This window comes from Pseudoalteromonas sp. S2893 (assembly GCF_005887105.1).
GTDB classification, from domain to species: domain Bacteria; phylum Pseudomonadota; class Gammaproteobacteria; order Enterobacterales; family Alteromonadaceae; genus Pseudoalteromonas; species Pseudoalteromonas atlantica.
In genome coordinates this window covers 115,344-173,014 of the sequence record NZ_PNCY01000009.1, presented here as the reverse complement: position 1 = coordinate 173,014, position 57,671 = coordinate 115,344, and the positions used below count along the sequence as shown (strand labels likewise).

Annotated in this window: 49 protein-coding genes (2 of these 49 cut by a window edge); 14 read left to right on the top strand and 35 right to left on the bottom strand. The window is 39.3% G+C overall.

From position 1 onward, the window contains the following. Nucleotides 1-1,135, top strand: partial view of a hypothetical protein gene (locus CWC04_RS05595; protein WP_004586302.1) — the 3' portion only. Its footprint begins 80 nt before the window's first position; 1,135 of the gene's 1,215 nt are visible here — the last part of the coding sequence; its start codon lies off the left edge, out of view; its stop codon occupies nucleotides 1,133-1,135. A gap of 62 nt (nucleotides 1,136-1,197) precedes the next feature. Here the strand turns inward: CWC04_RS05595 and CWC04_RS05590 are convergent, their stop codons facing one another. After that, nucleotides 1,198-2,073 (bottom strand): DNA replication terminus site-binding protein, encoded by an 876-nt coding sequence (locus tag CWC04_RS05590; protein WP_138684847.1) that lies wholly within the window; start codon nucleotides 2,071-2,073, stop codon nucleotides 1,198-1,200. A gap of 990 nt (nucleotides 2,074-3,063) precedes the next feature. Between CWC04_RS05590 and CWC04_RS05585 the strand changes: the two genes are divergently transcribed. Continuing rightward, complete coding sequence (locus tag CWC04_RS05585) at nucleotides 3,064-4,413, top strand: class II 3-deoxy-7-phosphoheptulonate synthase (protein ID WP_024032363.1); 1,350 nt, start codon at nucleotides 3,064-3,066, stop codon at nucleotides 4,411-4,413. A gap of 60 nt (nucleotides 4,414-4,473) precedes the next feature. Here the strand turns inward: CWC04_RS05585 and ppsR are convergent, their stop codons facing one another. After that, the gene (ppsR, locus tag CWC04_RS05580) at nucleotides 4,474-5,283 is read right to left on the bottom strand and encodes a posphoenolpyruvate synthetase regulatory kinase/phosphorylase PpsR (RefSeq protein WP_004586305.1); all 810 of its coding nucleotides are present in this window, start codon (nucleotides 5,281-5,283) and stop codon (nucleotides 4,474-4,476) included. Nucleotides 5,284-5,437: 154 nt separating this feature from the next. Between ppsR and ppsA the strand changes: the two genes are divergently transcribed. Then, the gene (ppsA, locus tag CWC04_RS05575; RefSeq protein ID WP_054981983.1) at nucleotides 5,438-7,813 is read left to right on the top strand and encodes a phosphoenolpyruvate synthase; all 2,376 of its coding nucleotides are present in this window, start codon (nucleotides 5,438-5,440) and stop codon (nucleotides 7,811-7,813) included. Nucleotides 7,814-7,878: 65 nt separating this feature from the next. On the opposite strand, the gene CWC04_RS05570 is transcribed toward ppsA, so the two are convergent. After that, on the bottom strand, nucleotides 7,879-8,088 hold the full coding sequence (locus CWC04_RS05570; protein WP_104644158.1) for a PGPGW domain-containing protein: 210 nt from the start codon (nucleotides 8,086-8,088) through the stop codon (nucleotides 7,879-7,881). Between the two features lie 145 nt (nucleotides 8,089-8,233). Between CWC04_RS05570 and ydiJ the strand changes: the two genes are divergently transcribed. Beyond that, nucleotides 8,234-11,281 (top strand): D-2-hydroxyglutarate dehydrogenase YdiJ, encoded by a 3,048-nt coding sequence (gene ydiJ / locus CWC04_RS05565; protein ID WP_138684846.1) that lies wholly within the window; start codon nucleotides 8,234-8,236, stop codon nucleotides 11,279-11,281. 144 nt (nucleotides 11,282-11,425) lie between these two features. Here ydiJ and CWC04_RS05560 read toward each other — a convergent pair whose 3' ends face one another. Both CWC04_RS05560 and CWC04_RS05555 read right to left on the bottom strand, forming a co-directional pair. Further along, nucleotides 11,426-12,625 carry a cation:proton antiporter gene (locus tag CWC04_RS05560; RefSeq protein ID WP_004586308.1) on the bottom strand — a complete coding sequence of 400 codons (1,200 nt, stop codon included), beginning with the start codon at nucleotides 12,623-12,625 and terminating at the stop codon, nucleotides 11,426-11,428. After that, nucleotides 12,625-13,836, bottom strand: a complete 1,212-nt coding sequence (locus CWC04_RS05555; protein ID WP_054981980.1) for a tyrosine-type recombinase/integrase — start codon at nucleotides 13,834-13,836, stop codon at nucleotides 12,625-12,627. The genes CWC04_RS05560 and CWC04_RS05555 overlap by 1 nt, the downstream gene beginning before the upstream one ends. Nucleotides 13,837-13,973: 137 nt before the next feature. Here CWC04_RS05555 and CWC04_RS05550 point away from each other — a divergent pair, with 137 nt between their 5' ends. Continuing rightward, nucleotides 13,974-14,537 (top strand): lipid-binding SYLF domain-containing protein, encoded by a 564-nt coding sequence (locus CWC04_RS05550; protein ID WP_004586310.1) that lies wholly within the window; start codon nucleotides 13,974-13,976, stop codon nucleotides 14,535-14,537. Nucleotides 14,538-14,704: 167 nt separating this feature from the next. Then, on the top strand, nucleotides 14,705-15,103 hold the full coding sequence (locus tag CWC04_RS05545) for a hypothetical protein (protein WP_138684845.1): 399 nt from the start codon (nucleotides 14,705-14,707) through the stop codon (nucleotides 15,101-15,103). 328 nt (nucleotides 15,104-15,431) lie between these two features. Here the strand turns inward: CWC04_RS05545 and CWC04_RS05540 are convergent, their stop codons facing one another. From CWC04_RS05540 to ocd, 4 genes are all read right to left on the bottom strand, one after another. Then, nucleotides 15,432-16,454: a patatin-like phospholipase family protein gene (locus CWC04_RS05540; RefSeq protein ID WP_138684844.1), complete on the bottom strand. Its 1,023-nt coding sequence runs from the start codon at nucleotides 16,452-16,454 to the stop codon at nucleotides 15,432-15,434. A 139-nt stretch (nucleotides 16,455-16,593) separates the two neighbouring features. Further along, the gene (locus tag CWC04_RS05535; RefSeq protein ID WP_004586317.1) at nucleotides 16,594-18,000 is read right to left on the bottom strand and encodes an alanine/glycine:cation symporter family protein; all 1,407 of its coding nucleotides are present in this window, start codon (nucleotides 17,998-18,000) and stop codon (nucleotides 16,594-16,596) included. Between the two features lie 126 nt (nucleotides 18,001-18,126). After that, nucleotides 18,127-19,038: a citrulline utilization hydrolase CtlX gene (ctlX, locus tag CWC04_RS05530; protein WP_138684843.1), complete on the bottom strand. Its 912-nt coding sequence runs from the start codon at nucleotides 19,036-19,038 to the stop codon at nucleotides 18,127-18,129. Further along, nucleotides 19,035-20,117, bottom strand: a complete 1,083-nt coding sequence (gene ocd, locus CWC04_RS05525) for an ornithine cyclodeaminase (protein WP_138684842.1) — start codon at nucleotides 20,115-20,117, stop codon at nucleotides 19,035-19,037. Before ocd ends, ctlX begins: the two co-directional genes overlap by 4 nt. Nucleotides 20,118-20,284: 167 nt before the next feature. Here ocd and CWC04_RS05520 point away from each other — a divergent pair, with 167 nt between their 5' ends. The 3 genes from CWC04_RS05520 to CWC04_RS05510 all read left to right on the top strand — a co-directional run bounded on the left by CWC04_RS05520 (nucleotide 20,285) and on the right by CWC04_RS05510 (nucleotide 22,516). Beyond that, nucleotides 20,285-20,716 (top strand): Lrp/AsnC family transcriptional regulator, encoded by a 432-nt coding sequence (locus tag CWC04_RS05520; protein WP_004586320.1) that lies wholly within the window; start codon nucleotides 20,285-20,287, stop codon nucleotides 20,714-20,716. Between the two features lie 75 nt (nucleotides 20,717-20,791). Continuing rightward, a complete protein-coding gene (locus CWC04_RS05515) occupies nucleotides 20,792-21,502 on the top strand; it encodes an AraC family transcriptional regulator (RefSeq protein ID WP_138684841.1) in 711 nt (236 codons plus the stop codon). 150 nt (nucleotides 21,503-21,652) lie between these two features. After that, complete coding sequence (locus tag CWC04_RS05510; protein ID WP_138684840.1) at nucleotides 21,653-22,516, top strand: DMT family transporter; 864 nt, start codon at nucleotides 21,653-21,655, stop codon at nucleotides 22,514-22,516. 68 nt (nucleotides 22,517-22,584) lie between these two features. Here the strand turns inward: CWC04_RS05510 and CWC04_RS05505 are convergent, their stop codons facing one another. The 3 genes from CWC04_RS05505 to CWC04_RS05495 form a co-directional block, all read right to left on the bottom strand. Further along, nucleotides 22,585-23,580 (bottom strand): patatin-like phospholipase family protein, encoded by a 996-nt coding sequence (locus CWC04_RS05505; RefSeq protein ID WP_029772994.1) that lies wholly within the window; start codon nucleotides 23,578-23,580, stop codon nucleotides 22,585-22,587. A gap of 282 nt (nucleotides 23,581-23,862) precedes the next feature. Further along, nucleotides 23,863-24,852, bottom strand: a complete 990-nt coding sequence (locus CWC04_RS05500) for an LLM class flavin-dependent oxidoreductase (RefSeq protein WP_138684839.1) — start codon at nucleotides 24,850-24,852, stop codon at nucleotides 23,863-23,865. Between the two features lie 140 nt (nucleotides 24,853-24,992). Beyond that, nucleotides 24,993-25,736 carry a siderophore-interacting protein gene (locus CWC04_RS05495; RefSeq protein ID WP_138684838.1) on the bottom strand — a complete coding sequence of 248 codons (744 nt, stop codon included), beginning with the start codon at nucleotides 25,734-25,736 and terminating at the stop codon, nucleotides 24,993-24,995. A 123-nt stretch (nucleotides 25,737-25,859) separates the two neighbouring features. Between CWC04_RS05495 and CWC04_RS05490 the strand changes: the two genes are divergently transcribed. From CWC04_RS05490 to CWC04_RS05480, 3 genes are all read left to right on the top strand, one after another. Further along, nucleotides 25,860-26,279, top strand: coding sequence for a MarR family winged helix-turn-helix transcriptional regulator (locus CWC04_RS05490; RefSeq protein ID WP_004586326.1), 420 nt, complete (start codon nucleotides 25,860-25,862; stop codon nucleotides 26,277-26,279). A gap of 81 nt (nucleotides 26,280-26,360) precedes the next feature. Next, the gene (locus CWC04_RS05485) at nucleotides 26,361-26,774 is read left to right on the top strand and encodes a S24 family peptidase (protein WP_004586327.1); all 414 of its coding nucleotides are present in this window, start codon (nucleotides 26,361-26,363) and stop codon (nucleotides 26,772-26,774) included. Further along, complete coding sequence (locus CWC04_RS05480; protein ID WP_138684837.1) at nucleotides 26,762-28,021, top strand: Y-family DNA polymerase; 1,260 nt, start codon at nucleotides 26,762-26,764, stop codon at nucleotides 28,019-28,021. Before CWC04_RS05485 ends, CWC04_RS05480 begins: the two co-directional genes overlap by 13 nt. A 1-nt stretch (nucleotide 28,022) precedes the next feature. Here CWC04_RS05480 and CWC04_RS05475 read toward each other — a convergent pair whose 3' ends face one another. The 6 genes from CWC04_RS05475 to CWC04_RS05450 form a co-directional block, all read right to left on the bottom strand. Beyond that, nucleotides 28,023-28,484, bottom strand: coding sequence for a hypothetical protein (locus CWC04_RS05475; RefSeq protein WP_138684836.1), 462 nt, complete (start codon nucleotides 28,482-28,484; stop codon nucleotides 28,023-28,025). A gap of 145 nt (nucleotides 28,485-28,629) precedes the next feature. Then, the gene (locus CWC04_RS05470; RefSeq protein ID WP_138684835.1) at nucleotides 28,630-34,929 is read right to left on the bottom strand and encodes a M4 family metallopeptidase; all 6,300 of its coding nucleotides are present in this window, start codon (nucleotides 34,927-34,929) and stop codon (nucleotides 28,630-28,632) included. 189 nt (nucleotides 34,930-35,118) lie between these two features. Continuing rightward, nucleotides 35,119-35,634 carry a DUF4240 domain-containing protein gene (locus CWC04_RS05465; protein WP_138684834.1) on the bottom strand — a complete coding sequence of 172 codons (516 nt, stop codon included), beginning with the start codon at nucleotides 35,632-35,634 and terminating at the stop codon, nucleotides 35,119-35,121. Beyond that, on the bottom strand, nucleotides 35,634-35,825 hold the full coding sequence (locus CWC04_RS05460; protein WP_004586332.1) for a YwbE family protein: 192 nt from the start codon (nucleotides 35,823-35,825) through the stop codon (nucleotides 35,634-35,636). The genes CWC04_RS05465 and CWC04_RS05460 overlap by 1 nt, the downstream gene beginning before the upstream one ends. Before the next feature lie 59 nt (nucleotides 35,826-35,884). Further along, entirely contained in the window at nucleotides 35,885-36,166 is a 282-nt protein-coding gene (locus tag CWC04_RS05455; protein WP_138684833.1) for a hypothetical protein, read from the bottom strand. Between the two features lie 3 nt (nucleotides 36,167-36,169). Further along, nucleotides 36,170-36,382: a hypothetical protein gene (locus CWC04_RS05450; protein WP_138684832.1), complete on the bottom strand. Its 213-nt coding sequence runs from the start codon at nucleotides 36,380-36,382 to the stop codon at nucleotides 36,170-36,172. A gap of 89 nt (nucleotides 36,383-36,471) precedes the next feature. Between CWC04_RS05450 and CWC04_RS05445 the strand changes: the two genes are divergently transcribed. Continuing rightward, nucleotides 36,472-37,299 carry an ion transporter gene (locus tag CWC04_RS05445; RefSeq protein WP_004586335.1) on the top strand — a complete coding sequence of 276 codons (828 nt, stop codon included), beginning with the start codon at nucleotides 36,472-36,474 and terminating at the stop codon, nucleotides 37,297-37,299. 67 nt (nucleotides 37,300-37,366) lie between these two features. On the opposite strand, the gene CWC04_RS05440 is transcribed toward CWC04_RS05445, so the two are convergent. Next, nucleotides 37,367-38,482, bottom strand: a complete 1,116-nt coding sequence (locus CWC04_RS05440) for a DUF748 domain-containing protein (RefSeq protein ID WP_138684831.1) — start codon at nucleotides 38,480-38,482, stop codon at nucleotides 37,367-37,369. A gap of 261 nt (nucleotides 38,483-38,743) precedes the next feature. On the opposite strand from CWC04_RS05440, the gene CWC04_RS19650 reads away from it, so the two are divergent. Continuing rightward, nucleotides 38,744-38,887 (top strand): hypothetical protein, encoded by a 144-nt coding sequence (locus CWC04_RS19650; RefSeq protein WP_171038561.1) that lies wholly within the window; start codon nucleotides 38,744-38,746, stop codon nucleotides 38,885-38,887. 56 nt (nucleotides 38,888-38,943) lie between these two features. Here the strand turns inward: CWC04_RS19650 and asd are convergent, their stop codons facing one another. The 16 genes from asd to CWC04_RS05360 all read right to left on the bottom strand — a co-directional run. Then, nucleotides 38,944-40,083, bottom strand: coding sequence for an aspartate-semialdehyde dehydrogenase (gene asd / locus CWC04_RS05435; RefSeq protein ID WP_039972138.1), 1,140 nt, complete (start codon nucleotides 40,081-40,083; stop codon nucleotides 38,944-38,946). Between the two features lie 366 nt (nucleotides 40,084-40,449). After that, the gene (locus tag CWC04_RS05430; RefSeq protein WP_024031699.1) at nucleotides 40,450-43,167 is read right to left on the bottom strand and encodes a TonB-dependent receptor plug domain-containing protein; all 2,718 of its coding nucleotides are present in this window, start codon (nucleotides 43,165-43,167) and stop codon (nucleotides 40,450-40,452) included. 95 nt (nucleotides 43,168-43,262) lie between these two features. Continuing rightward, on the bottom strand, nucleotides 43,263-44,864 hold the full coding sequence (locus CWC04_RS05425; RefSeq protein ID WP_138684830.1) for a beta-helix domain-containing protein: 1,602 nt from the start codon (nucleotides 44,862-44,864) through the stop codon (nucleotides 43,263-43,265). Nucleotides 44,865-45,164: 300 nt separating this feature from the next. Then, the gene (locus tag CWC04_RS05420; RefSeq protein WP_138684829.1) at nucleotides 45,165-46,493 is read right to left on the bottom strand and encodes a CDC27 family protein; all 1,329 of its coding nucleotides are present in this window, start codon (nucleotides 46,491-46,493) and stop codon (nucleotides 45,165-45,167) included. A gap of 33 nt (nucleotides 46,494-46,526) precedes the next feature. Continuing rightward, entirely contained in the window at nucleotides 46,527-47,132 is a 606-nt protein-coding gene (locus tag CWC04_RS05415) for an energy transducer TonB (protein ID WP_029772986.1), read from the bottom strand. Between the two features lie 12 nt (nucleotides 47,133-47,144). Beyond that, complete coding sequence (locus tag CWC04_RS05410) at nucleotides 47,145-47,558, bottom strand: ExbD/TolR family protein (protein ID WP_004586342.1); 414 nt, start codon at nucleotides 47,556-47,558, stop codon at nucleotides 47,145-47,147. A 51-nt stretch (nucleotides 47,559-47,609) separates the two neighbouring features. Next, nucleotides 47,610-48,137 (bottom strand): MotA/TolQ/ExbB proton channel family protein, encoded by a 528-nt coding sequence (locus CWC04_RS05405; RefSeq protein ID WP_029772985.1) that lies wholly within the window; start codon nucleotides 48,135-48,137, stop codon nucleotides 47,610-47,612. 3 nt (nucleotides 48,138-48,140) lie between these two features. Further along, a complete protein-coding gene (locus tag CWC04_RS05400; RefSeq protein ID WP_138684828.1) occupies nucleotides 48,141-49,508 on the bottom strand; it encodes a MotA/TolQ/ExbB proton channel family protein in 1,368 nt (455 codons plus the stop codon). Between the two features lie 10 nt (nucleotides 49,509-49,518). Continuing rightward, nucleotides 49,519-50,271: a DUF3450 domain-containing protein gene (locus CWC04_RS05395; protein WP_004586345.1), complete on the bottom strand. Its 753-nt coding sequence runs from the start codon at nucleotides 50,269-50,271 to the stop codon at nucleotides 49,519-49,521. Nucleotides 50,272-50,503: 232 nt separating this feature from the next. Further along, on the bottom strand, nucleotides 50,504-51,118 hold the full coding sequence (locus tag CWC04_RS05390; RefSeq protein ID WP_138684827.1) for a DsbA family protein: 615 nt from the start codon (nucleotides 51,116-51,118) through the stop codon (nucleotides 50,504-50,506). Then, on the bottom strand, nucleotides 51,115-52,212 hold the full coding sequence (locus CWC04_RS05385) for a GGDEF domain-containing protein (protein ID WP_138684826.1): 1,098 nt from the start codon (nucleotides 52,210-52,212) through the stop codon (nucleotides 51,115-51,117). The genes CWC04_RS05390 and CWC04_RS05385 overlap by 4 nt, the downstream gene beginning before the upstream one ends. Nucleotides 52,213-52,215: 3 nt before the next feature. Beyond that, a complete protein-coding gene (locus CWC04_RS05380) occupies nucleotides 52,216-54,105 on the bottom strand; it encodes a methyl-accepting chemotaxis protein (protein WP_138684825.1) in 1,890 nt (629 codons plus the stop codon). A gap of 246 nt (nucleotides 54,106-54,351) precedes the next feature. Further along, nucleotides 54,352-55,605 (bottom strand): sugar MFS transporter, encoded by a 1,254-nt coding sequence (locus tag CWC04_RS05375; protein WP_138684824.1) that lies wholly within the window; start codon nucleotides 55,603-55,605, stop codon nucleotides 54,352-54,354. Between the two features lie 84 nt (nucleotides 55,606-55,689). Then, nucleotides 55,690-56,577 carry a substrate-binding periplasmic protein gene (locus CWC04_RS05370; protein ID WP_126008847.1) on the bottom strand — a complete coding sequence of 296 codons (888 nt, stop codon included), beginning with the start codon at nucleotides 56,575-56,577 and terminating at the stop codon, nucleotides 55,690-55,692. Between the two features lie 90 nt (nucleotides 56,578-56,667). Continuing rightward, nucleotides 56,668-57,180, bottom strand: coding sequence for an RNA methyltransferase (locus CWC04_RS05365; RefSeq protein WP_126008849.1), 513 nt, complete (start codon nucleotides 57,178-57,180; stop codon nucleotides 56,668-56,670). Continuing rightward, nucleotides 57,180-57,671: the 3' portion of a YcgN family cysteine cluster protein gene (locus CWC04_RS05360; RefSeq protein WP_024031710.1), read on the bottom strand. It continues 21 nt past the right edge of the window; only the last 492 of its 513 coding nucleotides appear in the window; the start codon falls outside the window, past its right edge; it ends in the stop codon at nucleotides 57,180-57,182. The genes CWC04_RS05365 and CWC04_RS05360 overlap by 1 nt, the downstream gene beginning before the upstream one ends.

Sequence of the window (57,671 nt, the reverse complement as noted above, 5' to 3'; positions counted from 1 at the left end):
AGATAACGAAAGTTTAGCACTATTTACAGATAACAAAGATGTGCGAATTTCTATCGAAAATGCCGCTCATGGGTTACGTGCTTATTCAAACACGTTTAACCACTATGATTTATGGGGGCGTTTTGTACGTTCTGGGCATAAAAAATTGCCATTGGAAGAAGCACCTAAAAAAACAATTATTACGCGTAAAATATCCGAAAAAGTGGATGGTATTTTATATGACGGCGAAATAAAAATTACACCGGCCGTTGTAAGCACGCGTAAAGATGGCGAAGACGTAGAATATTTAGTGTGGCCATCGGATAGAGAAGAAAAAGTTGAGCGCGCATTAATTCGCCTTGCATCGAAAGGTAAAATCGTAAAAATCAATTTTAAGTCCGGTATTCAATATGCCGTGGTTTTTTCGATGAACGAATTAGCCCAAGAGCTTAAAGCGGTTGGCCAATCAATGCCATACCCACAAATTAAAGAATCATTGGAAGCACTTCAAGGTTCTAAACTTTCATTTAAATACTCGGCTACTGATACTAAAAATACAGATATTGATGATTCTTTTTATGAGTCAAATATGAACTTTTTATCATCTCTTCATTTTAGTGGTAAAAAAGGCCAAGGCGGCAACGTTAAATGTGTTGCATGTTTAAATGCATTTGTTCATAACATGATTGATAACCTTGAATACAAAGGGTATTACTTTAACAGTGCGCAAGAGTTAAAACGTGGTTTATCGCGTTGGATGATGCTGCGTTTATACCACCTTTGGCGTTATGCCGCGCCTGGTAAAACGTATCATTTTAGATTGCTATCTATTATGGAAAAATACGGCTCAATTTATTCAACCGACGATATCACAGAAAACAAATTAAAAGCATTACGCCGTGATATGACCACAACAATGAAAGACTTGATTGAAAAAGGGGCTATTTCGGAATACAGCATTACTAATGTAAAAGATGATAAAACCGGTAATATTATTGATTACACCTATGAAATGCATCCTTCTGATCAGTTTTGTGATGAGATACTCACGCTCAATAAGCACAATAAGCGTATTGAGATTCAAGGTGGTAAACGAATTGTCGAAAATGCAGTTTTAATTGATGAAGATAAAATAGAAGAAATAGTCGAAAAATAACAACGGTTAAAATACTAGACTACTTACCAAAAAGGCCACACTATGTGGCCTTTTTAACATAATTATTTATCTACTTGTTCTAAGTAAAGTCTATCCACTAAAAAGTCATACTCTTTTTTTCTCGGGTGAGACTCTGGTTTTTGATAATCTGGCAAAGTACCTAACTTAACATCGGGCTGTGGGTTAATTAAAATAAACGGCAATGCAGCACTTACGTGATACCTATTTTCTGCGGTATACCTAACATTAACTTGGGGACTTACTCGGGTAGGGCGGCGAATTCTTAACTTTTCTTTTTCACCTAAACTTGCCACTCGCATTTGCTCTTGTGCAACAAGGGACTGCCATTTTTGTTGGTCTATCATTCTTGGATTTCTATAACCTGCGGACTTATCGAGCATTTCAAGCGCCATTTTTTTAGTTAGAGTTTTAGTGGCATGCTTATGCATCCAAGTAAATCTCACTGAAAAAGGGGACTCACTTTGAAAATGAATTTTTCGATAGGCTGCAAGAGTGATTAAATTTGGAACCGCGTTATGAACAGCTTCAAATCGAGCATCGTTATTATCGATAGCCAAAACACACTCCTTAAAAGCAGCCTTAGCTTTATTAACTTGTTGTATTCGGCTAGTTAATGCTGCGACATCTGCATTTTTTAGAACCAAAAGCCCAGGATGACGCTTTAGTACTCTACTACTTAAACTTTCTTTTTTATAAATATCAGTAAATGAGTTTAAAATTGCCCTATGAGCAATTTCGCCGGTTAATTTTTTTACAGGAATTGACTCGGGAATAATATTTTCATCAACACTATTTATATCTGGTAGCTGATAATACTCAGCCTTTGAATATTCACAGACACGTAATTCATCAATCAATAACGATGTTAATTCATTCATTAAATCAAACTGACTTCTTATTTGTACTTTAGAAACCATAACCACCCTGAGAACACATCTTACTTATGTAATTATTAAGTTTAACCTTTTGCTCTGTTTTTTTAAAGTTTATTTATTTTACTAAAGCTAAGATTACGTTTAAATAAAATTAAGTATGATGTGTTCTTTAATGCTGTTTGCTTATGCTTGTGAGATTCGGTGCGTGAATATTTGCATATAACAGAAAGAATTAGTGAACCCAAGCGTGATCAATACACTTATGCGTATTTATCTAGATGGGGGAAATTGTTGTAACACAGGTAATTACCAGGGCGATGTATACTTTTATATATTATCACTCTGTGTAAAATAGTTATTGAGCCTTTAGTTTAAGGCCAGAAATCAATTTTTTGTTTCGCCACTTTAGATAATGTTGGGCACTCATTGTATAATTGCTTATAAGTGATACTTGTAATACAGCGCTAGGCTCCTGTGATGGGGAAGGCTGCTCTGTCAAGATGAACTCTACTACAACTTAGTATTTAAAGTAATCGTTCATACGACTGTTTTTAGTAGCCCTAATTAGAAGAGTACTGGCATCGTCTAACAACCTGATCACAGTTGTACAGAATAAAGTGGACTTATTATTATAGCTTTACACAACCCTGAATCACATATCACACACTCAAAATAAATTCTAGTCTCTTGGATTATTTAATTAAATTACCACTGTAAAGCTAAGATTACATTTAACCGACTTTAAGTATGATGTGTTCCCAAAGAAACTGTTAACTTTAAGGCTTTGAATTCAATTTGGTTTGGGATGGTTAAAAAAACGCCTTCATATATTTAACTTATTGTATTTAAATAAAAATAGTAAAATTAAAACACGCTTAAAACTAAGCATGAACAGCCTTAAAATCACAAATAACCTTATATATATTTAACTCATAACAAATTAGTTGGTAAATAGTGAATATAGTCCTTGAACTTAGGGCCATGCATACGTTAATTTCTTTATATCAGGTAAAGTAGGAATGAGGAAAGAACATGCAATCGTGGAACCCAAATAGCTGGAGAGAACTGCCAATACTGCAGCAGCCACAGTACCCAGATCAAGAAGAACTGAAAACAGTAGAAAGCCAGTTAAAGAGTGCTCCGCCACTTGTTTTTGCAGAAGAAACAAGAAGCCTCTTTAAACAATTAGAAGATGTATGTGAAGGTCGTGCATTTTTACTTCAAGGTGGTGACTGTGCCGAATCATTTAGCGACTTTAATGCCGCTAATATTCGCGATACATTTAAAACCATTTTACAAATGGCAGTTGTTTTAACATACGGCGGTAAATGCCCAGTTGTTAAAATTGCACGTATGGCAGGCCAATACGCTAAACCACGCTCTGCAGATTTAGAAACTATTGACGGTGTATCTTTACCATCTTACCGTGGTGATATTGTAAATAGCTTTGAGTTTACAGAAGAAGCACGTATTCCCGATCCACAACGTTTAATGAAGGCATACCACAATAGTGCAGCTACTTTAAACTTACTTCGTGCATTTGCACAAGGTGGCTTAGCAGATTTACACCAAGTGAATCGCTGGAACATGGGCTTTGTAGCCGCTAATCCACAAAAAGAGCGATTCCAACAGCTTGCTGACAAAATTCAGGACGCACTTGAATTTATGGAAGTATGTGGCATTAATTCGACTATTGCGCCAAGCCTTAAAGAAACCGACTTATACACGTCTCACGAAGCGTTATTGCTAGGCTATGAAGAAGCGCTAACTCGTCGCGATCACCTTTCAGGTGACTGGTACGACTGTTCTGCGCACTTTGTGTGGATTGGTGAGCGTACGCGTCAATTAGACCATGCACACATTGAGTTTTTCAAAGGTATTAAAAACCCTATTGGTGTTAAAGTTGGCCCAGGAATGGACCCAGATGACCTAATTCGTTTAATTGATGCTGTAAACCCAGATAACATTCCGGGCCGTTTAACGCTAATTACACGTATGGGTGCCGACGTACTGCCAGAAAAACTTCCAGCACTTGTAAGACGCGTTCAGCAAGAAGGCCGTAAAGTTATTTGGAGCTCGGATCCAATGCACGGTAACACTGAAAAAGCGACATCAGGCTATAAAACGCGCAGCTTTGATAATATCATGCGCGAAATTAGCCAGTTTTTTGCTGTACACAAAGCTGAAGGTTCATACGCAGGTGGTATCCACTTAGAAATGACTGGCCAGCACGTTACAGAGTGTACCGGTGGTGCATACGGTTTATCTGATGATGACCTAGCGCAACGTTACAAAACACAATGTGACCCGCGTCTAAATGCAGACCAAGTATTAGAAGTAGGCTTTTTAGTAGCTGACTTATTAAAAGACGCTCGTAAGTAATAAATAAAAAAATAAAGCCGCATTATGCGGCTTTTTTTAGCAAAACAGTAAATTAGTTGGTTAGTACTTACGTCGCTCAAGATTACTGTCAATTAAGATTTTAGCAGATATTTCTTCTACAGAATGATGGGTAGAATTAAAGTATGCAATTTTATGTCGCTTATAAAGCATTTCAACTTCACGTACTTCAATTCGGCATTGTCTTATTGATGCGTATTTAGAATTTGCCATACGACGATGCCTAATTGCAGCCAAACGCTCAGGGTCAATAGTTAACCCAAATAACTTATGTTTGTAAGGGAGTAAACATTTAGGTAGCCCCTCACTCTCTAAGTCGTCTTCAGTTATTGGGTAATTTGCAGCCTTAATGCCGTACTGTAGGGCTAAGTACAAGCTTGTTGGTGTTTTACCGCTTCTGCTAACACCTACTAAAATAATATCGGCTTCAGAAAAGTTTTTAATATTTCCGCCATCATCATTCATAAGGGCATAGTTAACCGCATCTATTCTAAAGTCATAACTTTTTTCATGAATAGAGTGGGTACGATGCATTTTTGGCACTGGCGCAACATTAAGCTCTTTTTCTATTTTTTCACTGTAAGTAGACAAAAAATCATACGCGATTGCATCGGCCGATTTAATAATTTCACTTAAGTTGTGATTTACGAAGGTAAAGAATACAAATGGCTTCTCACCTTCTTTTGCAGCAGTTGCGTTTATTAACGCTTTAATTTCATTTGCTTTTTCTTCTGTTTCTACAAAAGGAATAGTTTTATGATTAAATTCAACCGGAAACAACGACAAAGTCGCGTGACCAAACACTTCGGAGGTAATAGCAGTGCCGTCTGATATATAAAAAGCAGTTCTCATAGTTAACCTTTTTATTACGTTTAATCCCTAAAATGGCTTACTCACGGTTTACGTGAGGTCTAATGCCAGTGTAGAATGAAGGTGACCTTTATAAAAGGTTTTCTTTCTTAACTCTCACAGTTACAACTACAATTTGTTTTTTGGAGAAAGACCCGTGCAAGAATACGTTCTCTGGTATCAAGAGCTTGGTATGCAAGATGTTCCTCGTGTTGGCGGCAAAAATGCCTCACTGGGTGAAATGATTTCAAACCTCGCTAACGCAGGTGTACAGGTTCCGGGTGGTTTTGCCACTACAGCCGACGCTTTCAATGAGTTTTTAGAGCAATCTGGACTCAATGCAAAAATTCACGACATTTTAGATACGCTTGATGTTGATGATGTAAATACACTCGCTAAAGTCGGTGCCGATATCCGCCAATGGATTATCGATACCCCATTCCAACCTAACCTAGACCAAGCCATTCGCGACGCATACAGCCAACTTCATGGCGATACATCAGCCGATGTATCATTTGCAGTACGCTCATCAGCCACCGCTGAAGATATGCCAGATGCATCATTCGCAGGCCAACAAGAAACCTTCCTTAACGTTCGTGGTATCGACTCAGTAATGGTCGCTATTAAACACGTATTTGCTTCTTTATTTAACGACCGCGCCATATCGTACCGTGTTCACCAAGGTTACGATCATCGTGGTGTTGCACTATCTGCTGGTATTCAGCGTATGGTACGTTCAGATAAATCAGCATCAGGCGTTATGTTTAGTATTGATACAGAGTCTGGTTTTGAAGACGTTGTATTTGTTACTTCAAGCTACGGTTTAGGTGAAATGGTTGTACAGGGCGCAGTAAACCCTGATGAATTTTATGTTCATAAACCAACATTACAAAAAGGGTTGCCATCAGTAGTACGTCGTAATATTGGCTCAAAAGCCATTCAAATGATTTACTCAACAGATGAGGCACACGGCAAACAAGTAGAAATTGTTGACGTAGAGCCAAGCCTTTCAAACAAATTTTCAATTACAGATGAAGAAGTGCAAGAACTTGCAAAACAAGCTGTAATTATCGAAAAGCACTACGGTCGTCCTATGGATATCGAATGGGCAAAAGATGGAAACGATGGCAAATTGTACATAGTACAAGCGCGCCCAGAAACCGTTCGCTCAAACGAAGATGCCAATATTATGGAGCGTTTTCAATTAAATGGCACAAGCAATGTAATTGCTGAAGGCCGCGCAATTGGTCATAAAATTGGTAGTGGTGTTGTTCGTGTACTTGATTCAATTAAAGAAATGGACCAAGTACAAGAAGGGGACATTTTAGTTACCGACATGACTGACCCAGATTGGGAACCTATCATGAAGCGCGCCGCGGCTATTGTTACAAACCGTGGTGGGCGTACGTGTCACGCAGCAATTATTGCCCGTGAACTTGGTATTCCTGCGGTAGTTGGCTGTGGTAACGCAACCGATTTAATTAAAGCAGGCCAAGAAGTAACGGTATCATGTGCTGAAGGCGATACAGGTTACATCTACGAAGGTATTTTAGATTTTGAAATACTAACGTCGCGCGTTGATAAAATGCCAGAACTACCAATGAAAGTGATGATGAACGTGGGTAATCCAGACCGCGCGTTTGACTTTGCACGTTTACCACATGCAGGTGTTGGCCTTGCCCGTGTTGAATTTGTAATAAACCGCATGATTGGTGTTCACCCTAAAGCGCTATTAAATTTTGATGCACAATCTCCTGCGTTACAAGCTGAAATTACCGACATTATTGCCGGATACGAATCACCGGTAGAGTTTTATATCTCTAAATTAGTAGAAGGTATTTCAACGCTAGGCTGTGCCTTTGCACCAGAGCGTGTAATTGTGCGTATGTCTGATTTTAAATCAAACGAATATGCAAACTTGGTAGGTGGTGAGCAGTACGAACCAGAAGAAGAAAACCCAATGATTGGTTTTCGTGGTGCTGCACGTTATATCTCTGAAGACTTCCGTGATTGTTTTGCCCTTGAGTGTGAAGCAATTAAACGCGTAAGAAACACCATGGGTATGACCAACATCGAAATCATGATCCCATTCGTACGTACCCTTGAAGAGGGTAAACGTGTTATCGAATTACTAGAAGAGCATGGCCTTAAACGTGGTGAAAATGGTCTAAAAGTAATCATGATGTGTGAGCTTCCTTCAAATGCATTACTTGCCGATGAATTTTTAGAGATGTTCGATGGTTTTTCTATCGGCTCTAACGATTTAACTCAGCTAACACTTGGTCTTGACCGTGACTCAGGCCTAATCGCACATTTATTTGATGAGCGTAATCCTGCAATTAAAAAGCTACTTTCTATGGCAATTAAAACCGCTAAAGAAAAGGGCAAGTATGTAGGTATTTGTGGTCAAGGTCCTTCAGATCATGAAGACTTTGCAGCATGGTTAGTAGAGCAGGGCATTGATTCTGTTTCACTAAATCCAGATACAGTACTAGAAACATGGTTATACCTAGCAGACAAACTTGCTAAATAATCATCAGTACCCGTAACAAATAAAAATGCCAGCTATTATGCTGGCATTTTTGTATGTGGGCTAAATTACCGTGCTAATTTTTTATCTAAATAATTACACGATTTAGTTAAGGCTTTTTGGCATAGTTTTAAATAATGCCTCGCTTTTGGGTAATAAAACGAAAAGCACAGTAACCCCGCCATAAAAAATATTAGTGAGGGCCCTGGCACCAGAGAGAAAAACAACCCAAGCAAAATAAACAACACACCTATGATCTGTAATAGTAATTTTTTCATATAAACCTCTGAACATTGGTTTAACTTGATTATAAATACAGAACCTCAAAATACGATAAAAAGAGTGTTACAAACTGTAAAATCTTCAATTTCTATTAGCCATCACCATGATATAATTACACAAATGCCTTAAATTATCGCCGTCATGATAGCAACAATTACACAGCAAGATGCAGCGACCGAGCTTGTCGCAAACTACTTAAGTACACTTAAAAATCAGGGGTTTAATGGTGACACCGATGCAAGCTATGCAACGCGTTTAACCGCCTCTACTGATAACAGTATTTATCAGCAAATCCCACAAGGTGTTATTTTTCCAAAAACCGAAAAAGACATTCAACTGGCATTGCAAACAGCATCTCGCGACCCGTTTTTGTCGCTTACTTTTGGCCCACGTGGTGGTGGTACAGGTACTAATGGGCAATCACTCACACCCGGAATAGTGGTTGATTTGTCTCGCTACATGCGCGAAATACTCGAAATTAACGTTGAAGAAGGTTGGGTTAGAGTACAAACAGGTGTAATTAAAGATCAATTAAACGACTTTTTAAAACCGTACGGCTTTTTCTTCTCACCCGACTTATCAACCAGTAACCGAGCAACCATTGGCGGAATGATCAGTACCGATGCATCTGGCCAAGGTTCATTAGTGTACGGTAAAACCAGCGACCATGTTTTAGGACTTACTACCTATTTAGTCGATGGCAGCCCAATGGTGACATCACCAATAGACATAGAAAAAGCTAAAGTAATAGCCGAGCAAGAATCATTAATCGGTAGCCTTTACAAAACAGTATTGGAAATTTCTTTAAATGAACGCCAAGCAATTTTAGACAAGTTTCCACGCTTAAATCGATTTTTAACAGGCTACGACCTAGAGCATGTGCTAAGTGATGACTTACAAACTTTTGATATGAGTAGGCTAATTACCGGATCAGAAGGCTCACTTGGTATAGTTACTGAAGCTAAATTAAACCTAACTCCCATAGCCGAATTTAAAACACTGATAAATATTAAATACGACAGTTTTGATTCGGCACTTCGCCACTCTCCCTTTTTAGTTGATGCGCGTGCAACATCGGTAGAAACAGTCGATAGCAAAGTATTAAACTTGGCTCGCGAAGATATTATTTGGCATTCAGTATCGGACTTAATAACCGATGTACCAAATAAAGATATGCAAGGACTCAACATGGTTGAGTTTAATGCAGTATCACCTGAAGATATAAAAGACAAAGTAAGCACACTTTGCACATTATTAGATGAATGCGTAGCAAATCAAACCAATGGTGTTATTGGCTATCAATTAACCAGCAGTAAAAGTGACATTTTAAAAATTTATGCAATGCGTAAAAAATCTGTCGGGTTACTCGGTAATGTTAAAGGCAGCCAAAAGCCATTGGCCTTTGCTGAGGATACCGCTGTACCGCCAGAAAACTTAGCCGACTACATTGTAGAATTTAGAGCATTACTCGATAGCCATAATTTACAATACGGTATGTTCGGCCATGTTGATGCGGGTGTTTTACATGTACGCCCGGCGCTAGATATGTGCGACCCAGAACAAGAAAAACTGCTTCGTAAAATTTCAGACGAAGTTGTAAAACTCACCGCTAAATACGGCGGCTTAATGTGGGGCGAACATGGTAAAGGTTACCGAAGTGAATACGGCCCTGAGTTTTTTGGCGAGCATTTATTTAAACAACTACGTAAAATAAAAACAGCGTTCGACCCTAATAACAGAATAAACCCTGGGAAAATATGTACTCCCATAGAAAGTGAGGACTCACTAGTTAGTGTAGATGGGCAAAAACGTTCGTACTTCGATAAGCAAATTTCTATCGATGTTAAAACAAGTTTTAACAATGCAATGACCTGTAATGGTAACGGCATTTGTTTTAACTACGACGAAAATTCTCCCATGTGTCCTTCATATAAAGTAACCGGCGATCGCAGGCATTCGCCAAAAGGCCGCGCAACATTAATGCGAGAATGGTTACGACTTCAAGAGTCTAAAAATGTAGATTTGCTCGAAGTAGAAAAAGAGCTTAACAAAGGCGAAGTTATTACCTGGTGGGAGCGTTTTGTTCATAGCCGTGAAAAAAACAAAGGTGTCTACGATTTTTCTCACGAAGTAAAAGAGTCAATGGATGAATGTTTAGCGTGTAAAGCGTGTACAACATCTTGCCCAATTAAAGTCGATGTACCTACTTTTAGAGCACGCTTTTTAAATTATTATCACAGTTATTACGCGCGCCCACTTAAAGATTATTTAGTCGCAAACATTGAAAGTTCGGCGCCTGTAATGTCTAAATTTGCACGCGTGATAAACCCAATTGTTAAAACAAACTTAGTAAGTAGTTTAATTAAAAAAACAGTAGGGTATGTAGATACCCCCCAATTAAGTGTGCCTTCACTCGAAAAACGTGTCGCAAAAGCACATAAATTTAATTTTGAATTATTAAATTCACTTTCAAGCGATGAACAAAATGACTATGTGCTAATAGTGCAAGACCCGTTTACCAGCTTTTACGAAGCCGAGTTAGTGCAAAGTTTTATAACACTTATCACCGCGCTGGGTAAAAAGCCGATGCTATTACCGTTTAAACCTAATGGTAAAGCCCAACACGTAAAAGGGTTTTTGCATGAGTTTAAAGTAACGGCAAAAAATGGCGCAGAGTTTTTAAATAAACTCGCTGATATTAATTCGCCTTTGGTTGGTTTAGATGCATCGTTAGTTATGTGTTATCGCGATGAATACAAAACCATTTTAGAAAATAATCGCGGCGAGTTTCATGTACAACTTGCCCATGAATGGTTACAAACTCAATCGTTTAAATCATTATCGGCTAAACAAAAAACCGATACTGAATTTACATTATTGAGCCACTGTACAGAAACAACCGCTTTACCAAAAGCGGCAAGTGTATGGAAAACAATTTTTACTGATATTGGTTTAACCCTAAATACAACCAATACCGGGTGTTGTGGCATGGCCGGTACTTATGGCCATGAAGCACAAAACCAAGAAAATTCTCGTGCGCTGTACGAAATGAGTTGGAAACCAATAGTAGATAAAAATAAACCAGAGCAACTTTTATCTACCGGTTTTTCGTGCCGCAGCCAAGTAAAACGCTTTGAGCAATTTAAACCAATGCACCCAATAGAATTGCTCGCACAGGTACTTAGCTAGTAAAAGTTAAAAATAAAAAAAGGCGTAACTTAAAAATAAGTTACGCCTTTTTTATTAATACCAATTCGCTTAGTTAAGTGATTTATTTTAAAGCTAAAAAACGTGTTGATAACAAAGCAATAAATTCGCTAATTTTTATAAACGCTATTTAGATTTTTTAACGAAGCTATCTGCAATTGGCTTTGTACTTATACCGTGTATAAATACGCTAAATAAAATAGTGGTCATTGCAATAGTGGCAATATCGTATTTATTTTCTATTTGCGTGTCTATTACCATTAAAGTAAAAACAATAGATGCCAAACCACGTGGCCCAAACCATGCAAAAGTAAAACGTTCCTTCCAATTAAGTGCTGTAAATTGCAACGATAACATAACCGGAATTATTCTAATTAATGTAGTGCTTAGTAAGGCATACACAATTATATTAGTATTTAATTTGGGGATTACTAAATACGCACAAACAAATCCAAATAAACACCAAATCATTAACGAAGTAAAATCAGCTATGTGCTCTGAATCCTCTATTAGCTCAGCGCGAATATCAGTTTTAGAAAATTTATCAAATAACAAACCTGCTATAAACACCGCTATAAAACCGCTGCCATGAAAATATTGAGTGATAGAAAACACCGCCATCGCAAAACCTAAAAGTAAAAATGGGCTGGTGCTTTTTGCAAAGTAATGGCGCTGCATTGCAAAATTTAATGCCGGAATAAATATCGCTATAGAAAAACCAGCAATCAATAATGCTAAGCCAAGCTCTCTTGAAAACACACCTAATGTATGTGAAGCAGTAATAGCAGAGTCAGGGTTTTTAGCTAATAAAATAAATATTAAAAATACGGGTACACATAAGCCATCGTTTAATCCACTTTCGGTATTTATACCTTCCCTGATTTTTTCGGGCACTTGTGTACTTTGCAATAACCCTTTACTCAAAGCTGCATCGGTTGGTGTAAGTATAATTGCCAGCAGTGCCGATTGAATTAACGACAACTCTGCAAATAAAAATAAGCTAACACCAATACCGCACAATAAAGTTAAGGGTAGGGCAACAAATAATAATAGGCTAGGGTATTGAAAACTATGCCTCAATACACCTAACTTAGATTTAGCCGCATCAGAAAATAAAAATATACTTAGCGTAAGCTCTATCAGTGGTAATAAATAATCTATTCCTGTTTTTAATTTTTCGCCTTCATTAGGAAGTAAAAACGCTAAAAACATGCCGCCAATCACAAAAAACATAGGGCCTGTTATTTCTGTGCGCTCTAACTGCCTTATTGAAATTGAATAAACTAAAAATAAAAAGCCAATAAATGCTATTACTAAGTATTCCATTAAATTTTCCTTTTAACGCCTGATTTTGCTCGCTCTTTAATATTTGTTTGAATGTAAATTTGATCGGTTGTCGCAATTTTAGAATGGCCTAAATCTTCCGATAAATGTTTTAGCGGTCGAGTTTGCGCATCATGTGTTGCACCCGTGTGACGAAGCCAATGGGCAGTGGCCGCTTCAAGTTGTTCAGCATCGTCTTTAAATCCGTCATCAAGTAACGATTGCTGAGCTAAATCAAAACTTTGTTGCACTAAACGCCTAATTTGCCTAACGGTCATCCCACCTTGGCCACGAATTTTATGTACCAATGGCTCAGATTCATCAACGCGTGGTAGGGCGGGTAACCCTCTGTATAATCGGTAACGTTTTAAATACTCAACAAAATCATCACTTAACGTAACATCTCGTAGCTTATTACCTTTACCCATAATACGTAAAAACCAAAAGCCATCATTATCTTGCCAAAAGTGTGACATAACTGGCGACCACTGCGGGCGCTCTGATAATTCTGATATACGTAAATATAGCCCTTTTAAACACGCGAGCGTAAATAGGTTACGTTCAAGCTCTGGTTTTTTTTCACATAAATCGCGTGTTACGCCAAATACATATTCCCATTGTATGTCACTTAAAGTGTCTGGGATCTGAATTTGAGATTGAACTACCAAATAGGGGCTATTTTTTTTCACTACAGGCACAAAGTTAGCAAACGTTTTTTCTTCTAAAATAGAAAACTTATAAAATACATTTAGCGCAGTAAACATAGCCGCTAATGTTTGCTGGCTCGCAATTGACTCTTTTAATATAAAAGGGCGCCAATTTTGATTTAACCGACGAATGCCTTGTTCATCTTTGTAACGCCATTGCACCGAAGTTGATGCCCATTTTTTATCTGGCTCAGCCATAAAATCAACATACGCTTCAATGTCTTCGCGCTTTAAACTAAATACAGATTTTTCGGCAATTAGCCAAGACCACAAATAAAATCGTTCAAGCTCATTACGAAAACGATTAAATGTTGCCTCAGATTTTCGGCCGTACACATATAAAAATTGGTATAAAAATTTAAGATCGTCCTTTGATTCAGTTACAGTCAAGCCAACTTGCTGTATAAAGGATGCAAGTTCTGGGTATTCTGAGTTTAGAGTACCGTCGTCAAGATGAGCAATTTGGTATCTTAATTGTTTTAACGTATCAACTAAAGCAACAAGCATAATGTATAAATATTCAATAAAATAATAGACTTACAGCTTAACGTTAAAGTCCGATACTGTCTAGTATTGGACATAGTGAAAGTGTATTTATTTAAACATTGTTGTGTATTGGTATGAATCTTATTAAGGAAAGTTTTATGAAAAAATTTATAGTGTTAGCCCTACTGACAATAAGTGTATTACTAACAGGTTGTGCTACTACAGGCAGTGCTTCACCTAGCGAAAAACGCGCTTTAGTACAAAGTATGAAAAACAATACCCTCGACAAATTATACGCACAAAAACCCGATGTTAAAAAACAAATTGCCAATTCTGCCGGTTACGCCGTATTTGATAACGCAAACGTAAATGTCGTTTTAGCTAGTTTTGGTGGCGGGTACGGTGTAGTAAAAAATAACTTAACGGGTAAATCAACCTACATGAATATGGGTGAAGCCGGTTTAGGGCTTGGTTTAGGCGTTAAAGATTTTAACGTTGTTATGGTTTTTCATAACCAAGCGGCAGTAAATAGATTTATTGAACACGGTTGGGCCTTTGGCGGAAACGCAGATGCAGCAGCAAAATACGAAGATAAAGGTGGAGCACTGGTTGCAGAAGCCATTGCCGACCAAGTTACCGTATATTCTTTAACCGAAAATGGCCTTGCACTTCAAGCAGTATTAAAAGGCACTAAATTTTGGGTAGATTCTGAGCTAAATTAACACCTAATTACTCTCCTAAAAGCGGGCTGGTTTGTATAATCACGCTCGCTTTCTTATAAACTGGCTAATTTAACATAACGTAATTTATGAGCCATGATTGATAAGTTGTAAATTCTTTTACAACGTTGTATATTTTTAATACTGTTAATTATTTAAAGGAATAAAAAGTGACTACTTTCAAAATATTGATGTTTTTCATATTTTTCACCCTATCCATAAGTAATGCGTTTGCAAATAGCTCAACATCTTCATATTTAAAAAATGAAATCAATGAAGCCCATAAAGCTTATTTGTTTAATGATACTGCCACCGGTTTATATGCATTAAACTCACTAGCTCGTTTATTAAAGTATATTGGCCCAGATGAACTTTCAATTGAAGGAACAAACTTAAACCTTGCTTTAACTTACTTCCGAATTGGACTATTACATGAAAAAAATGGTGATGAACTACTTAAAGATAAATATTTTTCACAAGCAATAGTTTTAGTTCCAAATTCAGAGGAAATTCTAACTAATGACTTTCGCTCTCTAGTTAATAAACTTGATAAAAATTTTAGTGAATAAAATTTTTTATAGGTAAGAATTAGTCGATACTAAAAATTTTTTCATAGAAATGAAACCGTGAAATTTTATTTCACCAAATCGTTATATAAATAATAAAGCTAGTTATTTAGGTATTAATAATTAGCTTTTTTAATTAAAAATTACACCATATCTTATGACGCTTATCTATATTAGTGGAGCAATACATTAGCAATGAAATTAAGCTCAAACTATTTTTTGAAAATGATTATTTTATAAAATTTTATTTATTAGATTGGATTTATTTCCCTATCGAATCTGCCTTTACTTTCAAACACTCCTAACTTATTGTTATTTCTAAGGCATACATTTATTTAATCATTAATCTCTTATCAAATGCTTCAGCCAACATTTCAGTTTCACTAAAAACGGTATTCCAATATTTTATACGTGTGTCTGCATCAAGATCTGTAAAGTCGTTTCTGTCTGGAATTTTTCCGTAAGGTAAACCGGCTATAAATTCTTTTGATGGGGTGATCATCACCACGTTATCGTAATTTTGTGGTGCCACTTTACGTTTTAAATTTTTATCAAACCACCCTGCTTTTGGCTCGCTATTAAAATGCGGATATAAAATTAAGCCTGGGTTATTAATTTTTAAATCAAAGTGGTAGTCAATTATTCCGCCATCGCGATAAATACCGGGTGGCGAGCCTGCAATATTTTTTATGCCTTGCATAACAAGGGGTATAGACCCTGATGCGAGTAAGGCATCTTTTAAATTTGTTTGGCTAAGTGGTATGTTTTTGGTTTTAAAATTATAACTGTCGGTTATTGATAAATTGCTGTTTGGCGCGCCAAAAATAAATCGCTCGTACTGCGAGCCTAATAATTTTCGGTTAACCCGATTAAGCATATAACTTTTTGATAAACCTAAAAGTTGAATTAATTTATTTTCACTGGCAATAAAGCCATTCGATTTGGCTACGATAAAATGCGCTTTAAAAATAGGATTATTTAAAATTTCGGTTACGCCGTGCTCCCCAAATACATCATCTAATAATGCGCGAGCTTTTAATGTAATTTCAGCAGGTGTTGGTTTATTACTAGAATAGCGCGTTTGCGAATACGATTTTGCTAAACGCTCAATGGCAGCAACGGGGTCGTTTTGTGCAAAGCATGCAGATCGAAATGCGCCAGCAGATGAACCAATTAAGTTCAGTGGTTGGGTTCGGTTTTTAAAAAATTCACCAAAAATATATTTGTCTAAGCCAAATAATGTAAACCATTTAGGCCCGCCACTTGCTCCTAAAAAAGAGGTAAATAACTCGGGTTTAAAGCCCTGCTCGTTAATAATTTTTGCTGCTGTTTTACCTGCGAGAATGTCGATCATTAAATCAGTTTACCTTGTTATTCTTATATTTTAGTGCTGTTCACACAACCCAAAATTGAATAATTATGCAAAATTAAAAAGCGGTTTTATGTTGCCATAAAACCGCTTTTTATCGTTAAAATTGCTTAAAATACGGGAATCAATCCCAAATGCCGCTTTCGCATTTGCCCTGTACTTTTACGTCTTTTACTTTAAATTCGGGCTCTATGCCTTTTTCTCTTTGTGTGTTGTAGTCGCGATTAACAGACAAAATAGTTGGCGTGAGCAATATAATAGCGATTACGTTAACCACTGTCATTAACCCTAATGCTATATCGGCTAAATCCCAGACTTCTTTTAGAGATGCCGATGCGCCCCACAGCATCATTGATAAATAAAGTAATGTATAAATTGTGCGCCCTACTTTGTTATCGAGCTTAAATAAATGCAGGTTACTTTCGGCATAAGCATAGTTGGCCACTACCGAGGTAAAAGCAAATAAGGTTATGGCTGCCGCAACAAAGTACACACCGCCTTGTGCTAAATGTGCGGTCATGGCGCTTTGGGTTAAACGTATGCCTTCCATTTCGCCGCTTATATCTACATCGGCTAATAAAATAACTACCGCGGTACAGCTACAAAGCACAATTGTATCGAAAAACACGCCAAGCATTTGTATATACCCTTGTGTAACGGGGTGATTAGGCATTGGGCTTGCGCTTGCTGCAGCATGCGGCACACTACCTGCGCCGGCTTCGTTAGAATATAATCCGCGTTGTATACCGTTTTTAATGGCAGCGCCCATTGCTCCTGCGCCTGCTTCTTGTAAACCAAACGCTGATAAAAACACATCTTTAAGCATGGCAGGCACTTGCGGTAAATTCATAATCGTAATAATAACCGCCGCGGCTACAAATAATATGCCCATTAATGGCACTACTCGCTCAGCAAAGCGGGCAATGGCTTTAAAGCCGCCTAATATAATTGAGCCTGCTAATACGGTAATAACTAATCCAGAATAAAAGGTAGGTACTTGAAAAGCATAGTTAAGGGCGTCGGTTATGGTATTGGTTTGCATGGCACTAAAGGTAAAGCCATAACCTAAAAATAAACACGCGGCAAACACAATAGCAAAGGCACGGCTGCCCAAACCTTGTTGAATATAATAGGCGGGGCCGCCTCTAAATTCGCCACTACTATCGCGTACTTTATACACTTGCCCTAATACACTTTCGGCAAAGCCGGTTGCCATGCCGAGTATGGCTATAACCCACATCCAAAATATGGCGCCGCTTCCGCCTAGCGAAATTGCAACAGCGACCCCGGCTAAATTACCTGTACCTACACGTGCACACAGGCCAGTACACAATGCTTGAAATGATGAAATGTCGTCTTTTTTACACTTGCTACTGCCTTTTAACAGGCTAAACATGTGTTTAAATTTTACTATTTGAATTGCTTTTAAACGTACCGAAAACCAAATACCTGCAAACAGTAGTATGTAGATTAGTATTTGGCCTTCTCCCCATAATAGGCCATTTACACTTTTTACTACGGTATCGAACATGGGCTAATCCTTTTGTATTTATTATGTTTTTACTCAGCGCGTAGTTGAGTAATTGGCATTTAATAATGCATGTTAGCCATAGATTAAGGCAGCTAAGCTGCCTTAGTATGTTGACTTAGTGGTAGGTTATTTACTTTGCAGGTGTATGCCAGCAATCATGCATCTAACCGAACCTCCCGCCGACTCTATGGTTGGTATAGGTAACGGAACAAGTTTAGCTGTTTTTTGTATTGCTGCTTTTTGCTCGGTTGTAAGTGCATTAAACGCCGTTTGTGAGAGTGCTAAAATACGACCATTTGTACCTTGTAACTCTATTGCGTTGCCGCAAAAGCTACTTATTTGCTCATTAGATAAGTTTATTACTTCTAAATGGCTTTGTATAAAATGGCTAGTTAATTGTTTGTGCTGACTATTTGGCACCATATTTAAGCTGATCATGGCAAACTCTGTAGCTACACACATTAATACATTAGTATGATAAACCGCAGTACCTTGCTCATCGTAGGCGTTAAATACAACAGGTTTTAGCTTTAATTGCTCGCACACTGTATTAACCACGGTTTTAGTAGTGCGCTTAGATTCTACTGCATAAGCAAGCTTATGGGGGTGGTCAATAACAAGCGATCCTGTGCCTTCTAAAAATGCATTTTCTTTCGCTAAAAATGAATAATCAGTCACAGACAACACTTTATAGTGATTAGTCAAAAAACCAATAATATCTTTTCGATATTCTAACCTTCTGTTTTCTGCGTACATTGGGTACATAACTAGCTCGCCACTTTGATGGGTAGAAAACCAATTATTTGGAAACACAGAATCGGGCGTGTGTGTATGCTCGTCTTCGAAAAGATGAACCGTTACGCCCTCGTTTTGTAATAATTTAACCGCATTAGTGACTTCGTCAAAGGCAAGCTGACTCTGATTTTGTGAGTTACAGGTACTTTGAAACGTGTTGTCTAGCATGGTTTGTGGGTTAGATGTAAAGTGATGCGGGCGCACCATCACCACCGCTGTTGGTGCTTGCTTTATGTGGCTCATGCGACTTGCTCTTGCTTAGGTGTTTTTGATGGTTGTGTACTATTAAGTACCGAAAATAAATTACGCGGATCAGCTTGTTGTGTAATTAAATCAAGTAGTTCAAACTCACCCGCAGCCACCAGCGCGTCTTTAATATACACCAGCGCCGTAAAGTCTTCGCTTGCAAAGCCTACCCCATCAAAAATAGTAAGCTCGTTGTTACTTGTACGCCCAGGTGTTTGTTTATTAATTACTTTATGAAACTCTGTTACGGCAAAGGTTTCGCTCATTTGCTGTATTTCGCCCTCTATTCTGGTTTGCGGTTCGTACTCTACAAACACATTTGCGCGCGTTAATAATTGTGAATCAAGCTCTGTTTTACCAGGGCAATCGCCACCAATGGCATTTAAATGCACGCCCTGGGGGATCATATCGCTGGTTAAAATAGTGGCATTTTTTTTATCGGCTGTGCAGGTTGTAATAATGTGCGCGCCTTGTACGGCCTCTTCTGCGCTATTGCATAGAGTTACATTTAAACCGTAACCACTTAAGTTGTTGTAGGCTTTTTGTGAGGCATTTTTATCAATATCGTATAAACGAATGTGAGTAATGCCTAATACGGCTTTAAAAGCTAATGCCTGAAACTCAGACTGTGCACCATTACCAATTAATGTAAGTGTTGTTGAGTGCTTAGGCGCTAAATACTTTGCCACAAGCGCCGATGTGGCCGCTGTGCGTAAGGCTGTTAGTAAGCACATTTCGCTGATCATAACCGGATAGCCGCTATCAACATCCGACAAAATACCAAACGCGGCCACGGTTTGAAGTTCCTTAAAGGTGTTTTTTGGATGACCATTTACATATTTACAGCTAAACATTTTATCGTCGCTCACTGGCATAAGCTCTATTACGCCATCAGGAGAGTGCGCTGCATAACGTGGCGATTTATCAAACTCATCCCAGCGAGCAAAGTCCTGTTCTAATCTTTGGGTAAGCTCAAGCAACACGTTTTCTATTCCGACTTTATTTATAAGTTTGGCCATTGCCTGTACGCTAACGAATGGAACACCTTGTTTAGGTTGTGCGATAAAATGACTCATAAATACCTCTTTAATGACTAAATAAATTAATTGTAATAAGTTTATAGGCCAGAGGTGTTACTTAAAATGCCAAAAGTTTATACAAATAATAGTATTTTTTAGCAAATTGCTATGCAATAAAGTACAAATTTAGTAATTTGTAATAAACACATAACCCAAGGCGTTTTATGACCCCTTACATTTACGACTCATTAGATAACGCATTAATAGCCGAATTACGAAAAGATGGCCGCGCTTCTATTTCAGCCCTAGCCGATGTTTTAAAGGTGTCGCGCGGGACAGTGCAAAATCGCTTAGACCGTTTAGTCTCATCGGGCGCTATATTAGGCTTTACGGTGCGTGTACACGAACACATAGAAACCGAAGCTGTAAGAGCAATAATGATGGTGGAAGTGGTGGGTAAATCTACATCGCAGGTAATTAAAACCATGCGCGGCATACCAGAGCTAACAAAGTTACATACAACCAATGGCGCTTGGGATCTAGTGGCTGAAATACAGGCGGCAAATTTAGGTGAGTTTGATGGCGTACTCAGGCAAGTACGCGAAATAGAAGGCATTTTAAATAGCGAAACCAGCATATTATTGTCATCTACTTAGGTTTAATTAACGCCATGTTTTACTTAAAGTATGTTAGGCAATACTCGGTTTCTGTATTAGGTATTGGAGTAGGTAATGAATAAGCTTTCTATTCGGTATTATTCGCAAGATATAAAGCGCCACCAGCATAATTACCATCAACTCGTTTTACCCCTACACGGGGAAATTTTTATAACGTTAAATAATGACTTTAAAACAACGGTGAGTACGGGCCGTTGTATCGTTATAGAGAAAAACGTAATACATGCCTTTACGGCCGATGAAGCAGCGCGTTTTATTGTGGCAGATTTAGACGTACTCCCTGAAAACCTTATTAACCTTTTATGCCCTAAAATCTCAATAGATAGCCGTTTATTAAGTTACTTACAGTTTATAGAGCAGCAACTGCTCGTTGTTAGCGATGAAAAGCTTACAAGTTCAACTTTTGATTTATTTTACTTATTACTTTGTGAGCAAAGCAGCCACAGTAATATTGATAAGCGAATAGATAATGTAATAACCACTGTTAAGCAAAATTTAGCCTACCCCTACACGTTAAAAGAGCTGGCCGATATAGCCTGTTTAAGTGTTACACAATTTAAAACTGTGTTTAAAAAAAGTACCACTATGAGTGCGCTGCAATATTTAACTATGTTGCGAATGCAGCACGCTCGCGCCCTTTTAACCCATTCAGACTTACCGATTGCTTTAGTAGGCGAGCGCATTGGTTATAACGATGCCTCTGCGTTTAGCCGCCGGTTTAATTTATATTTTGGACAGCCACCTAAGGCGTTTGCAAAGCAGTAATATAGATAACCTAAACACGAGATAATAAAGCAAGCTCAGGCAGAGCGTAGGTTAAATAGCGTCAGAGCAGACAATAACACCGTCTTTTTAGCACATTTTTAAAAACCTATATTGATAGACTCAGTACATAGTATTTACGGAGGGTAATTAATGGCAACACACATAGGGTTTTTAGCAATATTTTCGTGGGGGCTTTTAGCTTTACTGGGTAATTTAACCAAAGCGCTCCCGGCTTTTCAGTTACTTTTTATGTGCTTTGCACTTTCTTTTATTATTTTATTAGTAAAACGTTTTGCTACAAAACAGCCATTATTAACCCCTCCTAAGCTTTCAAAAAAACAAATTGTAATAGGTGTTACCGGCTTATTTGGTTTTCACTTTTGTTATTTTATGGCTTTAAAATACGGCCCTTTAATAGAGGTAAGCTTAATTGTGTACCTTTGGCCATTATTACTGGGTGTATTTGTGGCTACCCCTGGGTCTAAATTTAAAGCAATCTTGGGCGGATTACTGGGGTTTTTAGGCACGCTTAGTTTAATTACCGATGGCAGTGGGCTATCTATCAATAGAGAGTATTACTTAGGGTATTTTTTTGCAGGTTGCTGTGCAGTACTGTGGTCTAGTTATTCTTATTTAATGTCGCAATTTAATAGCCATGTAGATGACATAGGCTGGCTTTCACTTATTGTAGCTGTGCTTGCCCTTTGTGCACATTTTTATTTTGAAACAACCGTTACTAGTTTGTCTGTTTCACAATGGCTAGGCGCTATTTTATTAGGGTTAGGCCCAGTGGGAGGTGCATTTTATTTATGGGATCATGGTTTAAAATTTGGTAACCGATCGCTATTAGCCTCGTTAAGTTTTTTAACGCCGGTGCTTTCTACTTTTATTTTAATACTCGCCTCGCAGGCTCCCTTTAGTTGGTCAGTGTTTATTGCTTTAGCGCTTATTTTAATAGGCGCGGCAATTAGCAATAAAAAGCCATCGATAAGTTTAAAAAAAGCAGAGCTTTAATTTTGCCACGGCGCTTTACCAAAAGCTTAAACTTAAGTAGTAATTTAAGTTTAAGCGTTAATACACAGCTACATAGCGTAGCTGTGTGCGTAATCTACTATACGTGCGTTTTGGCTTTTTAAATAAGCGCGGCCTGCTTTTACACCTAGCTTATGATCAAAGCGTAAATCATCATTCGAGCTACCTAATAATTTACTGTGTAGCTTTTCGTCTGCAAAAATTTGTATAATTTCTACATCACTAGGCGGGTTTGCAATAAACGTTAGCTCGTCTAGGTATGCTTGCTCGTGTTGAATCAAGTAATCAAGTGTTTTTGGGCAGTAGCCTGATGCACATGCAAATGTTCTAAGCTTTTGAACCCATGCAGTTTGCGCCTGAAAATGCTCATCAACGGTTCTTATTACCACGATTTTTCGTGCGCCACGGTTATAAGCTTCGCGTACAGGCAGTGGCGCAGCTAAGCCGCCATCTAAATAAAAATCTTCACTTGATTGCTCTGCAGCTAAATGCGCTTCGTTTGCTGCTTTTGTACCTAACCAAGGAGTAAGTTTAACGCCTTGTTTATACAAAAAAGGTAACGCGCTCGATGCTTTTAACAAATCGCGCCATTGCTTACCTTCTCCTGTAGGTGAAAGGTAATAGGCTTTTCTGTCGCGTGCATTGGTTGCTGTTATAAGCAGCTCACGCTCGCCTAAGCTGGTTTTTGCTGTTTTGAAATCAAGGGCTCTGTTTACTTCGGTGGTTTTTTCAAAGTACCAGTCTAAATCAACAATGTGCTTGCCCATTAAACCACGCCCTAATTGAAAAAAGCGTTTGTTACGCGAAAGCCCTCTAATTAAGCGTTTAGCATAACCTTTTTGGCGTGCTAAATAGCTTGTTAAATTTTGCGAGCCGGCAGAGGTGCCAATAAATAAATCAAATGGGTCGTAGTTTTGCTCTAACCATGCATCTAATACACCGGCTGTGAATATCCCTCGTTGTCCGCCACCTTCAGCTATCAGAGCAACTTTTGGCTGCGCTGTATGAGTAACTGAATTAGCCGATGCGGTTGTTAGAGCGTTCACGGTGTACCTTCCTTTAATTTAATGATGTTTGGTTAATAACTACATTATAAAAAATAAAAGTGATGTCTTAAAATTGATTGTTTAAATCAGTTTGATTGAAAAAACAGAACGATAAATAATGCATAATGGGCCTTATCCTTGGCAACCTAAATATGTTTAATTATCGAAAGTGTTTGTTCAGACATCACCTAAAGTTAATAAGTTTGTATTCACTTTTAATGATGTCTACATAGTAGCAAGGCTTGTGTGTACGTTTGCTTAACTAAACACTTCCTTTTTTAATTAATGCTTTATTTCCATTAAAATTTCTAGGGCTCGGTGGCGTTTTTCGCTGTCGTAAACATCGTTGGTAAATATAAACTCATCCACTTCTAGCTCTTTCGCTATCATTTGTAATTTATGTTTTATACTCACATGCCCGCCAACAACGCTTAAGCTTAAAAAGTTTTCTACGTGGGCGCGCTCTTGCTCACTCCATAAACCTTCCATACTCTCTACCGGTGGCTTTAGCCACAGCTCTTTGCCGCGTATTAATTCAAGCACGCGTTGCTTTGAGGTGGTACAGAGGTACTGCGCTTCTTCATCGGTTTCTGCTGCTACCAGGGGTAAGGCAAGCATTACATAGGGTTTATCGAGTACATTTGAGGCTTTAAATTCTCGCTTATATAGTGCAATGGCATCGTGTACAAAACGCGGTGCAAAGTGCCCTGCAAATACATAAGGCAACCCTTTTTGCGCGGCCAATTGGGCGCTAAACAAACTTGAGCCTAATAACCAAAGCGGTACGTTTGTGTCCTCCCCCGGGATAGCACGTATAGGGTGTGTGCCATTGTATGGGCCTAATAATGTTTGCAGCTCTGTTACCTCCCCCGCGAAGTTTTCTGCGCGGCTCATATCATTATTTAGCGCACGGCTGGTTACTGGATCACTACCAGGGGCGCGGCCAAGGCCTAAATCTATTCGTCCAGGGTATAAACTCTCTAACGTACCAAATTGCTCAGCCACAACTAAGGGAGAATGATTCGGCAGCATTATTCCGCCAGAGCCAACCCGTATACGCTGAGTTTTACCTGCAATGTGACCTACTAATATTGAGGTGGCAGCACAAATTATACCGGGCATATTGTGATGCTCGGCCAACCAAAAGCGATTAAACCCTAATTGGTCGGCACGCTGGGCGTATTTAGTGGTTTTATTGAGCGTATGAGAAACGCTGTCCCCTTTGATCATGGGGGCAAGCTCTAATAACGAAAAGGGAATGGAAGATAACAAAATAGCAGCTCCTTAAAATGCATGCTAATAATGGGCTTCATCATCAGCATAAAACACTTAAATGGGTCTGCTATTTATTCAATTCAAGTTAGGTAACGGATAAAAGCAAAATAGCGTTAGGCTGTTTTGCTCTAAGGTATTCATGCAAGCTCAGGGCTTTGCTGGCGCTCTTTTTTATAACCCTCTGAGTCTACGCCTTTTTTCCAATAACCAGAGGAAACTATATTACTGCGCGGTATATTACAATCCTGGGTAAGTAAGGTTTTTGCTTTACGTACTAACCCCGCCTCTAATGCCATAAATACAATAGGTGGCTCGTTCGTGTGTGGCAAATTGTTAAGCGCGCTGAGCATATCCGTATCTGGGGTATCTGTAATTAACCAATTAACATCGCGCTGCGTGTTTAAATCAATAATGTCTTGCTCAGTAGGGGCATGCACAAACGCGTCAATTTTTGCGCTGGCGGGTAACTGCTGCATGTACCCTTTTATTGCATTAACTGAGGTTAAATCGCCTAGTAATACATAATGCGGATGCTGGTAATTATCAAGCTTTTTAGGGCCTGGGCCCGCTATGCCAACCTCGTCACCTATTTTTGCAGTTATAGCCCATTGCGTAGCCGGACCTTGGTGCATGTTTATTACAAAGTCGAGCGTTAACGCGCCCGTTGCATCATCAACGTCCCTTATTGTGTAAGAGCGCATACACGCGGTTTTTAAATTAAAATCAACTTTGCCATTTTGGGGAATAAGCACTTTTACATAGCTGCCAATATGCGCTTGTGTTAAATCCGAAAACTCATCTGAGCCTACAACAATGCGCTGTAAATGCGGTGTTATTTGTTCAGTACTTAGTACCGTAGCTTTGCGAACTTGTTTACCCATTTAAAATCACCTCGTTTAACAAAATAGTTAACTGCTTTTTAAAGCAAGCATTGCACAACGCCCTATTGGTTGATAAAATCAACTATAACAAACTAATTGATATTGTCAACCATTAGAGAGCTTATGAACACGCTTTTATCAAATACCCTATTTGAGCTGATGCAAAATTACCGCGTAACAATTCGCGAGGCTATTAACGCAGGCGACCTTGGTATTAATGCTATGCACGTGCGTTGTATACACATTATTGCCAGTACATCTAACTGTACCGCTAACGACATTGTGACTAAAACACAGCGCGACAAAGCCCAAATTGCCCGCTTAATTAAAGATCTTATTGCGTTAAACCTTATTAATAAGCAAGCAAGTGAGCACGACAAACGTTGCTTTATTTTGTCGCTCACCGAGCAAGGCAATACATTGTTTGATAAGTTATTAGCCTCTGAGCAGCAAATAAATGATCAAATGTGTAAAAACTTAAACCCGCAGCAAATCAAAGACTTTTTAGATACCGCGCAACAAATGATCAAAAACATGGCGTGATCTGTCTTTCATTTCTTGGCATAACTTACACAAAACGCATATACTGTACACTTATACAGTATATGCGTTTTAGGTTGTGTTATGTTTGTTATTCCCGTTTATATAGAAGCCGGTGTGTGTGGGTTTGAATCGCCCGCGGCGCAATACGCCGAGCTCGGTGTTTCTCTTGATGAGCTATTAATAAAGCACCCCGACGCCACCTTTATTGGTATTGCCTCGGGTAATTCCATGCAAGAGGTGGGGATTTTTGAAGGCGACTTACTTCTTGTAGACCGTGCTGAGCAAGCCGATAACGGCGATGTTATTGTTGCTAACTTAAATGGCTTATTTGTGTGTAAGCTATTAGATAAAACCAATGCGCGGTTACTCTCTGCATCGCCTTTACATAAGCCGGTACAACTAACCTCAGCTGATGAGTTTCAGTTAGAGGGAGTGGTTACACTATCAATTAGAATGCACCGCCCAAGCCCTGAGCTATTAAAATGTACGCCTTAGTCGATGCCGTTGCATTTTATGCCAGTGCCGAAAAAGTGTTCGACCCCGCTATTCGCTCTAAACCTGTGGTGGTTTTAACTAATAACGATGGCTGCGTATGTGCGGTATGCCCGATAGCTCGGCGCTTAAACATTCCTAAATTTGGCCCTTATTTTAAAGTTAAGCACCTGCTTGAGCAACACAAGGTGGTTGTACGTTCGAGTAACTATGAGTTGTACGCCGATTTAAGCGCCAAAATGATGAACGTAATTGGCCGCTTTTGCGACACACAATACATATACAGTATTGATGAGTCGTTTTTGCACTTTACTGGCTACACACCCCTTATACAAAACTGGCACGAGTACGGGCATACAATAAGGCGTACCGTTTGGCGCGAAACTAAACTCCCTGTGGGTGTTGGTTTTGGCCCAACACCTACTTTGGCAAAAGCCGCTAACCATGCAGCTAAAAAGCTAAGCGGGTTTGATGGGGTGGCCGTTATAAATAACGAGCAAAGCCGCCAAGCAATTTTACAAAGAATGAGCTGCGCCGATGTATGGGGCATAGGTAAGCGCCTAGCTAAAAAGCTTAATATAATGAACATACATACCGCGTGGGATCTGGCACAGCAAAACCCTAAAACCATGCGCCGCGCGTTTAGTGTGGTAGTAGAGCGTACCGTAAGTGAGCTAAATGGTATAGCGTGCTTAACATGGGACGATGTACGCCAAGATAAGCGAGAAATATATTCTACTCGCAGCTTTGGTGAGCGGATCAGTGAGCCTACTGCACTTAAAACCGCCCTTATTAACCACGTAACCACGGTTGCCAGTAAACTACGAGGGCAGCGCTCATTAGCAAAACAGCTTTATATATTTGCCGCCACTGGCAAACACGAAGACCGCTATTGTAAAAAGTCGTTTATATATAAATTTGCCACCCCCACTAACGATACCTGCGTAATGGCCAATGCTGTATCAGAAGTATTTACTCATATTTATCAGCCAGGTGTACGGTTTTATAAATGTGGTGTAGGCGCTTTAGAGCTTACCTCGGTGCAGTATCAGCAAACTGATTTATTTAGCCAAAGTGCCGATAACCCTAAATTAATGCAGTGTCTTGATACAATAAACAACCGCTACGGAAAAGGCATACTCACCCTAGCCAGCAGCAAACTAAATCAAGGCTGGCATATGAACAGAGATTACTTATCGCCCCAATACACAACGCGCTGGCACGATATACCGCAAATTCATTGCAAGTAAATTATTGTCTTGTAAATGTGCACTCTACTGCGGGGGTATTCTGCGTATATTTGAGCGTTGTAACACTGGTAAACTTAATGCTTTGTCTGATGGTTTTTTCGTTATTGGGGTCAATACAGCGGCTCATTTTTAAGCTGTTATCAACACCATCACTTTTGTATTTATACGAGCTAGTTACAAAACAAAAGTTTGGCTTTTTAGTTGTACGGGTGCCGTTGTGTAAACTTTCAAACGCAATATGCTCGCCTAATTTAAAACCCGCGTCTGGGTAAACTGGGTTAATTAAACTCAACTGACTATCCACACACAGTGGGGAGTTAGCAGTTACCACCTGGTAATCGCCAAGCATTGTTTTTAATAACGGTATAAAACGGCTTTTATTACTCGGCGTAACAGTTTTAGCAAAAAGTACATTACTTAGAAATAAACAGCTCATACATAATAAAATTTTACGATAACTCATTAAAATTCCAACTCATTACTAATAAAAATAGCATAACACACTCAACTCTATACTTACTTAAAATACATTTGGTTCATAAAAGAAAAAGCCCCTTGAATACATCAAGGGGCTTTTATCAATATAAGAATATATTTATTAGTAAGTGTTACTTAAAGCACTGCGCTCTTGTGTACACAACAGAAAGTGCTAAAAGCAGCAAAATGAAGGCTAATGAACCACCGCCACTGCCCTTTTCACTACTTGTGCCAGATGCATTAGTGACAGTCACAGCTAAACTTTGCTCAGTCTCACCTTCACCATCAGATACAATAAGCTTGAAGCCCAGCTCTGTAGTTTGCGACACACTCGGCGCTGTAAACTTAAGTGTGCTGGAGTCAACATCGCTTAGCGCCACTTCTACACCCATTGTTTGAACCCACTTAAAAGAAAGCTCTGAGGATTCTTTATCGCTTGCAGACGCTGTCACTGAAACTGCCTGACCTTCTTTAACCGAAACCGCAGATGTACTTAATTCTACACTTGGTAGCTGATTAACATGTAAAAAGCTAACGGTGTATACTTGCGTAAATTGCTCATAGCCATCTGATATCACTAACGTAATATCCGCATCAACCGTTTGCTCAAGCTCACCCACGGTAAGTACCGCTTTACCTTGAGTATCCTCAGCTGTAATGGATAACTGAGGGTGTTCAACACGCCATTCGTAAGATAACGTATCTCCATCAGGGTCAGTAGAGCCAGAAGCATCAAGCTCAATAGTAGCAAGCTCTTCTATTGTGGCCGGCATATCTACATCTAATACTGGCGCCTGATTTAGACTCTCCTGCGCTAGTTTTGCCACAACTTCAATAACCCCATTAACCTCTCCATCAAGGTCGAATGCGCTACCATCTGCGATTGCAAAGCTAAAGCAGCGTGAACACACTTGCTCATATACATTACCTGATAATACAGTGGCCGACTGCCAACCAGCAGCGGTTAGTACTCTTACTTGCATGTCTGAGCTTAAAATTGCATTTACATACTCAGGTAGTGCAATTTCTGCGGTGCTTGATGAATTAGATAACGTAACACGAAGGTTAATTACATCACTTTTAGCTTGGAAGTGAGGTTCTATTATATCTAAATCTGAGAAATAAGTGCTAAGCGCTTGTTCAGAAATAGACATATCAGCAATATAACCCGCTGCTAGAGCCTCTTTAATGCTACCTACAGCTAAGTGATTAAACTCATCAATACTGTGAGCACTATCACCTGAAGCTAAGATAGCTGTATTAGTAGTAGAAGTGCTATCTAGGTAATCAGCAATACCATCTTTATCACTATCACCTACTCCTTCTTCAATATCAGGTATACCGTCGCCATCAGTATCTAGCTCAGGGTCATCAAATATAACGCTATCAACAATACGTAAACTAGTTTGCTTAGTTGCTAGTAGTTCATCACCTTGTTTTACGCGTAAAGTTAAATCTATATTATTGGTTTGCTCAGAAAGATTTGCGCTAAATGAAACATCCCACTGTGAATCAGCTGTTTTATAAATGTAAAAATCAACACCTGTGGGGCCAATAAGCTCAAGGGATACATCACTACCTGTACTCGGTAAATTTACTAACTTAATGGTGGCATTAAAGTCAGGTAAAGAACGCTGAATAGTTTTATTAACTGCTTTACCATTTTGATAAAAATCAGTAATAAACTGCGCCTGTGCCGCTTCACTTAAGTACACTAGCTGGCTGTTATCATTTTTGTCTATAAACGCATTACCATTAGATAGGACACTAATACTTGCTGCGCTACCTACAAATTCTCGCGCTAACTCAAGCTTAATAGGTCCATACTGATTAGTAGTAAAATACTGGGTGCTATTATTAGCTTGTAAATGAAAGCTAGAGTAACCATATGGGTTAGCGCCGCTAATAAAAACATCTACAAGCACATTACCATTTTGATACACATACGTAGTAGGCTGAATACTGATTTCAGGGAAAATCATAGCCCTTACGTCGCCTGATACATGATTTCCAGCTTCATCAACTGCAGATACAGGAATAGATACATCGCCCGTTCTAAATACAAAGCTATCATCAATTTCCAGAAGCGTTATAGCTGAAACACTATCGTAAATAACACGATTATCTACAAGTGCATTTTTTATAGCCGCGATCGTGCTGCCATAAACATTAAAAGTATACGGTTGGATAATCGGGGCAGTTGTATCAACAAGTGTGACTGTTTGTATCGCCGATGTTTCGTTACCAACATTATCTCGTGCAATCCATGTAATCTGGTGCTCGCCAAGGGGCAGGTAAGACCCTGAGCTTGTGTATACTTGAGGCTCTAAATGACCGTTATCTCTAGCCTCTGGAGTATATAGACGGGTAATATTAGTAATTTGTGAAGTCGCTTCAAGCGTAATCGGCTCAAGACTCGATATAAACTCAGGCGGACTATTTTCACCGCGGCTTGCATCATCTGGGTGGCTATCTTCACTGTCTTGGACACCATCGCCATCTGAATCTGAGCTAAGCGGATTACCCGAAAGTTGATACTCTTGTAAATTAGTCAAACCATCATAGTCGGCGTCATAATTAGCGTCGTAGGGTTCTAAAGCATTTAGCCCATATTCAACTTCCCAAAAATCAGGAATACCGTCCGAATCATAGTCGCTGGTGAGGTCTATATCTGCAGACCAGGTAATGTTATCAACTGATAACGGTTGCTGCTGAAGGTATAAGTCCTCATATTTAACTTTAATAATATTAAAACCATCATCTACCGGTAACAATAAACGAGACTGGCTACCACGATTTACATCTATAGGGCTACCATTTAAGCTTATTTGCAGCGCTGGAGAGTCATAAACCAAATAGTCTAAGTTAATAAAACCGGCTTCAAATAACCCCGCAATGGCAAACCCCCCAACCTTGCTAGTAGGCGTTAATGCTAAGCTAAGGCTTGCATCGCCCAAAGTTGACCAACTTGTATTAGCTTGCCAACCCCAAGAGTTAACAGCAAGTTCGGTAAACTTAGTCGGAAGAAGGCCATCTTCAAAGCTTTCATTTAATTGCGTGAAAGATTGCACTAATGATGAAGCATCGTTAGCTAGACTCTGAGAGTAAAACTCCTGAATATTTGTATAGCCATCTTCATCGTAATCTAAATTAGCATCTGCAGCATCTAAAGGTAAAAGATCATTACTTACCTCATAGCCATCACTTAGTTCATCACCATCTGTATCTGCTGAGGTTGGATTTGTTCCTAGGTTAAATTCTTCTAGGGCTGAAAGACCGTCAGTATCAGCATCAGATGCAGCATCACTTGCATCAAGGCGATTTAATCCATTAACTAATTCCCAGTAATCTGGCAGTTGATCGTTATCAGTATCTGTTAAATCAGTTGGAGAAAATAAAGCAAAGTTATCAAGCCATACAGTATCGGCACCGAATGAGACAGAACCGTCTTTATAATATTTAAATTCAATATTATGAAGCCCTTCGCTTAGGTTAAGCACAATAGACGTTGCTTCTGTGGTATTTGAATTACCTCGGTCATTACGCTCAAAAACGGGTTGTCCATCAATAGTAATACTTAAAAAATCGCAGCAAGACTCTGATTCAATTTTATAATCGAATGCTAATACACTCTCTTCAAATAAACCTGTTACGGTGAAGCTACTAAACTGTGAGTGACTAATAACGCCTGAGCGAATACTTTGTATACCGTCGGTCGCAAAATCATTCGTAATAAACCAAGGAGCACTAGAACCTTCGGCTTCAACCATCCAACTAGGTAGTGCAGAGCCTTCAAAGGAGGTAGTGAGGTTTAAAGCAACAGGGAAAGAAGTATCTGACTGCGGATCAGTGTTTGCTAAATACTCGGTTAGATTTGAAAACCCATCATTATCTGCATCTTCTGCTGCATCAGACGAGCTGGTTAAATCTAAACTATTATTGTACTCCCAGCCATCAGGGATAGTATCGCCATCTGTATCAGGGTTATTTGGTAAACCCGCGTTTAAAAACTCTAAAAGGTTAGATAAGCCATCCGCGTCAGCATCAAGTGATGCATCTTCACTATTATTAATATCAAGACCATGCTGTAATTCCCAAGAATCAGACATACCGTCATTATCAGCATCAGGAAAATTAGGCCCTATATATAAATTATCTATATATACAGCATCTGCAGGAGTAGAAACGGACATATCTTTAAAATAAGTAAACTTAACAGTATTTAGCCCAGCAGGAACTTGGAAAGACGCCGCTTTCCACTGGCTTATGCCTGACTCATCTAAAACAACTGAACCATTAATATAAACAGTAAAATAGTCATAACCAACTTCTGTGTCTAATGCGTAGTTAAAGTTTACATAGCCTTGCTCGCTATTTAAAAAGCTAAACTCAACACTGGTTGATTGGTTGTCTGTAATGTCGTTATTAGTCAACACAAAGCCAGAATCTTCATTAATTTGAGTTGTTAACCAAGGCGTTTGTAAATTTGACGAAATAAGCAAATCTGGAACAGCTGCATCATCGAAGTCAAAGGTTGTTTCAGGAAAAACGACCGGCTCAGAGCTTGCGTCTGAAGGGTCACTGTTACCAAAAAACTCGATTACATTACTCCAGGTGTCTGAGTCTAAATCAAGTTGAGCATCATCTGCATTTAATGGGTTTAATGAAAACGAAACTTCCCAGCCATCAGGCATGCGGTCAAAGTCAGAGTCTGCATTGTTAGGTTCAGTAAGGTATACATTAACTTCATCATAATCTGATAGATCATCTGAGTCGGTATCCGTTGCATTAGGGAAAGTATTCGCTAAGTATTCTTCAAGGTTTGTTAAACCATCTTGGTCTAAATCAAGTCCAGCGTCATCAGCATTACTAGGATCTAATCCGTAAAACAGCTCCCAGTTATCATCCATTAAATCGGCATCGGCATCTATAAACTGAATGTTATCGCAAGTAACGCCTACTTCATTAAATGCTGCGATGACATCGTTAGCTTCATACCTTAAATCAATAGCAGAATTTATAGCACCACAGGCACCATCAATAAAATCACTAGAGTTAACCCAATAGTTTTGATTTGCAAAAAGCATTATCTCGAACGCTTTTTTAGGGTCCCAACCATCAGTGTTCGAAAGTAGGAAGAAAGCACGATTAAAAACACCACTACTAAAGTGAACATCCATACCTGAGTAATATTCACTTGCGTGGTCAATCGAAAGCCCATCTAGTGATGGCGTTTCAAAATAACGAAGTGCGGGGCTAGTTTTTGAAATATCAGCGCCAGATAACCAATCAGTCTCTGCGCGTAAAAAATACTCGGCTGTTTCACCCGCCATATCAGAAAAAGATTCGTTTATACCACCAGATTGTTCTGCATAAATTAAATTAGAGTTTTGGCTAGTAAAACCATGGCTTACCTCATGAGATACGATATCAAGTGAAACCAACGGGTAAAACCTATCAGCGCCATCGCCAAAGGTCATGGCCTGACCATTCCACGTTGCATTTTCCCAGTTATCACCACTGTGAACACGCATCAACAATTGAAAAGTAAGCGGAGCCGTGTTGTACCATTGTTGATACATATCAAATACCGCAGTACCAAATGCATGGGCATCATTTAGTGGGGAGTAAGCTCCATTTACTTCTTTGTAGGTATTCCTATCACAGGCAAAAGAGTAAGCTTCACTTGGCTCAAAACCCGACTCCATGGTGACAGTTTTAACTTTCTCGTTTTCTAAAAAACACATCTCACCACGCTGCGTCACATCCAGTGCTTCAACGTCAGTGCCGTATTCATACTGCCCTATTTTTGTATTACCGCCAGGGCCTGTACCTTGGGCACTTTTAATATTATCCCACTGTTTAAATACACTGTAATCAGATTCGCTTACTAAACCTATTGGCTTTTTTTCAACGCCATTTTCAAATACATTTAATTCAATTAAGCGAGCAAAATGTGCGACTCCGTTATCAATATAAACATAACGTTGGTTGTTTAATACTTGATAAGCAGTAGATTCATCAAGTTTAGCGTTTACTAAAATAGATTTAACCGCAGAAAATTCATCAAACTGATTATTAGCCGTTTTATTTAAAGATACAGCATCGATATTTTTCGCAAAAAAACCACTTATGTGTTGATTGCTAGGTTGCACTCGTATTTGCTGCCCCCAAATAGGCACGCCTGCAAAAAACTGCTGCATCTTTTTGGCTGATGACCGAGTTTGTTTTGCATTTAAGGCTTGAGGCGTATCTAACTCAATAAAGTAAGAATGGGTGGATGCCTGATTAGTTAAACCTACGCTTTGATTTAAAAGTAAGTTAACTTCTGATAAAGATGATTTGTTTACTCGTTGCGAAACCGCCGCGTGTGCACTTAGCGAATTTAAAAAGCAAAACGCTATCAATCCTGATGAGAGTGTTTTATACATAACATTCCTATGTCGTATATTGTTATATTCAGTGTTTGTTCAGTTAAAAACACATTAATGTAACATAACTATTAACATAGAGTCATTTAAAAAAGTGAATAAATGGGTACGATTGTGAACAACTGTGAAAGGAAAATTCAAGATGGTGGCGTTAAATGCAACCATCTTGAATGTAAATAACGTTAAGTATTACTGCCAGTATTTTGCAAATAATTGCGGATAGCTTTGTTTTAAAAACTTGGGTTTATCTTTAAAGCGTTTACCTGCAGGTTGCTCGCCTGAGGGTACAAAAGGTAATTCGTCGTCGTTGCGCTCTTCAAATAATAAACCGGCTATTAAGTCGTATTCATCAATATAAGGGTAAGGTTGCTCATTTAAATAATACACAGGGGAGCACTGTGCAAGTGAGTCGGCATTGCTTAATGCGTTATTAAATACCGTCTCCCCGCGGGAGATGAGCCAGCACCTAAATTCGCTAAAACCGTATTCGTCGTTACAACCAGCCATAACAAATGCGGCACCAAATAAATCCCAGGTAAAACATTTGCGCATGTGAATAACAAAAAATTTATCAAAAGCAATGAGCTGCTCGTCAGTTAACTCGCTCAATTTAGCTTTTAAGTTGTCGCTTACGCTTTGTGGGTCGAGCCCTAACTCAGGCGTGGTCACTAAATCCCAAAATTCCTGCTCTGTTAACGCTGTCATTATAAAATCTCTTTTACTCGGCCGACTTGACCATCTTCTAGGCGTACTTTAATACCATGCGGGTGATTAGGTGATTTAGTTAATAAACGCTCAACTACACCTTGAGTTAATGTGCCGCTGCGTTGATCTTCTTTTAATACAATATTTACGGTTGTACCTGGTGTGATTTGCGAGCGCGATGGAACAGCCATGCTTTACATCCTAAAAATAATTTTGGTAATTATAACGTCCATAGCTAGGCAAACCAATGTTAATCAACTAAAAACGCTATTTGCTTAGCCGCTACCGGTAAGCTTATTTTGCTAAGCTCAGCGTGAATAATATCGACTAACTGACAAAAATGCGCTTCGGTGTCGTTATAGGCTATATCATCTTCAAAATAGCAGCTTATTTTTAGTGACTTTGCTTCGTTTTTTAAATCAATGGTGTGAGTTAAATAAGCAAAACCATAATGAGTCGCTTTTATTTGTTCACAGGCGTTGGTGAGGGCTTGGCGTATTTGTTTATCACGCAATTTTTGTGTTTTAGTCATAAATTATTGTGTTTTTTCACTTTGCTGTTTTTTATACTCTTCAAAATTTTTATCTTGATTTTCAAGGCACTCGTAATACTCTTTATCGGCTTTATAATTACATTCATCTAAACGCGCTGATTGAATTTCGTGAAAGCGAGCGTCGGAGCTGCACCCTGCAAGTACCGAAAATCCCACAAACAACAATGCGCTTTTAGTTATTTGACTGATTAACATTAGAATTCCTTACACTTTCGTTATCGAAAGCAACAATATTATTGTATATTAGCGTCATAAAAACCTGACTTTGCATAGGACCCATAATTATGATGTCGCAGTTACAAAAGCTGTTTCAGCGTATAGACAAAAGCAAGATATTTCAATCATTTGTTATAGCTGTCATTGTTGTTTCTGCCCTCACCGTAGGTGCTCATACATATTCTCTTCACCCCACCGTAGAATTTATTCTAAATTGGATGGATGTAGGGATCACAGCTTTCTTTTTAATAGAGCTCATTATTCGATTTATTGCAAGTAAAGGAATAAAAGACTTCTTTTCAAAGGGCTGGAATATATTCGATACCATTATTGTACTTGGCAGCTTATACCCAGCTGCAGGCTCAACCATGTTACTTGCCCGATTGCTGCGTATATTTAGGGTACTGCGTTTAGTATCTATGATCCCTGAGCTGCGTTTGCTTGTAAATTCGTTACTTAAAGCCATTCCGCAAATGGGCTATATAGCACTGCTTATGTTTGTTATTTTTTATATTTACGCAGCCATGGGCAGTATGATGTTTGCCGATATTAACCCCGTGCTTTGGCAAGATGTATCCATTTCAATGTTAACGCTATTTAGGATAGCCACCTTTGAAGATTGGACCGACATTATGTACGAAACCATGGCGGTGTACGAGCTGAGCTGGATTTACTACCTCACGTTTATCTTTTTAACTGCGTTTGTGTTTTTAAACATGATGGTAGGTGCCATTTTAGAAGTAATGAGCGAGGAGCATCGAAATGCCCGTGAGCTAAAAGCGGATAATAACTCACTTCCTGCAACGCAAGGACAAGTGGTTGAACTACAAGCGCAAATAGCTGAGCTAAAAACGTTATTAAGTAAAACCTCAGATATTACCAACTCCAATAAATAGCTGATCTATTTTACTTGCTAAAAACTTAAAAAGCCCTTTGTATTGAGTTAATACAAAGGGCTTTTAGTTACTCACCTTGTTGTTCTTGCGTGCTTTCAAACGAAATTACATTATCAACCTTCATTTTAAATGCTTCAAAAAACGCATTTTTTAATACCGAAACCACGGCTTCAAAAGTAGATACATCAGCGTTATCTAACTGCCCATCTATGGGCACACGAGCAGCCACCAGCTTTGACTCGTCGTTTTCTAATAACGAGCTGAGTAAATCAATACTGCCTTCAAAAATAGCGGTAAATAGACCGTCATCATCTTTTTCTATATCTTCGCGCCACGAAAAAACACTTAAATCGTGCACACCCGCTTTTACATATCCATTTAAGTTATTATTGTTAGCGGCCAATTCCATTGCGCCATCTATTCCGCCGGCTTCAATGTCAAATGGGGTATACACTTTAAAAACAGTTTCGAGATTTTTAACCGAAAAACGCTGCACTTCAACATTAAAATCAAAATTAGCTTCATCACTAAAAGGGTCTAATTTACCATTTAAAGACAGCTTAGCTTCGCCCATTAGCTGCCCTTCTACTTTTAAACTCGTGACTAAGGTTTTAGAGAGGTTTTGTGCATTGGTAATATTGTTAATGTTAGCGTTTATATTTGATACGTAAGTAGGCTGCTCTCCTTCGCTGGTGGCGTTAACCAAGGTTACTTTACCATTGTCTATACGTAGCGTATCGATTGAAAAAGGCACGAGATCATTAGCAAGGCCTACCCACGTGGTTTCATCTTTCACCTGTTGGTTTTGTTCTGCGGTAGTTGGGTCTTTATCGTAAATAACAATTTCTGGGCGGGTAAAAGCCATGTTGGTGACAAAATTACCGTTTAATAAAGCAGACCACGCAAGCGAAAAATCAAGTGTATCTATAGACAGTAACGGCTTAGGCACCTGCGTGGCATCTATCGCGTAAATTTCTACCTCATCAACAGCGTAAGCGCCACGGTATAAGTACAAATCAACATCACCCACATGCCCTGTTATGCCTTGGGTTTGTTCAAGCTGCTGATTTACATAATATTGAACCGCATAAGGGGCTAAAGCCCTGAGTAAAATTAACCCCAAGGCTATAACCACTAAAGCATAAAACCATTTTTTGCGTGTATTTTTAAAAGTAGAAGCCATTATCTATCCTTATGTGAAGGCTTAGCATCTCGGCATAAGTAAAAAATACCTGCATAAGTGAATTAAGTACCCACAAAGCAGCTAAAACCGAGCGAATAAAGCTGTAATAGATTATTACGAGCAAAAGCTATACCAAAAAATGCAATGAGCCGAGTTAACCAAGCTTACTGAACCTTTCATATACTCATAAATTTTATGACTGCTCCAACAGAGCGTAGGGGGTGGCAATATTAATATTTATTACGTTTTTCCTTGGTATTAATGAAGCACAAACTTATGCGCTTTATATACAGTGTGTTTATATACAGCGCGTTACAGCACCATTGCGCAAGCGTTGTAAATAGCAAAACGAAAGCAAAACACGAAGGAAAAAATAAAGTAGCGTATGCAGTGCCGCTTAACTAAAAAAGGGGTTAGCAATACGCTAACCCCTATTTAATATACACTTTCAAATGCAGAAATTATTCACCGTCTACAATGATGCGAAGCATACGACGAAGTGGCTCTGCAGCGCCCCATAACAGCTGATCGCCCACGGTAAATGCGCTAATGTATTTAGGACCCATGGCTAATTTACGAATACGACCAACAGGAATACTTAAAGTACCTGTTACTTTAACTGGGGTTAAGTCAGTTGCACTAATTTCGCGCTCATTAGGGATAACTTTAACCCACTCGTTATGCGAAGCTAAAATTTCTTCAATTTTTTCTACGCTAATGTCTTCACGTAATTTAATGGTCATCGCTTGGCTATGACAACGCATTGCACCAATACGTACACATAAACCATCAATTGGCACAGGCTGTTTAGAAGATCCTAAAATTTTGTTCGCTTCAACCTGAGCTTTCCACTCTTCTTTAGACTGGCCACTTGGCATTGGTACGTCAATCCAAGGAATTAAGCTACCGGCTAGCGGCACGCCAAATTGGTCTTGTGGTAAATCGCTTGAAGCCATTTTTTCGCTCACTATTTTATCAATTTCTAAAATAGCTGAACTTGGGTTATCTAGTTGCTCGGCAACGCTTGAATGAATAGCGCCCATTTGTGCTATGAGCTCTTTCATATTACGAGCGCCGGCACCAGAGGCCGCTTGGTAAGTCATTGGGCTTACCCACTCAATTAGGTCTTGCTCAAACAAACCACCTAAAGCAAGTAGCATTAACGATACGGTACAGTTACCACCTACAAAAGTTTTTACGCCTTGCTCTAAACCTTGTTCAATGACATCTTTATTTACAGGGTCAAGTACAATAATGCTGTCATCAACCATACGAAGTGCAGAAGCTGCATCAATCCAGTAACCATCCCAACCCGATTCGCGTAATTTAGGGTAAACCGCTTTGGTATAATCACCACCTTGACAGGTAACAATAATATCCATTTTCGCAAGTTCATTTACATCACTTGCATCTAATAACGGTTTTGCGTCGCCAGCAATATCAGGGCCGAGTTGCCCTGCTTGTGAGGTGGTGAAAAAGGTGGTGTCGATATGTGCAAAATCACTTTGCTGTTGCATACGTTCTAATAACACAGAGCCAACCATGCCACGCCAACCGACCAATCCTACTTTTTTCATTGTTTTTTCCACTGTTTGATTCATAAAAGATGCCTTAATACATTAAAAATTAAAATTCATTGCGTGAGAATTAATTTTTATTAAAACCAATCATATTAAGTTATTAATCATTTATAGCGGCAAATTAATAGCGAGATAACAAGCCATAAATTTTTGTATGCAGCTGTTTTGCATCAAAATTTATAACGCCGTTCACGCTTTATTTAGCACACTAGAATGACTAGATATTTAAGTTGATTAGTATAAAGCTAACCTAACACCCCAAGCGCCCTAAAACTAGTGAATAAAGCGAAACTTAAATATTTTTCATAGTCATAAAAAAGCCCTGTATTAAATACAGGGCTAATCGGTAGTTAGGTTTTATTATATCCCCCTTCCTTGGGAAGAAAATTAAAACTCGTAGCTGTAACTTAAATCAAACGTTACACCTTGCTCTTTTGAGCGCACTATAATGTCTGATTGTGTTACCTCTTGATCTTCATCGAGTAAGTTTTTAACTTTAAACTTAATCTTAGAATTAAAATCAGGGTAATAAGTATAAACTAAATCAAGTGAGTGAAATGGCTGCTCATACGCGTCATCTCTATTAGCAACACCCGCTGCTAAAATTCGCTCACCAAATACGTTATAAACTAATGAACTGCTGTGCATGCCATCTAACGAATCGTAGTTTAATTGTAAATTAACTACATATTCAGAGTGGCCTGTCATACGTTTTTTAGGATTAGTTAATGTACCCGCCAGTGCTGGGTCAATAGACGCTTCAGAATCACTTAATGTGATATTACCACTAGTAAATAGGCCTTCACTTACAAATGTTAAGTCTTGTAGCCATTCGGCTTCAATACCATAAACTTCTGCTGTTTCACCATTTATAAACGATGCTGAGTAATCTTCATCACCAATGTTTAAAACCGTTTCAATTGGCGCAGTAATATCTTTATAAAACGCCGCTACGCTAAATGAATTACCGGCTTGTCCGTAATATTCATAACGTAAGTCGTAGTTTTTAATTGGGCTACTTTTAATCCCCGTACGACCAAACGTTCTAATGTCGGTCAAAGGGTCATAATACGTAACAGGCACTACTTCACGAAAATCAGGACGAACTACTGTTTCACCATAACCTAAGCGCACTTGGTAATCATCGCCACCTACATAGGTAATAGACAGTGCCGGGTACCAATCATCGGTAATCACAGAGCCTGCTTGAATTTTATCTGGATCGTAAAAGGTATTTAAATCGTCTTCATCAAAAATAAGGCTCGATGTACCGATAGAAGATTGTTTAAATTCTTCATAACGAATACCACCGCTTATTCTTATCCATTGATCATAAAACACATCGAAAGACGCATAACCTGCATCTACCTTTTGCGCAGCAATGTAATCATCGGCATCAGGGGCTGTTGGCTCATTAAAGTCAACTAACACAGCGTTATTATCAATAAAGTCGTCAGTTAAAAAGCCACTATTATTAAGCGCATCATTACTACCGTCGTTTATTGAAATACCTGAGCCGCCACTGTTGTTTATAGCAAAGCTTGAGGTATTAAATATTCGGGCTCTGTCAGAAAAATCGTAACCAACTTTAAACTCAACTTCCATAGACTCAAAGCTAAGCGGCAGCGTTAAGTTACCACCGTACGATTTAACACGCTCTTCCATATTGGTGTATGACATAATTACACGGTTATCATCCCCTGTAATAGTTGAGCCGGCATAGCTGCCATCACTATTATAAGTGTCACGAAACTCAAAATCGGCACTGGTAGGTATATCAGTCGTTGCTTTAGCTTCGGTGTACTGCCAATCGGCACCAATACCAAAATAATCTAAAAAGGTATGTTGGCCCATAACTTGAGTAATGTTTAATTGGCGTTCTTCGTAATTAAACTCATGATTACGGTTTGCAATCCCATCACCCGCAATACTAAACGTAGAACTCCCCGCAGGGCTTTGCGAAATAGCAATTTCAGACTCATCTTCATTATCAATAATGTAAAGCTGTTGAGCAGAAATACTGTGCGTACCTAAACGGTATGACAAGCTTAATGAACCATTATAACTTTCGGTTTCAGTTGTCACTTGCGAATTTTTGACTGTGTTGTAACACGAGTTACTCACATCTTCACTGGTCGCTAACGACGTTGTACAATCAACATTGCCTTCTTCGTTTTCTAAATCTTGGGTGATAACTGAGCTAAAACGTTCTTCAAAATCCCATTCGTTTTTGTAAGCACCTGCCAGTAAAAACCCAACCTTGCCGCCAAAATAGCTCTCTTCAAAGCTATCACCATAATGGGCTTTAATATTATAACGCGGGTCTAACGACTCTTCTTTTAACTCATAATCGCGAGGAAGCGACTTTAAAAGTGCGTTATTAACAGCGGTTGCTTGTTCTGCACGCGTTAAATCGCCATCTTCAAAGCCTTCACTACTAACAATATTGCCAATACTAAAATCACCACGGTATGTTGAAATAGCCTGTGATAACTCACTTGGAATGCCATTTTCGTTACGATTGTAGGTAAAGCCATCACTTGATGCCGTATCGTAACCTGCACCCACTTCAATGCCTGCTGTAAATTCACTCGGTGCGGTTTTAGTTCTAATATCTATATTACCGCCACCAAACGCTGCTGGCATGTCTGGAGAGTAAGCTTTTTGAACAGCCATACTTTCAATAATACTTGCAGGGAAAATATCCAGCGGAATAACGTTACGGGTTAAATCTGGGCTTGGGATGTAAGCGCCATTTAAACGCGCACTAGAGTAACGCTCACCAAGGCCCCTAACGTAAATAAACTTACCATCAACAAGCGTTAGGCCTGTTACTCGACGAAGCGCAGATGCTGCGTCGCTGTCGCCCGTGCGTGATAATTGTTCAGAGCCTAAAATATCGGCAACAAAAGCTTGGTTTTTACGTTCTTCTACAACTGCCGCAGCGCTCCCTTGTAAACGCGTACCTACAGCAACAACTTCTTCTATTTCTTGTTCGTTTGTTAACTGTTCATCGGCTTGTGCAGCAATTAAGCTAGTCGAATGAGCGACTAAACCTAAACCAATTGCCCAGGTAATTTGATTGAGTCTATGCTTTTTAGACATGAGATAATCCTAATCAGGTTATACAAAAGAGGCGCCTGACGCTTAAATAACAAGCCACAAGGCGCCTTTAATCAGAGGTTATAATGGTGTGCTATTTAGTCAGCATTTGCTGCTGTAACAGCCGCTTCAACCCATTTATACCAGCTAGAGTCTGTATCCTGATCCGATACCGCACCAATGTAGTTTACGCTTTCAAAAAATGAATCGCTTGTGCTTAAATCTGTTGCAGTAACCGTTACTTCTGCAGCTGCTGTGTTCGTTGCAAAACCGTTATCTGCAAGTACTGCAACATCATCAGTTAAGATTTGGTTAGCACCGTCATTTTCAAACCACGCTGTTTTTGTTTGACCTTCTAATGGGCCGCTTGCAAACGTATCTGAATCAGTAAAGTTTGCAGAACACGCCATTACAGAGCTTGTGAATGAGATTTTATCTGCTTGTGCTTCACCGTCGCCTGAGAACTCAATACATTGCGTGTTAGTTGCGTTTTGCTTAACGATAACTGTGTTGTAAATGCTTGAATTAAATTGGTCATCAAACTTGTAAGCTTGTGAAGGGTCGTCATCACGTACCGAGTTACCATCTGTAGTTACAACCGTTACATTGGCAACCGTTGGGTTAGATGGAGACACTTGCTCGGTAGAAGAACCTTTAACACCATCAGACTCAAGGCCATTGTTACCCATGTTAACTACAGTGCCGTCGTTTAGTGTCACAGTACCGTGTTGAATAAATAAGTACTGAGCTTTACCTTGCCAACCTGCGTCAAAGTCAAACGAATCATCTTGTGTATCTGTTACCGCTACGTGTTTAAGCGTTGTAGCACCACCAAAAATTTCAATACCGTCATCAAAACCTTGGTGAATGTGTAGGTAATCAAACTCAGAACCAGAGCCAACTGCATTTAGTGTTAGTGAATTCAAATCATCGCCTTCACCACCAACGCGAGGGCCTGAACCTGCGTACCAAATTTTAGCCCATTTAATATTACCGCTAGAGTCTGCATTATCGTTACCACCAAAGTAGCTTGTAATACCTTCAGAGGCTACGTTACACGTACCACCGTCACGCTCTGCATCAGTACATTGGTCAGTAATGCCGTTACCATTAATAATGATACCGCCCCAATCTGCGTAGCGTGCGCCTTCGCCTGCTGTATCAAAACGGTCAAACGCGTTTGCAGAAGTAAATACAACCGGCTTTTCTTCAGTACCTACCGCTTGAATTTTTGCACCACGTGCAATACGTACAATTGCTTCACCTGAGCCAAATGCTAAAACGGCACCTGGTTCAACAGTCATTGTTGGACCATTTGCTGGTACTTCAAAGCCATCTACAGTGCTGCCGTCTTCGCCAATTTGTAATGCATCTTCAAAAACGTGAACACCGCCATCAGGTAGCTCAGCGAAAGTAATGTTGCTTGTGATAGAAATTGTTTTGCTTGCAAACGAGTCGTTGTATAAACAATCAATGCCACTTACTACGCCTGTTACCGTACCTGCATCTGATTCGTAGCTTGCACAAACAGCTTCTTCTTCAGTTGTTGAACCAGTTGTATTGTTTGAATTATTAACACTGTTATCTGTTGACGAGCTGTTATCGTTTACAGTAGGTGTAATTTCGATATCGCCGCCACAGCCAGCTAGTGTCATTGCAGTTGCTACTAGGCTGACCTTAAATAAATCAGATAATTTCATTGTTCACTCCGTTAAAGTATTTAATTATTTTGTTAGTGCATTAAGTAAAAACTTAAGTCACTTTAAGGCACGATACTCATGCATTAAGGTGACCTGAGTTATCGGATGCAAATAAGATACTTTAGAGATATGACAAAGCAGTTACAGTTTAGTAACCATAAGATGACAATGGTAATTAATTTAAATTCAACAACTTAAATATTTTAACAACGAAAAAAACCGCCCTAAGGCGGTTTTGGTGTTGCGATTATGAAATAGGTAAACGCTTCTTTATTTGTAAAATAGCGTTAGGGTATAAAGTTAAAGTAACGCGGCTTTAAGTGTTTGCGCATGCACTTTTTCACGCTTAACATATTTAATCCACTGTTTTGCTAAACGTTGTGATTTATCATGCTTTTGGGCTTGTTCAAACGCTAAAATAGACGCATCAAAATTTTGCATATTGTACTGTGCCATACCTAGCGCAACGTAAGCGTTTGATTCAAAATCAAGTCCGCCTTTATCAAGCGCCTTACGCGCAGCATCAGCCGCTTCTTCGTATTGCTCAGTGTTAACAAACACTTCTGCTAGGCGTTGATCGTACTTACCATGCTTTGATAGGTCAGCCGCTTTTGCGAAGTAGCTAATCGATTTTTCATCTTCTTTAGCTTGAATCATGGCCTCTGCAATAAAGGCATAGTTTTGCGCTGATTTTTCTACAATGCCTTTTTCTATCGCATCACTCATTGTTTTAGCTGCTTTGTATGCCAGGCCGTTATAAAGGTAAGTTTGCGATAATTGTCTTAAGTCAGACTTGGTTTTTAAAAAGCCTTGTTGATACGCCGCTTCTATTACTGCTAGTTGCTCTTTTTCTTTACCGGTTTCTCCGTACATACCAGCTAGCTGAACCCAATACTCTGGTTTATTGTAAAGTTTGACCATGCGCTCAAGCACTGCCACTACTTTATCTGTTTGATTAAGTGAGTAATACATAGCGCGCTGTAGTACCAACCAGTTTTCTTTAGGGATTTTGCCTTCGCTGTCGCTAAGAGCAATAACTTGATTAATGTACTCAAGCCCCTTTGGGTATTCTTTTAACTGGTAATAAGTTTGCGCTCTAAGTAAGTAATACCCTTCTGTAATAGGTTTGGTATTTATTTCATCCCACTTATCTAAAAACGCGATAACTTTTTTATACTCGCCGTTGGCCATTGCAAGCTGCGCTAAGCTAAACGTGGTGCTTAAACGTAATGACTCAGGAATAGCCTCCTCGGCTACCACTTTTTCAAACGAGGCAATGGCTTTTGGTAAATCATTTTCGTTGTAATAAATAAAGCCATAAAAGTTATGCATCATCGCAATTTCGTACGAGTTCATACTTGAAGCTCGCTCTTGAATGCTATCAAGTGCTTCAAGGCCGCCTTTTACATCGCCATCATCAGCGAGCTTTTGCGCACGAGCAAGCTGGCTATAGACCTTCTCGCGCAGTGCGGGTACACGCTTTGTTTTTTGCTCTTGCTCTGCATGGGCAGTTGCTACGTTTAGCCCCGGCACAAGGCTTAGCGTACTTGGCACAACAATACTTGCACTGATCGCGGCAGTGCAAAATAATGCCAGTTTTAAATTTTTAGCTGTAGGTAGTAATTTCATAATCGCCTCGCTATTTCATCCAATTAAGATAAGTTAACCATTAATTTGGAAAGATATTTTGTTTTGAACACCCGCTACTTCAACGGCTTCACCATTTACTACGCGCGGTTTATATTTAAATTTAAGTGCGGCATCCATCGCTGCTCTATCAAACAGTGACTCAGGAACCGCTTTTACTACTTGCGGGTCACGTACAGTACCTTGCTTAGTTACTGTAAATTCAACAATTACATAGCCTTCAATACCACGCGACAAAGCACGACGCGGATACACTGGAGCTACTTTTACAATGGGTAGGTATTCACCATCACTTGTTTCAAGCGCTAAGCCACCCGCTAGGTCAACGTCGCTGCCTACATCCGCACCAAAATCAAAATTATTGCTAGCCGCGTTTGCATCATTATTTTGCATTTGCGGCGACTCCATCGGTGGTGGTGGCTCTTTTGGTGTAGGTGGCTTTTGCGGTTTACGCTCTTTCTTTTGTACCGTTTCTTCTTTTTTCAAACGTACAAAGTCTAAAACGTTTCCTTTTACTGGCTCCGACATGGCACCTTCACCACCGGTGATCAGTGCCTGCATGCCTAAAAACAGCATAAAGGTCACTACACCCGCTACTATTAATGCTACTAAATATCGCAACATGGCTAACCCTTAAGACGCATCTTGTGCAGCAATCGAAACATCAAACGCACCTGCAGCACGCGACGCATCCATTACTTTGATTAACATATCAGTGGTGGCTTTTTTATCAGCTTGAATAACCACGCTCCCTTGTGGGTTTTCTGCTTTTAAGCGTTCGATATTGGCTTGCACTGCACGTACATCGATTTGACGTTTATTAATCCAAATCTCGCCTGTATCAGAAATAGCCACTAAAATATTAGCGCGTTCTTTTTTAACCGCTGTTGCGGCTTCTGGGCGGTTTACATCAATACCGGCTTCTTTAACAAACGAGGCGGTAACGATGAAGAAAATAAGCATGATAAATACAACGTCTAACATTGGGGTCATGTTAATTTCTTCTGCTTCGTCTTCTTGTAATAGGTTTCCTAACGGGGCTCTCATTTTTATTCTCCTAGGATGAGCGACTCTATAAGCCGCTTATCAAAATGTTACTTAATGGTCTAAAACCATGCTGTCTTCAAGTAGTTCAACTTCGCGCTTGGCTCTGCGCTGTAAAAACGTAGAGGCAAATACACCCGAAAGTGCGCCAACCATACCTGCCATGGTTGGAATAGTTGCTTTAGAAACACCTGATGCCATAGAGCGCGCACTACCCGTACCGGTAATTGCCATCACATCAAATACTTCAATCATTCCCGTTACTGTGCCTAACAGCCCAAGTAGCGGACACAATGCAACCATTACATTTATCAGTGCTAAGTTGGTGTCTAAACGCATTGAAGCACGTGAAATCATCGCCTGGCGTATTTGCTCAGCATTCCAGCTATTGCGCTCTGCACGGTTTTTCCACTGCGCTTTTACGTTTTGCTTGTAACTACGAAAACCTTTGAAAAAATAAATAAATCGCTCGAGTATCAATAACCACATCGCGAAGATTAACACCCCGATGACCAAGAGGACTTGGCCACCAGTGTCGAGAAAATCACGGATAGCATTGATTGAGTCAATCAATAGCACCATGGTTTATGCTCCCTTCTCGCTTCGCTGTGCGATAATACCTGCGCTTTGCTCTTGAATAGTAAGCAAAATGTTTTTAGCGCGTGTATTAAGTAGGGTGTATAAAAATACCGTAGGAATTGCCACAACTAAGCCTAGCACCGTTGTTACCAATGCTTGCGAAATACCACCAGCCATTAGTTTAGGGTCACCTGTACCAAATAATGTGATTGCCTGGAAGGTGTTGATCATACCGGTTACTGTACCTAGTAAACCTAGCAGCGGCGCCACCACCGAGATGATTTTAATAAGCGTTAAATTACGCGTTACTTTTGGCATTTCACGTAAAATAGCTTCGCTTAATTTAAGCTCTAATGTGTCGTGGGCAACATCAGGGAACTGATCTTTAACTTTCATCACGCGGCCAAGTGGGTTGTCTTCGCGTGCTACATCATCTTTAAGTTGACGACGAATTTTACCGCCCATAATCAGTAATGAGAAAAAACGTTCAAGTGAGATAAGTAAAGCAATAACACCTACACCTAAAATAACGTAACCGACTGTGCCACCTTGGTGTACGCGCTCTTCGGTATCTGGTGCTTGCACTAATAAACCTAAAATTGAGCCACCCGTTGGGTCAAGTGCAAACTGCACAACACCATTTTTTGCATTTTGTAACTCTTCTGCAGTTGCAGTAAAACGTGCGACAGGCTGTCGATTTAACTCGCTTAAGGTATTTGTTACTGGGTTAAACTCTAGGTATTTACCGTTAGAGATTAAGTTAAAAGCACCTACACGTACCACTTCTTGTTGTGCTTTTTCACCACCTTGTACAATTACATCGGTAGTAAAGCGGCTTACTTTACCTTGCTCTGTCATTTCGCGCTGTAGCTCAAACCATACTTTTTCAATATCTTCGATAGAGGCAAGCTTTGAAGTAGAGCCCATTTTTTGTGCTAGCTCATCCATAAATGTGCTACGACCCGCAATTTCAGCTGATACCACAGAAGTAGCAAACTTATTACTAGAATCACCAGCAACTTGCTGAAGCACACCAAATAGCTCTTTTAAAGAACCCATTCGTTTAGACAGTGTATCTGTTAAGTTAGCGAGTTTAATTTCGTTTTCTTCAAACTGTGTTTCTAAGCGCTCAGACTCAGCAAGCATTTGATTGCGTTTTGCTTGTGTGTTGTTAAGCATTTGCACTTGTTCGTTTTGGCGCGCCATAAATTCTTGTTCGCGTTGCTTGTTTTGCGCGCTTTGAGCCGATTTGCCTTCTTCAAGTGTTTTTAATAGTGAGTCTAAGTCCATAGGCTCAGCTGCCACACTTGCGCCTGCAAAGCTTAGGCTTGCAGCAAAAAGGGCCTTTTTTGTCATTTGAGTAAACAGTTTCATCTTCAACCTCTTATTCTGCTGCGTGTACTGGCAGAGTTAACATATCTGGGGCAAGTTGCTTACGTGCGATACGTAAACCTTTATTGATTTGGCTAATTGTTGAGTCTGGTAAAGTAACAAACGATTTTGTTTCTTCATCCCAGCTACCAGCTTGCTTACCATCACGTGTTAAATAAATAAGCTCTAAGCGGCCAATGCGTAAAAAGTCTACTTCACGCTCTTTACCGTCTACCGTTAACAGTGAGGTGTAGGCTTCAATAGTGCGTCCGTAATCAACTTCTACTTGGTATGCTTCTAATACGCGGCGGAATTTTTCGCTTGAGTTAATATCTGCACGGTCCATCATGGCGTTTAAAGAGCTAATACGCTTAGTGCGCTCTTCTTGCAAAAATGGCACATCAAGTGCTACAAATTGCTCAAGCCCTTCAATCATGCGCAGCATTAGTGGTGTGATCTGACGCTCAATAATAGAGACCTGATCCATTGAAAGGTTAAGTGACTCCATTTCTTCAATTTGGTTATTTAACTGTTTAGTTAATTGCGCGTTATAAACAGTTAAACCATCAATTTCTTTATTAAGGGTTTTAAACTGTTGAAGACGTCCTTGCATTGAATCAGCAATCTTGTCTATTTTTGTTTGTGATTGCGCAGCTGATTTATTTATTTCACTGCTTTTATCGATAACCTTTTCTAAATCATTGGCATGTACTGCAGCACTTGCTGCTACAATACCAGCTAAGATCAATGGTTTAACGCCTTTCATCGCATACACCTTTACTCGTTAATTAGCGGATTTGCTAGTTTGTTGTTTTAGCCTAAACTGACTTGTTTTAGGCTAAAGATTTTCAATGAGTGAAATTGTATAGATGAATAATGACAGGCATGTTGCGCAAAAAAGTCTATTTTGTTACAGCTGTAACATTTGCGTCTTATATCGGAGTGTTTATATGAAAAGCGTGTATTAAAGCAGCAAATACACGCATTTTGGCTAGTTGTTAAGCTAATAAAGCGTTAATTGTGTTTAGTGTTTGCTGATGGTCGGTGTAATTTATTTTAATTGCAATGGCTTTATTATCAGTTATTAATACTAACGAAGGAAAGCCTTGTATTGGCAAACTTGCACTAAATGCTAACTCCTCATGTAATTTTTGATTCAAATCCTCAGAGCAAAGTTCCTCGGAAAACTGTTGTTTATCTAGCCCGATTTTTTCAGCTAAGGTAATTAGAGTACTTTCATCGGATGGGTTTTGGGCATGTAGATAATAAGCATGTTGAATTGCCTCTATCATTTGTGGCTCTTTATTATGCGCTCTGGCAATAATCGCCGCTCTGCAGGCTGAGTAAGTAGAGCGCCTTGGCTGACAAACCTGCCAAAAATCAAAATTAAACTGTGTGTCCAACATCGCACTAATTTTATGCCACGTGCTTTGGAGCATGGCGCGCATATTTTCAGGCATGGGTTCTTGGCTATCTGGAGCAAGCCCCCCTACTTTGTATTCTATAGTAAGCTGCGAAGATAATGCGGCTTTTAGTTTTAACCACGTCGGTTTATATCCCCAGCACCAACTGCACATAGGGTCGTGTACATATATAAGTTTAGTTTGAGTCATAGTGTTCCTGTGTGATTTGATACAACTTTGTTACGCCCTTGCTCTTTAGCTAGGTACAGGTATTCGTCTGCTTGTTTAAGTACACGGCTGTAATGATCCACATTATCAACCTGTGCCACACCTATACTACAGGTAATAAATATCCGTTTATTATCGCTGGTTAAAATAGCTTGTTTTGCGACACATTGTCTAAATTCATCGGCTAATTTTGTAGCCACTGGGGCTGTTTCTTTAGGTAAAATCACCACAAACTCTTCGCCTCCATAACGGGCTTTAACTGCGGAGTTTGGAAATTGTGAATCAAGTAATTTGGTAAATTCTATCAACACTGTATCGCCAAAGTCATGACCATAGGTATCGTTTAGTCGTTTAAAATAATCTAAATCAAGTAATAAAATAGAAAACGGCAGGTAGTTTTCGGGCGTTTTAGCAGCTAATTTTAAAAAGTGAGCGGTGATGAAACGCCTGTTCGCGCCACCCGTTAACTGATCTGTATAGGCATCTTGCGTTTGCGCAAGGGTTATATCAGCAATTGCCAGGTGACTTTTATGCCTGAAATATTCACCTATAAACGAAAAAATAAACACCAGTGTAAAAGAGGCTAAAAACCGAGACTTTTCAATACCGCCATAGTTAACTTGCCCAAAATCAGGCCCGTATAAAATAACACTGCAGCACAGTAATAAGCCTAAGCCAAGCCTGCAGCCATGCTTTACACCTAAAGAGGCAAAACACACTACAGGGTAAAACATTAGCCAATAAAGCGCAGTATTTTCTTTTCCGCCGGTATACGTAAGGGCTACACACATAATAAACACTATACACATACTTATAAGTGCAACCATTTCAAGCTTGGCTGTTTTTATAAAATAAAAAGTGCCGCTAATAAGGGTAATATTAACCGCGATTAACGACGCGGTAAGAATAGGCGAATACACCGTGTAGTTAAACACCACCAACATAGAGATAACAATAATAGCAATGGCTATCATGGTGAATAGTGAAAATGCTTGGCGCTGTTTATCCGAGCTATACACCTTATCTATGTTAATAAGGCTTAACCAACTTTGTCCTGTAACCGATTTTTTGGGCATATTTTAAACTCTAAACTTTTGAACCATTTGCTCTAAATCACTAAATTGTTGTTTAAGTTTAGTACATTCATTGAGGGTGTTTTTTAAATTTTCTTGGCTTTGTACCGATAACTCACTCATGCTTGTAATGTCTGCGTCGAGCACTTTAACAAGGTCGTTTTGCTCAACAGTGGCATTGGCAACACTATGATTAGCACTGCTAATTTGTTTTATTGACTCTATTATTTGGCCCATTAACACGCTCACACCTTCAGCGTGCTCTACGCTTTTTTCACTGTCTTGAATGCTTGTTTTCATCAGCTCTACCGCTTGGTTTGAGCCTCTTTGTAGTTGCCCTACGGTATCTTCAATCTCTTGGGTTGATTGCTGAGTACGATGTGCTAATTGGCGTACCTCATCAGCCACAACAGCAAAACCGCGCCCAGCTTCGCCTGCTCTTGCAGCTTCAATTGCCGCATTTAATGCAAGTAAGTTGGTTTGCTCGCTCACACCTTTAATTACCTCAAGCACTTGCCCAATACTAATTGTATGCGCGTTAAGGCTATTAATAGTGTGTTGCGCTTGTTCCATATTGGCTGATAACTGATGGATACTATTAACGCTGTGCAATAAGGTTTGCTGGTTTTGTGTTGAATGCTCATCTGCATTTTTAGCAATTACAGAAGCGTCACTAGCGTTATTAGCAATAGCCATAGCCGATTGCGAAAAATTATTAACCGCCATGGCCACACTATCAGTACGTTTTGTTTGGTCATGGTGCATGGCTAATGAAGAATGTGTTTGCGTCACCACGCTGGCTATTACGCTATCGAGTTGTTTAGTCGTTAATTTAACGTGTTCAATAGAGTGCTGAATTTTTTCAATAAAAATGTTAAACGAGTGACTAATTTGGCCAAACTCATCATTGTTTTCAACCTTTAAACGTTTGGTTAAATCACCTTCGCCTTTTGCAATATCTTCTAGTGCATCATTTAGGCGCGCCATAGGTTGCATTAAGTAACGCAGTAAAAATTGCATAAACACAATAATGGCCACAATTCCCACTAACATGTAAATAAGCGCGTTAATACCAAAGCGAGACACCTCTGCATAGGCTTGGTTTTTATTAATAACGACACCTAAATACCAGTCAACATTGTCTATGCCACGTATTTTAGTAAACGATATCAACTGCGGCTCACCCGCTATATCATATTGTGTAAATTCGCTATTAAGCGCGGTAGGTTGGCCAAATAATTCGGAAGTGTTTTTTAAATTAAGTTCGCTATTAGGATGGCTTAGCACTTGACCATTTTTATCTACTAAAAAAGCATACCCTAACCCTAAAAAATCAATATCGTTAATTATTTCAGTCACTGTGTGCATGTCTATATCTGCACCCGCTACGCCACTAAAGCGGCCATTGCTTTGAATAGGCACAACGGCAGATATAGTCAGCTCGTTGGTGGTTACATCAATATACGGGGTGGTAAATGCGGTATAGCTTTTATTTTCGACTAACTTATACCAAGGGCGCGAGGTGGCATCAAAATCAGAGGGCAACACAATGCTTTGGTCGTTAAGTATAAATAAACCACTTGGTTTACCTATATACGTATTTTTAAAGCCACCAGCGTATTTAGCAGTATTAAGCTGGGCAAGGGTTAACTGTTTTGGATCACTGTTTTTATGAGTTTGCGCAATCGATTTTACTATGGTGAGTTTGGCGTTAAGCCAGCTTGCAATGTTTTGAGAGGTAGATTCTGAATTTTGCTTAAGGACTAAATCGAGCTGCTGTTGCGTTTGGTTACGCATGGCGATGTAATTATTTATAGCAAATAAACCCAGTACAATAACCAGTACTATAGATGCTGCAATAGTCACTTTTGAGGTGAATTTAAGTGAGTTAAGCATGACTGCCCTTTTTTATTTTTTTGTTATTAATTATATTTTTAGCAAAAATTTAAAGGTATGTCGTCGTTAATGAGGTAGATAAGCAGGTTATGTACTTAAAATAAGAATAAAGAACCAGCTCTATTCACTATACAGTTGTAACACCACGGTTTTTTAAAAAACAAACCATTGTTTGGAACGTTCCTATAAAATGGTAATAAAAAAGCGACTGAATACGTATTCAGTCGCTCTTTCATCGGGGAGTATTTACCACTTTTTAGCTAAACGAACCACGTTCAAGCCATACCAAGCAATAAATATATAACACACTAGCGGAACAAAAAAGCTTTGCTGAATATTAACAACATCAGCAATGTAACCCTGTAATAACGGCACCAAGGCACCCCCTACTATTGCCAAACACAACCAACCAGAGCCTTTACTGGTTAATGAGCCTAAGCGCTCTATCGCTACAGAAAATATAGTCGGGAACATAATTGAGTTAAATAAACCAATGGCCAGTACCGCGTACAGGGCTACATTGCCTTGCGTAAATATAGTCACAAGTAATAAGGCAATTACCATGCAGGCATTAAATGCCAATGCTTTAGATGGCGCTATTTTTTGTAGTGCAGCAGAGCCAATAAAGCGGCCAACCATTGCTCCGCCCCAATAGTAGCTGATCAGTGCAGCAGCAGCGTGCTCTTCAAGCCCAGCTATATGTGCTTCACCAAAAAAGTTAACTAAAAAACTACCAATAGCCACTTCACCACCGACATAACAAAATATAGCAAATACGCCCATTGTTAAATGAGGTGCCTGTGTTAGTGAGCGAGTTTCATTAACCGGGTTATTTTCTTCTTTATGGCCTTCTATTTCAGGAAGCTTAATAAAGGCAAATACGATAGCAATAATCAGTAAGGCCGCTGCTAACATTAAATAAGGTACTTTTACAGACTCAGCAGAAGCAGCACTTGCCGCTAATGTACCTGCGGTACCAAAAAACAGGATACCTCCAACATACGGGCCTACTGTTGTCCCTAAGGCATTAAGTGCTTGCGCTAAATTTAGCCTAGATGAGGCGGTTTTTTCCGGCCCTAAAGCAGCTACATACGGATTTGCAGAAACCTGCAAAACAGTTACACCAGCAGCCAGTACAAATAATGCACCTAAAAACAACCAGTATTCATGCACTACTACCGCAGGGTAAAACAACATACAGCCAATTGAGGCAACCACTAGGCCGGTTAGTATGCCTTTTTTATAACCTAATTGTTTAACCAAAATTCCAGCTGGAATAGAGACAATAAAATAGGCGCCAAAAAAGCAAAACTGTACGAGCATTGCTTCAAAGTAAGTTAGGTCAAAAACGCCTTTCAGACGAGGTATTAGCACGTCGTTTAAAACGGTAATAAAACCCCATAAAAAAAACAGTGTGGTCATTGCAGTCAGCGGTAACAGGTAATTTTTATTTTGTTGCTCTTTGACCGCAAATGATTGATTGGTATTTATTTCACTCACGTCATTTTCACTCCATTAACAAGTTGAAAATGATTTTACACGTTTGCGACACATTATAAGTACAAAAAAATTGGAACGTTACAATTAATCGCATTCATTTAATAAGGCCTGTTTCATCCTTTGGGTTTCGCCGCTATTTTTAAATTTGTATAAAGCAGTATTAATATCTTCTAATACAGTGAGCCAGTTTGGTGTTTTTTTACTAATCGCAAAATATAAAGGGTTATATTGAATTGCCTTGCTTTCTGGTTCGATAGCACTAAGTAGGGTCTGTTTTTCGCTATCGGGTAAAGCTGCATATTTTACCGAGTAAAGTAACACAGCGGGGTCGCCTATAATTAAATCTACACGTCCTGCAGCGAGTAATTTTACAAGTTGTAAATCGTCTACGGCATGAATAATAATAAACTCATTATTATCCATCATGGCATCAAACTCAGGGGTATTTTGATACCCTCTTACAACACCAATACGCGAGCCTTTAAGCGACTTTAAATTGCCATTAAACCTGTCGGGCTCGCCTTTGCGTTTTAAAAAACCTATGTTACCGCCTTCAAACGAATTAGAAAGCCCTAAAAGCTTACGGCGTGTTTTACCTTCTATGTAATCAGATGGCGCTGTATCTTCAATATAATACTCTGGCATTAAAACATCGGCTTTACCGAGCTCTACAGAACGAACAGCTCTCGCCCAAGGAACAAACTCTATATAAGCACTATAACCAGCGCTATGTAGAATCGCCGTACTAAATTGATATACCCAGCCTTTGTTACACAGCTTATTACCTATGTAAGGCGGCCAGTCTAATGTAACCACATGAATTGTTTGATTGCTGTTTGGCGCGCTAAATAGGTAACCCGATTTATAGCGCTCACCTATTACAGTGTGACGAGTATCATCTTGCATGTAGGTCACAGGAACCTCAGCAAAACAATAAGATGAAAAGAGTATGAGGATTAAAAATAAACGCATAATTAAATTTCATTTACAATATGTTCCTAAAGTGTAGAACTTAGTACATAAAGTAAAAGAAATTTTAATTAAAATTACAGCAGTGGGTGCTTAAGCTTTTACCCACTTCATTTTATTATTGGTATCGCGAGAATTAATAATAGTTGAGTCGCTGCTCTCTACCCCACCAAGTTTGGCTAAACGGTCGTAAAGTACCACATTGCAGGTGGCCGCAAGGTTCATACAACCAATTGTAGGTACGTAAACCACTTCATCGCACCATTTTAAAACCTCTTTTGGTACTGAGCCGTCTTCCGGCCCAAATACATAAAATGCGTTTTCAGGGTGTTTAAAATCAGGTAACGCCGTGGCGCCTTCAATCAGCTCAATAACCACAACCTTTGCGCCTTCAGGTTTTACACTGAGTAGGTTATCAGTGCCGGTAAGTGCAATACGCTCAACAACATTTTTAGTATCGGTATGAAACTTTTTAGCATTTAAGTAGCGACTACCGGTAAAGAATACTTGTTTAGCGTCATAACAACCCGCGGCACGTAAAACGCCGCCAACATTTGTCGGGCTTTTAGGATTAATTAAACCTATTACAGCCTTAAACTCGCTCATCAGTCGCAATCCTTTGTTGGCCACTCAGCAATGTATAAATCAAAGTCATCGAGCTTTACGTCACAGTCTTTTACGGTTTTATCTTTAACAGAAATACCAAGTGCATGCATTTGGGTTTTGTCACCCTGATTTAATAGCGGATGCCAAGAGGCTAAACCTCGCCCCTCGTGAAGACGGCGATAACTACAGCTTTGCGGCATAAAAAAGATATCTTTAAGGTTGGCTTTGGTCAGTTTAACGCAAGAAGGGACAAGCGTTTGGCGGTTTTCGTATTCGCTACAACCACAGGTATTGTTATCAAGGTATTGGCAAACAATGTTGGTGAAAATAAGCTCTTCGCCTTCACGTAGTTGATCGGTGGCGGTAAATTCATCTTCATCTTCACTATCAATAAAGGTATTTAAACAGCATTTTCCGCAACCATCACAAATCGCTTCCCATTCGTTTTGGTTCATATCGGCTAAGCTTTTTTTAAGCCAAAACTGTGTATT

Bases quoted from the DNA above. Each gene is read 5' to 3' on its own strand.
- CWC04_RS05590 (WP_138684847.1), bottom strand. From the start codon at position 2,073: ATGGTTTCTAAAGTACAAATAAGAAGTCAGTTTGATTTAATGAATGAA.
- CWC04_RS05585 (WP_024032363.1), top strand. From the start codon at position 3,064: ATGCAATCGTGGAACCCAAATAGCTGGAGAGAACTGCCAATACTGCAG.
- ppsR (WP_004586305.1), bottom strand. From the start codon at position 5,283: ATGAGAACTGCTTTTTATATATCAGACGGCACTGCTATTACCTCCGAA.
- CWC04_RS05570 (WP_104644158.1), bottom strand. From the start codon at position 8,088: ATGAAAAAATTACTATTACAGATCATAGGTGTGTTGTTTATTTTGCTT.
- ydiJ (WP_138684846.1), top strand. From the start codon at position 8,234: ATGATAGCAACAATTACACAGCAAGATGCAGCGACCGAGCTTGTCGCA.
- CWC04_RS05560 (WP_004586308.1), bottom strand. From the start codon at position 12,625: ATGGAATACTTAGTAATAGCATTTATTGGCTTTTTATTTTTAGTTTAT.
- CWC04_RS05555 (WP_054981980.1), bottom strand. From the start codon at position 13,836: ATGCTTGTTGCTTTAGTTGATACGTTAAAACAATTAAGATACCAAATT.
- CWC04_RS05550 (WP_004586310.1), top strand. From the start codon at position 13,974: ATGAAAAAATTTATAGTGTTAGCCCTACTGACAATAAGTGTATTACTA.
- CWC04_RS05540 (WP_138684844.1), bottom strand. From the start codon at position 16,454: ATGATCGACATTCTCGCAGGTAAAACAGCAGCAAAAATTATTAACGAG.
- CWC04_RS05535 (WP_004586317.1), bottom strand. From the start codon at position 18,000: ATGTTCGATACCGTAGTAAAAAGTGTAAATGGCCTATTATGGGGAGAA.
- ctlX (WP_138684843.1), bottom strand. From the start codon at position 19,038: ATGAGCCACATAAAGCAAGCACCAACAGCGGTGGTGATGGTGCGCCCG.
- ocd (WP_138684842.1), bottom strand. From the start codon at position 20,117: ATGAGTCATTTTATCGCACAACCTAAACAAGGTGTTCCATTCGTTAGC.
- CWC04_RS05520 (WP_004586320.1), top strand. From the start codon at position 20,285: ATGACCCCTTACATTTACGACTCATTAGATAACGCATTAATAGCCGAA.
- CWC04_RS05515 (WP_138684841.1), top strand. From the start codon at position 20,792: ATGAATAAGCTTTCTATTCGGTATTATTCGCAAGATATAAAGCGCCAC.
- CWC04_RS05510 (WP_138684840.1), top strand. From the start codon at position 21,653: ATGGCAACACACATAGGGTTTTTAGCAATATTTTCGTGGGGGCTTTTA.
- CWC04_RS05495 (WP_138684838.1), bottom strand. From the start codon at position 25,736: ATGGGTAAACAAGTTCGCAAAGCTACGGTACTAAGTACTGAACAAATA.
- CWC04_RS05490 (WP_004586326.1), top strand. From the start codon at position 25,860: ATGAACACGCTTTTATCAAATACCCTATTTGAGCTGATGCAAAATTAC.
- CWC04_RS05485 (WP_004586327.1), top strand. From the start codon at position 26,361: ATGTTTGTTATTCCCGTTTATATAGAAGCCGGTGTGTGTGGGTTTGAA.
- CWC04_RS05480 (WP_138684837.1), top strand. From the start codon at position 26,762: ATGTACGCCTTAGTCGATGCCGTTGCATTTTATGCCAGTGCCGAAAAA.
- CWC04_RS05475 (WP_138684836.1), bottom strand. From the start codon at position 28,484: ATGAGTTATCGTAAAATTTTATTATGTATGAGCTGTTTATTTCTAAGT.
- CWC04_RS05470 (WP_138684835.1), bottom strand. From the start codon at position 34,929: ATGTATAAAACACTCTCATCAGGATTGATAGCGTTTTGCTTTTTAAAT.
- CWC04_RS05465 (WP_138684834.1), bottom strand. From the start codon at position 35,634: ATGACAGCGTTAACAGAGCAGGAATTTTGGGATTTAGTGACCACGCCT.
- CWC04_RS05460 (WP_004586332.1), bottom strand. From the start codon at position 35,825: ATGGCTGTTCCATCGCGCTCGCAAATCACACCAGGTACAACCGTAAAT.
- CWC04_RS05455 (WP_138684833.1), bottom strand. From the start codon at position 36,166: ATGACTAAAACACAAAAATTGCGTGATAAACAAATACGCCAAGCCCTC.
- CWC04_RS05450 (WP_138684832.1), bottom strand. From the start codon at position 36,382: ATGTTAATCAGTCAAATAACTAAAAGCGCATTGTTGTTTGTGGGATTT.
- CWC04_RS05445 (WP_004586335.1), top strand. From the start codon at position 36,472: ATGATGTCGCAGTTACAAAAGCTGTTTCAGCGTATAGACAAAAGCAAG.
- CWC04_RS05440 (WP_138684831.1), bottom strand. From the start codon at position 38,482: ATGGCTTCTACTTTTAAAAATACACGCAAAAAATGGTTTTATGCTTTA.
- CWC04_RS19650 (WP_171038561.1), top strand. From the start codon at position 38,744: ATGAAGCACAAACTTATGCGCTTTATATACAGTGTGTTTATATACAGC.
- asd (WP_039972138.1), bottom strand. From the start codon at position 40,083: ATGAATCAAACAGTGGAAAAAACAATGAAAAAAGTAGGATTGGTCGGT.
- CWC04_RS05430 (WP_024031699.1), bottom strand. From the start codon at position 43,167: ATGTCTAAAAAGCATAGACTCAATCAAATTACCTGGGCAATTGGTTTA.
- CWC04_RS05425 (WP_138684830.1), bottom strand. From the start codon at position 44,864: ATGAAATTATCTGATTTATTTAAGGTCAGCCTAGTAGCAACTGCAATG.
- CWC04_RS05420 (WP_138684829.1), bottom strand. From the start codon at position 46,493: ATGAAATTACTACCTACAGCTAAAAATTTAAAACTGGCATTATTTTGC.
- CWC04_RS05410 (WP_004586342.1), bottom strand. From the start codon at position 47,558: ATGAGAGCCCCGTTAGGAAACCTATTACAAGAAGACGAAGCAGAAGAA.
- CWC04_RS05405 (WP_029772985.1), bottom strand. From the start codon at position 48,137: ATGGTGCTATTGATTGACTCAATCAATGCTATCCGTGATTTTCTCGAC.
- CWC04_RS05400 (WP_138684828.1), bottom strand. From the start codon at position 49,508: ATGAAACTGTTTACTCAAATGACAAAAAAGGCCCTTTTTGCTGCAAGC.
- CWC04_RS05395 (WP_004586345.1), bottom strand. From the start codon at position 50,271: ATGAAAGGCGTTAAACCATTGATCTTAGCTGGTATTGTAGCAGCAAGT.
- CWC04_RS05390 (WP_138684827.1), bottom strand. From the start codon at position 51,118: ATGACTCAAACTAAACTTATATATGTACACGACCCTATGTGCAGTTGG.
- CWC04_RS05385 (WP_138684826.1), bottom strand. From the start codon at position 52,212: ATGCCCAAAAAATCGGTTACAGGACAAAGTTGGTTAAGCCTTATTAAC.
- CWC04_RS05380 (WP_138684825.1), bottom strand. From the start codon at position 54,105: ATGCTTAACTCACTTAAATTCACCTCAAAAGTGACTATTGCAGCATCT.
- CWC04_RS05370 (WP_126008847.1), bottom strand. From the start codon at position 56,577: ATGCGTTTATTTTTAATCCTCATACTCTTTTCATCTTATTGTTTTGCT.
- CWC04_RS05365 (WP_126008849.1), bottom strand. From the start codon at position 57,180: ATGAGCGAGTTTAAGGCTGTAATAGGTTTAATTAATCCTAAAAGCCCG.